We start from the raw sequence: 56,510 nt of genomic DNA on the forward strand, positions 1-56,510 counted from the left end.
GGCGTCGCGATCCACCAGCAGGTAGACGCCGATGTCCGTCGCCGCGTAGGCGGCGGGCTTCTCGACACGGTCCCGGGCGTGGGTGTCAGCGTCCCAGGAGGTCACTTCGACAACGGCGAGGACACCTTCGGGGTCGGCCCATACACCCGCGTCGTCGAAATGGCCGACCGGAGCGAGGATCCCGTCAGGGCGGGCCCGACCTTTGCGGTAGGTATCGACCTTGAGCCCCAACCCACTGGTGATGAGGTCGAGGTCGGGACGATGAGCGATGAACCCGCGCATCAACCACGTGAGGATTCCGGCGTGCGCCCCCTCGGTCGCCTTGTGGACCCAGACCTTCCCGTTGAACATCTCCATGCGAACGCGGTCGGCCTCGAACGCCTGCCGGGCCAAGCGCTCGAACAATTCAGGGCTCATCGGGAGCGCCGGGGTCTCGGGTGGTGAGCGATGTTCGGCGATGGTCATGCGGCTCCTTGAGCGGTGCCAAGAATCGGCGCCATGAGTCATGACCCCGGCCCGGCAAGCGTCGGAACGAAAGCCGGGGGCAGCGACCAACCCTCCTCAGGAGTCGAAGCGTAGATCCGGGATACCGGACAGGTCGATGCCGTAGCGGTCGTAGACCTTCGTGGTGTTCTCACCTGTCAGGGACGACTCATCGAATCCGAGCAGCGCGGCAACTCGCACCACCTCGGTCCGGCTATCTGCCTCGATCTCCAGATACACGGGGATACGCGGCCAGGTGTCGATCTCCAACTGGGCACCTTCCAGCGTGAAGCTGTGGCGCCGGTTCTCCTGGTAGGCCTTGGGGGCGTAACCGAGCTTGCCCAGCAACGTGTTGGCGGTCTCGAAGTCGCCGACTTCCGTCTCGGTCTCGCGGGTGCCGCCGATGGCGTCCGAGTCGATCTCCTTCACCGTGAGCGTGACCTGGCTGCCGGTGTCGCGTAGACGCGCCCACCGGGACGCGTCGCCAGGTTCGATGTCATACACGTAGCGCCGCTGAAGCACCTCGCCCAGGTCGGCACCGCCCTTGTCGAGAATGGTCCGGGCCACCTGTTCGGGGTCGATGTCCAAGACCTTGGCCTCGTACTCGATCATGCTCATGTCGTTGAGTTCCCTTCCTTCCCTGGGTTCAAGGCACCCGTTCACCCAGAGAGTCGGCCCGGTCCTTGTAGATCAGGCGTAGGTCCCGCCGGTCTTATGAGCAGGGCCGAGGCTCCCTTCCTGTGGTTGATCACCGACCAGATCGTGCCGGCGCGGCGGTCCGATTTCCCGGAGATTCAACGAGTGCGTCGAAGCCGAGAGCACCAGGCCGGGGCCGATGTGCGGAACACCCGAAACAGGGAGTCGGGCCACCTGTCCTTCACTCGCGAGGAGTGGAGCACCTTCGTAGAGACCATCTTGCACAGCCACCGGCAACCCGTTAAGCGACAACCTCACCACTTTCCAGGTAGATCGTGGTCCCCTCACGCCGGGCGCGGTCCCCCTGAACGATCCTGCGAGCGAGCCGGGGGATCGTCACCGTCTCTGCTGAGGACACATCGTGGAACTCGTACCCTGACAGTTCGGCCGGGTCGAGGACGACCTGGTCCAGCCACTGCCGGCCGAGCACTCCCCCATCGAAGACGAACAACTGTTTGTCTCCTTCAGAGGGGTTGGGCGCCCAGTCCACGACCAGAAGTCGGCCGATTGGCGGGGCGATCCCCAGTTCCTCCTTCACCTCACGTACCGCAGCCTGGGTCGGTGTCTCTCCGTGTTCGATGTAGCCACCGGGAATGTCCAGATAGTCCTTGTAGGTGGGGACCACCATCATCACCCGACCTCGCTCATCGAAGAACAGGGCTCCGGCCGCAACCCGGGGACGAGCGAAGGATTCAGTGGGATCAGAGACCATGCTCCGACACTAACGGTCTCCGAATCAGAACATCCCCATCCGATGGGCCAAATCCGCCAGCCTCCTGTCCCGCCTACCTGTCTTGGTCCGCATCATGCGTCCCACGATCTGATGGCTCATCACGTGCTGGTGGACTTGGGATGCGGCCAACCTCTCCGCCTCCAGCATGCGCTCAATGGCTGACGGGATCTCGTTGACGCTGGTGAATGCCCCTGCCACGTCGAAGAGGTGACGTACCCGCCTCTCCCGTGGCAGCGCCGCGGTATCGACACCGACCCCCAAATCGAGGACAGCACGAGGATCTCCCAGGCCGGCGGCAACGGTCACTCTGTGCAGAACCACGTTGGTCGGCCCGAACGCCGTCCACAAATGATTGGCGTCTCGCCCCACCCGAGAGGCGATGCGCTCGGCCTCGTCCAGATATGCGACTGCACTGGCACGATCCCCGTGGCGTGCCGCCGCCACGGCTCCCGGTAACAACAAGGTGCCGTAGACGGACAACAAGCGCGCGGTGCTGGGACGACCACCCTGTTCGCGACGCAGGTACGAGGCGGCTTCCCCTGTCAGTGCGACGGCCATCTCATGTTGACCACGTGAATGGAGAGAGTGCACCCCCGAACGCATCAGGGAGCCCTGTAGAGCCAGGTCGTCGCAGTCGAAGGCCGCCTTCATCCCTCTGTCTGTCGCGATCCAAGCCAGGTCAGGTTCTCCAACCTTGGTGAGGATCATCGCGCACGCTTGGCATGCCACCGCGAGCAGAGCACCGGCACGCTTCCTCTGCTCTCCCTCGCATACACGCACCGCGGCCTGAGCCCTGGAAAGGAGGTCAGGGAGTCTACGCAACACACGGTCATAGTCGGATGCTTGGTAAGCGTCCATGACCGTTTCCACCTGTTTGCGAAGGAAGCGAAGATCTGACCTCCCTTCCTTATTCACTGCGAACGGAAACCCCGGCATGATCTGCCGGTAGTCCATCAAGGTCGACCGAATCTCCGCGACATGCGCATGTTGATTTTCACGATTTCCCTGGTTCGGACGATCTCCGACCAGCGCGGAAACCGGAACACCGAGCGCGTCGGCCAGCGATCGAAGCACCGAAAGCCGATCCAGGGGTGCACGGTCGTTCTCGACCTTGCCCAACCAGTCGGCTGTGCGCCCGACCAGGCCGGCCAGCACCTCCTGTGACAGGCCACGTCGAAGCCGGTGCCAGGCGACCTGCTGGCCAGGGCTGAGCTGAGGGGGATACGGAGCCATCGGGATTCTTCCTGGACACCCCGGATTTTTTCTCCGGGTCATGTGGAGGACCTGAACTTAACTTCCTAACACCAACCTTCCCGAAAAGGGGGCCCGGCCAACTCCGTTGCCAGGCATTCCTTGAGATCGTTCACGGTCATGATCAAAGAGGAGTCAGTCCATGCGCCTCACCTACCAAGAAGAGCATTTCCCCGCAGAAAGCTCCGGCTTCAACGTGGTCGAACGCAAGGGCATAGGTCACCCTGACTCGCTCGCCGACCTCATCGCGGAGGAGTTCTCCCGTCGCTACTCGCTTCACGGACTCGACCGCTTCGGCGCGGTCCCGAACCACTGGGTGGACAAGGTCGCCCTGATCGGCGCTGAGGCGGAGGTCGGCTTCGGCGGCTACACGATCCGTAAGCCCATCAGCGCCTACCTGTTCGGCAAGGTGACACGCGCGGTGGGCACCGAGGCCCTCCCCGTCGAGGACCTGTTCAAAGCAACGGTCGAACACGTGCTGGTGGAAGCGACCGGCTGCGACCAGATCATCGGCTCCGTGCGCAGCTTCGTGGAGAACACCGCGGGTGTCGGAGCAGACCATCCCGCCTCGTTCTATCGCCCCTCGGCTGATGACGAGTGCCGCGTCGACTCGGTGGGCGCCCTGGCCAATGACACGGCCTTCTGTAGCGCCTACTCACCCGCTGATCCTCTGGACGTCTTGGCGATCGACGTGGAGAACCACGTCAACGGTCCTTCCTTCAGGAATGCGTTCAGAGGCCTGGGTTCTGACGTCAAGGTGATGTTGACCAGGGCGGCGGACGTCCTGGAGTCGACGGTCTGCCTTCCGGTACATCCGGAAGCGGTCGGCTCGCACCGTGAGTACACGGCCCTGGTATCCGAGGCGTACGAGCGCCTAGACAGCTTCATCAACGAACACCCGGTCGTGCGACAGCATCCGTGGCTCACGCGGCTGAGCGTCAACACCAAGGATCACGGCAGCGGAGCTTATCTCGCCCCGTTCGGTACGTCCTTGGGCAAGGGCGACTGCGGTCTCGTCGGGCGCGGCAACAAGGCCAATGGGGTGATCTCCGCCAGCGGCGGTGCGGGGGTCGAGGCCCTGGCCGGAAAGAACCCGGTGCACCACACCGGGAAGCTGTACACGCTCGCCTCCGCGCGACTGGCGGAGCGCATCCACACCAAGCTCGGCCTGCCCAATGAGGTCGTGCTGGTGTCGCGCAACGGTGACCGTCTGGACGACCCATCGTTCGTTGGTGTCCGGTTGGCACGGAGAGGTGACCGCCTCGACCGCGCCGTTATCGAGGAGTTGACCGCCCAAACGCTGGCCGAGCTTCCGCTGCTCTCCGAGCGCCTACTCGCCCTGTCCCCGATGGACCGCTTCCGTGACCCCTCACTGGTCCTGGAGGTGTGATCCGATGCCGGAAATCGATCTGGCCGACCGCAGCGTCGTCCTCGTCACCCTGGACTCCTGCCGCTACGATGTCGCGGCGAGTGCCCGGACCCCGAACCTGGAGACACTCGGTCCACTGCTGCGGGCCGAGAGCCCAGGGACCTACACCCTTCCCGCCCACGCCGCGTTGTTCAACGGCAACCTGCCCCGACCGGTCTCGGGACCCTTCATTCTCGGCGGGCACAGCGTGGACGCGATCTGGCGTTCAGCAGCGGCCCGATCCTCCAAACGGCGCTCCGCCATTCCCTTCGATGGCCCCACCTTGATGGCTCACTACAGCGAGAGGGGTTACAGAGTGCTCGGGTCGGGCGGTGTCACCTTCTTCGACGCCTCCGATCCCGCCAACCACCTGCCGAGCCTGTTCCCGGAGTTCCTCTACTTCGGCCGCCCCTCACGATCCCCCGTCACCGGGCAGGACCGCATCATCGATCGCGAGGAGCAATTGCCACTGGCCCACACCCGTAAGCTCGCAGAGCTGTGTCTGGAAGCCGAACGATTCTTCCTCTTCATCAACTGCCCCAGTACGCACATCCCCTACTCGACACCGTGGAGCTCTCTCACGGACCGAAGCAGGGAACTCCTCCGGCGCCTCTACCTGCTGCATGACGATAAGACCGGCGGGTTGAGGGAGGACGCTCTGAAGGATGGAGACGTCCAGGTGCTTCTGGAGATGCAGAAGCAAGCCTTGGAGTGGGCTGATTCCCGTCTGGGTGACCTGTTTTCACGGCTGAGCGGGCTGCGCCCTCTGGTCGTGGTCTGTGCCGATCACGGCGAGGAGTTCGGGGAGGGCGGCAGGTTCGGCCACGGACACCCGCACCGGACGGTCTCCACGGTGCCCCTGTGGTGCGGCCTCCTGGGCGAGGGGTGAGAAGAATGGCCGCCCTCAGCTCATGGTTCATACGTCCAGCGCTCATTCATGCAGCCTCAAAGGAAATCCGCACTCGGTTGGGAATCTCACCCAATCACGCTTCGTTCCGAGTCGGGGTGCTGCGTACCCACCTCCTCACCGCTCTCTTCGCCCACAGCGCCGCACGGCACCTCGGCTCTCGGGCACACGTGGTGGTCCGATGGGATGACAGCGACAGCCGGCGCAGCCGCGACGAACACCGGCAAGGCCTCCTGGACGAGCTCACCCAGATCGCGCAGATACCGATCGATGGTGAGAAGAACGCCTTTCGGCAGAGCCGACGTGGTGACCGTTATCGTGAGGCGCTACGGCATCTGGCCGCGTTACGGCTCCTGGTTACGGTGCGAGGGCTCCCCTGCCTCGATGTGGCCGCCGTCGATCGGTTCATGGAGGCGGAAGGGGTCTGCCCCGAGTCTCTGACCGCGTGCACGTCCGTGAACGCTTCCATTCCCCGCACTCCCACTCAGGACATGGTGCCTCTCATCCGCAGCGACGGCCGCGCCCTGTGGCACCTGGCCACGGTGGTGGACGACATCGACAACCGGAGCAACCTTGTCGTTCGGGGAACGGACAAACGAGGTGCCACACCCATCCAGGTCCGCCTGTACTGGGTTCTCAGCGGCGGGCGGACTTCTCCGGCCCACCTGTTCCTACCCAAACTGCTGGAACCAGGACCTGCGACACCGCGCGTCGCCGACCTGCTCAGGCAAGGCATTCGGCCCTCGACACTGCGGTACTTCCTGGCTCAGCCGTACCTGTCCGACTCGACGCAGATCACGGAGGGGACGGGTTTCTCCGCGTTGGTGGACCGGATGCGCACCATTCTTCCGTTGCGTGGCGACGGCTACCTGGACGAGAAGCACCTTCGATCCTTGGATCGGAAGATCTCCGCGACTCTCGATCCGGAGGACGCTCAATGGGAACTACGCGCCCTCTGCCCTGATTGCCCCTCACATGTCATCGCGTGGGTGGCCCGGCACCACCCGAGACCGCTCCCCCAGCAGAGTCGGCTGTGCCGAGCACTCACCAATACGGTGGTCGATTACGAACCGCCCCCGGAACGATCCGAAGAGGCTGTGCGATGGCTGGATGCCTGGTCTCGTGGCAGCAGGAAGGGCCCGGTTCCGCATCCGGTGCGCTGGGTACTCACCGGTCAGCGAAGCGGGCCCCGAGCCTCAGAGCTCCTGGAAGTCCTTCCTTCTCAGCTGCTGTCCGCGCGTCTGGTTTCGGCTCGTCAGGCGTTGAGCCGGTCCAGCGCTGCCCGGAGCCGCTCCAGTGTGCGTTCCCGGCCCAGCAGCTCCAGTGACTCGAAGAGCGGAAGCCCGACCGTGCGTCCGGTCACCGCCACCCGGACCGGCGCCTGAGCCTTGCCGAGTTTGAGCCCTTGGGCGGCCCCGGCCCGCTCAAGGGCGCCCTTGAGGGACTCCGCTTCCCAAGGCAGGGCCTCGTCCCCATAGACGGCCATCGCGGCGGTGAGCATCTCCGCACCGAGATCAGGCTTCATGGCCTTGGCCCAGCTCTTCTCGTCGTAGACCGGCGAGTCCAGGAACAGAAAGTCCACGTTCGGCACGATCTCGCTGAGCACCGCCACCCGGCTCTGCGCCAGCGGGGCGATCCGCGCGAACATCTCCCCGTCGAAGTTCTCAGGCCGCCACGGCACCCCATCGCCCTCCAAGTAGGGGGCGCAGCGCTTGACGAACTCGTCCACGCCCAGGGCGCGGATGTAGTCGCCGTTGAAGGCCCGCAGCTTCTTCTCGTCGAAGAACGCCGGCGAGGAGTTGACGTCGGCCAGGTCGAAGAGCGGGATCATCTCCTCGATCGGCATGATCTCCCGGTCCTCGCCCGGCGCCCAGCCCAGCAGCATCAGGTAGTTGACCATGGTCTCGGGCAGGAAACCCTCGGCCTGGTAGGACTCCATCGCGACCTTGTCACGGCGCTTGGACAGCTTCTGGCGCTTCTCGTTCACCAGCACCGGAGCGTGCGCCCATACCGGCGCGGTGTGCCCCAGCGACTCCCACAGCAACTGCTGCTTGGGGGTGTTGGACAGGTGCTCCTCGCCCCGGATGACGTGCGTGATTCCCATCTCGACGTCGTCCACCACGTTCGCCAACACGAACAGGGCGGTCCCGTCGCCACGGGCGATGACGAAGTCCTCCAGGGCCTCGTGTGGAAACTCCACCTGGCCCCGGATCTGGTCCTCGACCACGGTCGGCCCACCCTCGTGGATACGGAAACGCAAGGCCCGCCCCGGGCCGGCCTCCAGACCTCGCTCCCGGCAGAACCCGTCATAACCCAGGTTGGGTTTGTCCCGGCGGGCCTGGACCTGTTCGCGCTTACAGTCGCAGTAGTAGGCCAGGCCCTCCTTCAACAGACGCTGGGCGGCGTCGGTGTGCTTGTCGGCGTAGTCGGTCTGGGAGTAGGGGCCCTCGTACTGGGTGGAGTCCACGCCCAGCCACGCCATCGCGGACAGGATGCCCTCGGTCCATTCCGGGCGGGAGCGGGCGGCGTCGGTGTCCTCGATCCGCAGCACCATGGTGCCGCCGGATTGTCGTGCGACCACCCAGTTCAGCAGCAGGGACCGGGCGTTGCCCACGTGGAACATGCCGGTCGGAGACGGTGCGAACCTGGTGCGAATCGAGGTGTCAGTCACGGATCGAAGCCTAGCGTGGTCGATGGTGTGGCGGGGTGGGATGACGGTCCACGATGGGGGATCTCGTGCCGTGGACCTCCGTTCCGGGTCCTCGGGGCGACGACGCGGGACCGGACCACGCGCTGGGCTTCCCTCTCTCGCGACGCGTCCCCTCTGTGTCAAGTGGCGGTGCGTCAGGCCATGGCCGGGACGCGGGGACTGCCGAGGTTCCGAGCCCAGGGCCGTATGGCGGGCCGGTCGGTGTGCGGCCACAGTTTCAGGAGGAGTTCGTCCACGTCGCGGGCTTCGACCAGGCCGGAGGGGGTGGCGATCCAGAACGACTGGGTGGCCTCACCGAAATAGATGAGCAGGTGGCGGTTTTGGGCTTGGACCTGGGCGGCCTGGGCGTGTTCGCGGGAGAACTCGGAGCGGTGTCCACCCAGTCGGGGCAGGGTGCGGGCGCGCTGGCTGCGGCAGGTGCGATGGTCACAGGACACACAGACCGGACCGGTGGCGGGGGCCGGGCGGGGCGGGGCCGGGGTGAAGGTCGTGCCGGTGGCATGGATGGGGCGAGTGTCCACGGGGCGACGCGGCGCGGGGATAGGGTGGTTCATCAGATCCTCGTTTTCCTTGCTTATGTACGGTTTGGGTGTTCGGGGGTTCAGGGCCCGGAAGAGCGTTGGCGCGCTCTCCTGGGCCCGTCTCATGTCCTCGTCGACATGTCTGAGTTCAAGACTCAGTTGAGAGCGGCGGTGTTCCAGCCGCTTTCGGCCAGGTCGTAGGCCAGGTACAGCCAGACGGTGCGGTACTCGGCGTTGCCGTTGTCGCCCCACATGGTGGCCAAGGCATCGACCATGGCCAGCCCGCGTCCGGATTCGGCGCTCAGGTTGAGCCCGCCCGGGGCCGGAATGAGGCGGGCGTTGCGGGTGCACAGTCCGCCCCGGTCACGGCAGGCCAGGCGGAGTCCTTCCTTGTCGCGGCGCACCCGCAGGGTGTAGGTACCACCGGGCCGCCCCGAGAGGCTGTGCCGGACCGCGTTGTTGGCGAGTTCGCTGCCCAGCAGGGTGAACAGGTAGCGGTAGTCGGTCGTTTCGGTGGCCGCGCAGGTGTCCAGGAACGCGCGCACCAGCGGCATCAGGGCCGGAACCCCGGCGAAGTCATAGCTACGCGCCCGGTAGTTGGGCCGCTCTGGGAAGCCGGAGAAGTAGTGGCGCTGGAACGGCCGGATGAAGCTGGCCAACGGAACCAGAGCCTCCCCCTGAACCGGGAAAGGGGCGGGCGCGAAGACGGTTTCGGGCATGACGAACACACTCCTTGGCATGGCTGAACACATGAGTCGGGGGATCATGCAAAGCACCCGTTGGAGGAGTCTCACGGAGGCCGTGATGCGCGGAACGGGCAAGACATAGCCTGGCCAGATGAACCCTGAGTGATCCACCCGTCACTGACTACATCTTCATAGTGTCTCTGGAAATCCTTCCCTGTCAAGCTAAAACTGGGATTTCCGGCAACCTTTGATTAGGCTGGTCCCATGCAACGCCCACACAGCCCGACCATCCGCCTACGACGGCTCGGCTTCGAGCTACGGCACCTGAGGGAGCAACACGAGCTGACCCTCGAAGAGGCATCCAAGAGAGCAGGCGTCCCCCGAACCACTCTCAGCAAGATCGAGAACGCCGAGTCACGACGTACACGCGCACGTGACCTTGATGCACTCGCTGACCTGTACCAGGTCAACGATGAGACCCGCGAAGCGTTCCATCAGCTGTACCGGGAGTCCAACGAAAAGGGCTGGTGGTACAGGTACAAGGAACTCTTCGGTACCAGCGGACTCCCCGCTTTCGAGGTCGAAGCGTCCTTGATCCGCACCTATCAACCACAGGTCATCCCCGGGCTGCTACAAACCCCTGAATACACGCGTGCAGTCTTCACCGGAACGAACACCTACGCAGAGACCGAGATCCGACGGCACGTTGAAGCCCGTATGGAACGACAGAACATCCTGGCCCGTCTCTACCCGCCTGAGTACGCGGCCATCATTGACGAAGCAGCGCTCCGACGCCCAGCAGGCGGAGAGGCTGCCATGCGTGCACAACTCACACATCTCGTTCATATGGCTAAGCGACCACACATCTCCATCCACGTCCTGCCGTTCTCAGCAGGAATGCACGCTGCAAACCTCGGTGGCTTCCAGATCATGGAATTCTCTGAGCCTGCCGACCCCACAGTTTGCTTCGCTGAGATCCCCACAGCTGGACTCTTCCTCGAAGAAGAAGCTGAAGTCCGCCGATACGATGCCATCTGGCGCGAAGCGCACAATGCATCGCTGACAGTGACACAAAGCCTAGACTTCGTCCAAGACATATCAGCATCTCTAGAGGGTGAATCGTGACAGACTTGGACTTCCGAAAAAGCAGCTACAGCGGCGCCGGCCAAGACTGCGTGGAGGTGGCTGGCCTCCCCTGCGGCGCGGCCATCCGCGACTCCAAGCACCCCGACGCCGGGCACTTCCCCTTCCCCGCCTCTGAGTGGAACGGCTTCCTTAGAAGCGCTCTGCGGTAGTCGGCCAGCACCCTGCCTGCGGTGGGCCCTCACCCACCGCAGGCACCTCCCACACGACTAGTTCTTGAGGATCTCCAGCTCGGGCAGTCCTTCCACGATGTCCACCGTCTCCAGACTCACCGTCACGATCCGCCCCAGAAGATCGATGATGTAGCGCGGGTCCTCCGACCAGTCGTTGGGGTCGTTGACGATGCCACTCTCTTTGTGAGTCTTGACCTGGTAGCGGTCGATGATCCACTCGATCGCCGAGCGCGCCCCCAACTGGTACTGGTAGGCCCGCTCAGGGATACCCGACACGGTCACGCGGTTGTTGTAGATGATCGCTGAGCGGTCGTCCTTGCTCTGGAACTTCATCTTCTTGACCCGGTACAGCTCTGCCAGGGGCGTGGGCGTGGGTCCTGTGACCTTCTCCTCCAACGGATACGGCTGCACGGCTTCATAACCGATGTGGAGCTTGGAGAGCTTCCGGCCTGCGTCAGCGAAGGCGTGGAAGCCCGCGACCTTGGGGATTCGGGGAAGGGACTTCTTCAGGTCCGCCGCGAACTGGGCACGATAGTCCGAAGAGTGGAGAAGGCCGTAGACGTAGAAGAAGACGTCGTCCTTGGTGACCCCGGAACCGTAGGTTTGTCGGTAGTCCGCAAGCGCCTTGTCCGTGATGTTGTCGACCCGCTCCCAGCCAGGCTCTTCGCCACCGCTGAAAAGGTCGTCCCCGTTGCCGGTCTCCCGGTAGGTGTAGCGAGGAAGGAGAGGGCCAACGCTCATGGTCCCGACCGCATGCAGGTCAGGAAGGGTATCCATCATGAGGACGGAGAAGGGCTCCGAATTTCCAGTACCAGTCGTGTAGAAGCCGATGTTCCCCAGCTCTGGGCTGGGGAACATCGAAGGCAACAGGTAGACCATGTCGTTCAGTCGCCGGTCGAAGCAAACCTGCTGCTTGTTGAACGGCCTGTAGGTGCCAGTGAGGATATTCTCCTCGTTGAACGAGTACTTCTTACCGTTCTTCACACCTGTCTTGTCTGCCCGGTTCCAGCTGATCCTCTCGGAGTCGTAGCTGATGAAGGACTCGACATCCGACAGCGTGGGGTTGATGATCCCTTCCGCCCGGATGTGCTTCTTGAAGGCGTCGACCTGGGAGTTGTAGAAGTCGACCATGCGACCCACGTTCTGGTTCAGGACAGCGTCGTCGTAGTTGTAGACCCAGGCGTCACGTCCGGTTTTCAAACCTGATGAATATGACGCGAACACCCCCCGGTCACTGTCCTGTTCCCCGATCGCTCGGAACGTCGGGAACCTCGGGTCACGCTGGTTGACCCAGTCCCCCTCCTCGCTCGGAGTGATCCGCTGCCAGGGCACCGTGTCCAGCTCGCTCTGGGCCACGATTTCAAGCTTCTGATCACGGCTCAGGTAGTCGCCGATGTCCCGGTAGAACAGCTCGCAACCATCCCGGCCGCTACCGTCCTTGACCAGGATCAGGATCGCCACCGTGCTCCGGCTGCCCGAACCGAAGACCTTGCCGCCCTCCATCCGGGACTGTTCACCGGCCGTACGCTGGTTCCCGCGCAGGTTGAAGCAGTAGATGGTGTCGAATTCGCTGGTCAGGCTCTTGCGTAGACCATCGGCGGTGTTGCCGTCGATGTATCCACCGTTGGAGACGTAGGCGATGACCCCTGTGTCGGTGAGCCGGTCCGAGGCCCACCGGATCGCGCGGATGTAGGAGTCGTACAGCGAGTTCTTGTTCTGGGCGGTGGACCTGGCCGCGTAGGTGTCGGTGATCCGAACATCCAGCGCCGGGTACTTCTGGTTCTGGTTGTTGTCGTTCTGGCTGGTCTGACCCGAGGAGTAGGGCGGGTTACCGATGATCACCCGCAGGTCCTGACCCTCCTGCCGGGCCGCGCGCTCGCTGTTCTCGCCCAGCATGCTGCCCTTGATCGCCGCGCCCCGGTCCTCCGCCAACTGGAAGGTGTCGGTGAGCACGATCCCCTCGAACGGGGTGTACTCCCCTTCGTGCTGCTGGTGGAAGGCGGCCTCGATGTTGACCGCCGCGATGTAGTACGCCAACAGCACGATCTCGTTGGCGTGCAGCTCCCGGGTGTACTTACGGAGCAGGTCCTCCTGTTTGATCAGCCCCGACTGGAGCAGCCGCACCACGAACGTGCCCGTCCCGGTGAACGGGTCGATGACGTGCACGTTCTCGCTCGACAGGGTCTGGTCGAAGTGCTTGTACAGCGCCTGGTTGGTGGCGCGCAGGATGAAGTCGACGACCTCCATCGGGGTGTACACGATCCCGAAGGCCTCGGCGGTCTTGGGCAGGGCCTCCTTGAAGAACTTCTCGTACAGCTCGGTGATGACCCGCTGGCGGCCCTCGTGGTTGTCGATGCCCTCCGCCCGGGTGCGCACCGAGGCGTAGAACCCCTCCAGGGTCTTGGCCTCGTTACCGATCGACTGGTCCTCCAGCACCTGGAGGATCTTCTCCATGGCCACCGACACCGGGTTCTGCTGGGAGAACGCGTAGTCGCCGAACAACGCGTCGAACACCGGTTTGGTGATCATGTGCTGGGCGAGCATGTCGATCGCGGACTCGTGCGTCACGCCCGGGTTCAGGTTGGCCCGCAGCTCGGCGACGAAGCGGGCGAAGGCCTCGCCCTTGTCCGAGGTCGGGTCGGCGACGGCCACCTTGATGCGGGACACGTGCCTCTCGGCGATCTGGGCGATGTCCTTGGCCCAGTCCTCCCAGTAGTGCCGCTCCCCCACCTTCTCCACGATGCGGGTGTAGACGGCGTCCCGCCACTCCTCCACGTCCCAGGAGAGCATCGTCTGCTCGGTCTGCTCCGCGGCGGCACTGTCGTCCTGACCCTCGATGCCCTCCCTGGAGCCGTCGAAGTCCTCGGCGCCGACCGCGCCCACCATGATGTTGCTGGGCTTGTTCTTGTTGAAGTCCATCTGGTTGACGGTGGCGTTGAATCGGTCATCGTGGGCACGCAGGGCCTGGAGCACCTGCCAGACCACCCGGTAGCGCTTGTTGTCCCGCAGCGCCTCCTCGGGCTTGAGCGAGCTGGGCACACCGACCGGAAGGATGATGTAGCCGAACTCCTTGCCCTCGGCCTTGCGCATCACCCGGCCCACCGACTGGACCACGTCCACCACCGAGTTGCGCGGGTGCAGGAACAGCACCGCGTCCAGGTCGGGGACGTCCACCCCCTCGGACAGACAGCGGGCGTTGGACAGGATGCGGCAGTTGTCCTCGCCCGGGTCCTCCTTCAACCAGTCCAGGAGCCGGTTGCGCTCCATCGCGTTGAACCCGCCGTCCACGTGCTCGATCTCGCAGCGCAGACGGCCCTCCTCCCGCGCGTCCGGACCGGAGTCGAGGGCGTCCACCACCGAGGCGAAGTACTTCTTGATGCGTTTGGAGTCGGCGATGTCGCGAGCGAAGGCCACCGCACGCTTCATGGGCGCCTCACCCGGATCGAACCCCTGCCCTTCCGGGGTCTTTCCCGCCTGTTTGGCCAGCCCACTCCAGCAACCGACGATGCGGGCGGCGTCACCGATGTCGAGCTCACTGTCATGCGACATCTGCTCTTGGAGGGCGGCAGGCAGAAAGTCCGTGTCGATGTTGAGGATCAATACCTTGTAGTCGGTGAGCAGGTCCTGTTCCACCGCCGCGCCGAAACCCAGCCGGTGGAACTCGGGACCGTACAGTTCCTCGTCGTCCATCGAGCACAGGACGGCGTCCTTGGCCTTGGCGGCCGACTGGGTCTCCTCGTTGAACAGGCGAGGTGTGGCGGTCATGTACAGGCGCCGGTCGGCCCGTAGGTAGTTGTTGTCGTGCACCTTGACGAAGTGCGATTCACTCGCCCCGGCCAGGGTCACCCCGGTGGTGCGGTGCGCCTCGTCGCAGATGACCAGGTCGAAGTCGGCCAGGCCCGCCCTTTGCGCCTCGTGCACAGCCTGGATGGACTGGTAGGTGGAGAAGACGACCTGAAGGGCGCCGCCATCGGGGACGTTCATCGTCTCGGAGACCGTCTCGACCTGCCGGACCAGCTTGGCGGAATCGGTGGTGGCGGGCAGCGCCAGGTCCTTGGCGCTCATGTCCTGGAAGTCGCCGGCCTGATGCTTCTTGCCGACCTTGGTGTCCGAGCACACCGCGAAGGGGTGCAGCGGGATGCGGCACTGGGACGACCACTCGCGCAGAGTCTGGGAGAGCAGCGAGATCGAGGGCACCAGGAACAGGACGCGGGTGGGTTCGCCGTCCTTGTCGGCGGACAGGTCGGCGGCGAGGCTCTCGGCGACCTTCAGGGAGGTGAAGGTCTTGCCGGTACCGCAGGCCATGATGAGCTTGCCTCGACCATGGGCGGTGAATCCGTCGAAGACGGCGTCGATCGCCTCGACCTGGTGCGGACGCGGTTCCTTGAAGGGGACTCGCTGGAGTACCCACTCACCGGTGTCGGTGACGGAGACCTCCGGATGGATCACAGTCCAGTCGATGGCGCTCTGTTCGATCTCACCGAGTCCGATGACACTCGTCGGGAGCTGTTGACCGCTGGGGAGGTCCTCGGCGTTCACCCCCCACTTGTCGGTGGTGGAGATGATGATCCGCTCGGTGAAGGGGTGCTTGCCGGACGCGCTGAAGAACGAGTCGATGTCGGCTTTGCTCACGGTGTGCTGCGGCTCGTAGAACTTGCACTGGATGGCGCAGTACCCGTCGTCGACGGTCTTGGCGACCAGGTCGATCCCGACGTCCTTCTTGTTGCCGGCCGCCCCGGGCCACTCCGACCAGCGCCACACCTGGGTGAAGCGGTCCGCGTGCAGCGGGTCCTCGCGCAGGTAGGCGAGCATCAGGTTCTCGAACCGGGTACCACGCTCGTGGTTGGAGGACGAATGCTCACGGATGGAGTCGATGATCTCGTGCACTGAAGTCGCCACTGCGCCTGGTTTCCCACTTCCGTCGGCGACGCCTTCGGCGCCGCGCGTCTGCCCGCTGGATCCTGGGATTCAGCCTAACCGGGGCGGTGGAACTCGGGCTCCAGTCCGGCGTTCAGGCTCCTAGGAGACGGTCGGTGTAGTCGTCCCAGAACGGGGCGGCCTCCACCGGGCGCACGCCCGCGCGCAGCCTCTCCGGCACCCCCGGACGATAGAACTCTGCCAAAGCGCGGGCCAGGTCGGCGACGTCGCCCGGCTCGCACAACACCCCGTCCACCCCCTCGCGCACGTGGTCGGCGAGGGCTCCCGCCCGGGTGGCGATCACCGGCAGACCGTGCTCGTGGGCCAGCCACACGTTCTGACTGGCGGTGGCCGAACGGTACGGCAACACCATGGCGTCAGCGGCGGCGAACAACTCGGGGAGCTCCTCCGCGGGCACGTAGCCCTCGCGGAAGCGCACCCGATCGGCCACTCCCAGACGACGGGCCAACGCGGTCAGGTCGGCGGATCCTCCCCAGAACTCTCCGGCCACGGTCAGGGTGACGTCGTCGGGCGCACCCTCGGCCAGCGCCCGCAGCAGCACGTCCACGCCCTTGTAGGGCCGCACGATCCCGAGGAAGAGCAGGTGGCGCCGCTCCCCCGGCTCCGGTTCGGAACGCGCACCGGTGTCGGGCAGGTGCGGGGGCATCGGCGCGACCACCGGCCGACGACGCTCGGAACCGAGCAGCCCCTCGGCCAGGTGGGCCTGTTCGGTCGAGTGGGTGAGCACCCCGTCGGCCCGACGCAGCAGGGCGCGGACCAGGGAGACGTCCACGGCCCGGCGTTCGTGCGGCAGGACGTTGTGGCACAGGACCACCACACGGGTTCGCTCGGCTCCTCGGCTCGGTCGTGCCGAGCGCAGTCCGGCCAGGATCCCCAGGTAGGCGGGGACCTGGACGGGAGAGAAGAGGGTGAGCACCACCAGGTCCTCGGTGCGGGCCAGCCGCCGACCCGTCGCGAACCAACCACCCGGCCGATACCAGGCCAGGTCGTGCCGGGTGTCGGGGAAGGGCTCGCCCTCGGGGTCGGCGACGGTCTGTTCACCCGGGTACAGGGCGGCCGGATATTGGGCCAGCCAGGACTCGATCCGGACCCGGTGCCCCTGGGCGGCCAGGCGGTGGGCGAGTTCGGTGGTGTGCCGGGCTCCGCCGCCCTTGTACGGGTGGGCGGGCCCCACGAGCGTGATCCGCCGGTTCACGGGTGCTCCCTGGAACGCACGATGAGGTCGGCCAACAGGGCGATGGCCGCCAGGAGCAGCCCCGTCATGAGGATGAAGACCGTGTTGCTCGGCAGATAGAACAGGTTCCGCACCTGGTCGAAGACCAGCTTGGCGGCGCCGATGCCGAGCAGCCACAGGGCGGGCGGCATCAGGACCTTGAGCGGGTTGAAGTACATGACCATGCGCAACACCTGGAGGATGTACCGGTAGGCGTCGCTCACGAAGTGGAACTTGGAGGTTCCGGCGCGCTTGGCGTACTCGATGGGCACGTACCTGATCTGGTGCTGGTTGGACAGGAACGCCAGCGTGATGGTGGTGACGCAGGAGAACCCGGGCGGCAGCAGACGCAGGTAGGGGCGGGCCACGTCCCGGCGGAACACCCGGAGCCCGGAGTTGAGGTCGGGGATGGGGGTGTTGGTGAGGCGTTCGGCGATCTTGCGGATCACCCACTTGGCGGGGACCCGCAGCGCCTTGTGGGTGCCCATCTCCTGGGTGCGCGCGCCGACGACCTGGTCGATCTCGGGGTCGGCTTCGAGCATGGCCACCAGTTCGGGGATGCGCTCGTTGGGGTAGGTCATGTCCGCGTCGGTCCACACCACGAACTCGCCCCGGGCCCGTTGGCTGCCGATCCGTCTCACGGTGCCGGCGCCTCCGTTGTGTCCGAAGGCGACCACTCGCATGCGCGGAAAGAGGTGTTCGACCTCGCGCAGGCGGTCCAGGGTGCCGTCGGCGGAGGCGTCGTCCACGGCGAGCAGTTCGTACCCGTACCCGGAGGCGTCCATGGCCGAGCAGATCCGCTTGACCTCGTCGACGACGTGGTCCTCCTCGTTGAAACAGGGCAGGACGATGGTGACCCGGACGGGAGGTTCGTCGGCGCGCTCGCGCGGTTGTTCGGTGTCGGCGTGACTCATCGTGTTCTTCTCGACGGAGCGGGTTTGTCGGAAACGGCGGGCGGTGGTTCGGGGCACCGCCGTGGGGGCTCGAAAAGTCTCATCCCGGGGGTTCCGGAACGACCGTCCAGACACTGCCGCGGAAATCCCAGGAACCGGTGGGGGGTTCCATGAGCGTACTCGGGTCCATGTCGGCGACGACGTAGAAGTCGCGTTCGGCCTCGTCGGCGTCGGTGACCTCGTCCAGTTGGTTCCACTCCGGCGCGGCGAGCACGGGGGTGCGGTCCCGTTCGTAGACGGCGCCCACCACCCGGTCCACCGATTCCTCGTCGGGCGCGTCCATGGCCGCGGTGGGCGCCCCGCACACGTTGCGGAGCAACGGCATGTAGGCGCCCGCCATCCCCGAGTCCACCACGATGACCGAGGCGTCCCGCGGTAGTGACGCGCACAGGCGTTCGGTCGCCGCGACCGTTCCGATGTCCTGCCGGTACCCCATGATCCCGGCGGCGGAGGTGACCAGGGTGGGGCCGAGCATGGCGACGGCCGCCCCCGCGGCCACCACCGCCGGTAGCGAGCGGGCGAGCGGGCCGCCGTGGCCGTACCGGACGGACCGTTCGCAGTAGCGGGTGAGCCAGGCCAGGAACCACAGCGCGAAAAGGATGAAGGCCGGGATGACCAGCACGATCAGCCGACGACTGGCCCAGGGGTGGTCCGGTGTGATGGCCGGACGCAGCAGGGTCGTGGCGACCGTCCACACGAGCAGCATCGCGGGCAACAACCACTGTGTGTCGCGACGGAGCGTGAGTCGGCGCAGCACCAGGGCGACCCCGAGGGCCGCGAACATCACGGTGCCCAGCCCCACGTACCAGCCCACCCAGTACAGGCTCATGTCGTAGTAGGTGCGACTGCCCTCGATCGGCAGCCCCTCCGTCTGTTGGACCGCCGCGACCCACTGGTCGGTGAAGTCGCTGCCGTGGCCGTAGTCCGGCCACAGCAACGGGCGGATCGCGAAACCCACCATGACGAGGATCGCGAGCAGGCCGACCGCGTTCGGCAGCCACCGGACCCGTTCGGTGTGCGGCAGTCCGTACCGCCAGAGCGCGGCGGTGAGGACGACGGTGATGAAGATGACGACCGAGCTGATGAGCAGCAGCGGGTTCATCGAATCCGACAGGTACTCCAGGTAGGGCAGCGAGTAGCCGTACCCCGCGACCAACCCGTAGACCACGCCCACGACGAGCCCGCCGAGCAGGGGCAGGGCCTGACCGCGCCGGGCCACCAGGAACAGTCCGACGAACCCGATCACCGGCAACAGGTCGCGGATGGCGTCGATGCGCACCAACACCCCGAGACCGAGCACCACCCCGGCGATCGCGGCGAGCGTGTGGCCCGCTCCCCACCCGTCGGTGAGGGCGCGTCTTCGGCTCAGGGCGTCGAACGCGATGATCAGGCCGCCCAGAAGCAGGATCTGGGCGAGCGGCTCGCTGTAGGTGAACCTGCTGACCCACTGTTGGGGCAGGCAGACCGCCAGCACCAGCGCGGCCAGGGGCGCCCAACGCGCCCCGACCAGGCGGGCGGTGAGCCCGGCGAAGGTGAGGACCCCGAGCGCGCCGAGGATGGGGGTGGCGACGAGCATGCCGTCGAGCCCGCCCAGCCAGTAGCCGATCGACAGCACCAGGGGGGCGCCCGCCATGAACTGTGGCCAGATGACGTCGTCGCGCTCGTAATGGGCCAGGCTCCGGTAGTTGAGCGCCGGATCGTCACCGGCTATGAGTTCGCGCTGCTGCGGGATGGGCAGGAACCCGTTCTCCGCGATCCACGACGTGTACATGGCGTAGGAGGCGGGATCACGGCGAATGACCAACGCCTCGGCGTGGTAGGCGATCTGGACCACGGCGAAGGCGACCGTGATGAGCAGCACCGCCACCACCGGCCACCACGAGAGGTGGTCCTCGTCGAGGTCGGGGATCAGGCGGGGCGACAGCGCGCAGGCCACCAACACCGCGGGCGCCCCCAGAAGGAGCCCGAGCAGCGGAGTGAACCAGCCCGCGACCAGCAAGGGGAAGGCTACGAGGAGCCAGGCCGAGAGGGCGATCGCGGGGAGCGCGGTCACACGGGCGAGGAACCGTCCGGGAAGCAAGCGCATGGGGCAACTCTGGCACTTCCGGCACCGGTACGCACACCGGCACCGCCCGCACGCCCTCTTCCCGACGGGGCCGTGGCACCGGCCACGGTCGTCCTCCGCTCCCCCGGGGCTCCTACCATGAGGGCCATGTCCGATTCTCCCGCGCCGCTGTGGCGCGCTCTCGTCTCAGCCGATCCCGCCCGCCCGTTCGTGACCTCCTACGACGATCTCGGGGACCGGGTGGAGCTGTCCCGGGCCACCCTGGACAACTGGGTCTCCAAGACCTCGAACATGCTGGTGGACGGCTTCGGCACCCAGCCCGGCGACCGGGTGGCGGTGGCCCTGCCGCCGCACTGGCAGTCGATGGCGTGGCTGCTGTCCTGCTGGTCGGTGGGCGCGTCGGCGGTACTGGACGGTTCGGGTGAGGTGGCCCCGAACACCGAGGTGTCGGTGGCCGGCCCCGACCTGCTGACGGCGGCTCAGGACAGCGGCGCGGAGGAGGTCGTGGGCACCTCCCTCGATTCCCTGGGCATGCCGCTCAAGGAGGTGCCCGCGATGGTCACCGACTACACGGTGGAGGTTCGCGGGCACGGCGACCACTTCCAGCCCTATCCCGTCGATGCCGGCGAGACCGCGCTGGAGGTGGGCGAGCGCGCGCTGACCGGCGCCGAGGTGGTTGCCGCCGGCCGGGCCCGCGCCGAGGCCTGGGGGCTGGCCGAGGGCGACCGGCTGGCCGTGGTGGTCGCCTCCGACGCCCCGTTGACGGCCCTGGGCGAGGACCTGTCGGTGCTCACCGCCGCGATCGTCTCCGGTGTTCCGCTGGTGTTGACCCCCGCCCCGGCCGCCGGCGAGGAGGAGCGATTCCTCAAGCGGTTGGGGACCGAACGGGTGAGCGTGGTGTACGGATGGGTTCCCGAGGGCGACGCGCCCTTCCGACGGGTGGACTGAGCGGACGACTCCGAGGGTTCACACCACGAGGTCATGGTCGGGGTCTCGGCCCTTGGCGCGTTCGCGGTCGCCGCGTTCCTTGTCGGCACGGGCGGCCTCACGGGCCGCCCGTTCCTCGCGGGCGATCCGCTCCATCTCGGCGCGGTACTGATCGGCGGCCTGGGCGCTGTGGTCGGGGTGCATGGGGTTCTCCGGGGGTTCACCGGCCGGGGGCCGTTCCCCCGGCTGATCCCAGACTCGGTCTAAGGACCCCCGCGGCACATCGGAAGACCTCATCGAAGCGCGAGGCCGCGGCCCCCTTAGACGGGTCGGCCGCGGCCTCGCGGATGCCTCAGATCGCCCGTTCCCTCCTTAGACGAAGGAGCGCGCGGCGCGGGTGACGCCGGTGCTCAGGGCTCCCGGTAGTAGGGGTCCAGGGCGATGCCCTCGCGACGTTCCCGGTCGTAGGTGTACACCTGGCGACCGCTCACGAACACGCGCAGGGCACGGCTCATGATGTCGAGCGGGTCGCCGGACCAGACCACCACGTCGGCGTCCAGGCCGGGCTTGAGGGAACCCACACGGTCGTCCAGGCCCATGATCTCGGCGGGGTTGATGGTCAGGGCGCGGATCGCGGAGTCGCGGTCCATCCCCTCCTTCACGCACAGGATCGCCTGGTAGACGAGGAACTCCACCGGGATGACCGGGGCGTCGGTGGTGAGGGCGACCTTGACGCCGGCACGGTCCAGGATGCCGGGGTTGGCCAGGGTCCGATTGCCGACCTCCACCTTGGAACGGGAGGTCATCAGCGGGCCGGTGATGACGGGGATGTCGCGCGCGGCGATCTCGTCGGCCAGCAGGTGGCCCTCGGTGCAGTGGTTGATGATGAGCCGGTAGCCGAACTCGTCCGCCAGACGCATCGCGGTGTGCATGTCGTCGGCGCGGTGCACGTGCTGGCACCAGGGCACTTCGCCGTCCAGCACCTGGACCAGGGTCTCCAACGTGTTGTCACGGTCGAAGGGCTTGCCCTCCTCGGTGGCGTGGTCCCGCTTGACCTTGTAGTCCTGGGCCTTGGTGAAGGCGTCGCGGATGACCGCGGCCACACCCTGCCGGGTGGAGGGGAGTGAGTCCTTGTTGCCGTAGACGCGCTTGGGGTTCTCGCCCAGGGCACTCTTGACGCTGACGGGTTCCTTGAGCAGACGGTCCTCGACGCTGCGACCCCACATCTTGATGGCGACGGTGCGGCCGCCGATGGGGTTACCCGAGCCGGGCTTGATCACGGAGCTGGTGACACCGCCCGACAGCGCGTCGACGAACCCCTGGTCGGCGGGGTTGATGGCGTCGATGGCACGCATGCGGGCGCCGTTGGGGTCGGTCATCTCGTTGGTGTCGTCACCGGCCCAGCCGATGGTCTCCTCGTGGATGCCGACGTGCCCGTGCGCCTCGACGAAGCCGGGCAGGACCCACTGGCCCGCGGCGTCGACGACCTCGGCCCCCTCGGGGACGGCGATCTCGTCCGCCGTCCCCACCGCGGTGATGCGACCGTCGGAGATCAGGACCGTCCCGCCCTCGATGGGGTCCCCCGCGACGGGCACGACGTATCCGGAAGTGATAGCGATATCCATGGCCGGCAACCTAGCCCATGCCCGGGTACGCACCCAAGACCATTACCGCACCGATCATCCAACGACCCGCTCGTGGGATCATCCCTCGGGCCGGCGAGCGGTGAGCAGTTCGGAGTCGGGGGTGAGCTCGACGCTCGCCTCCTCGATGGAGTCGCGCACCTTCCGGCAGTGTCCGACGTCCTCACTGTCGCCGGTGAGATCACCGCCCTGGGTGGCGAAGGCGTAGACCATGCTGGGCCGGTCGGCGAACTCCATGATCCGGAACGCGCCACCCAGCCCCGGGTGGTACGGGGTGTCCTCGGGGATGGTCGCGAGGTCGACGATGCCCGCCTCGACCAGGTCGGCGAGGAAGTCGCGTTGACCGTTGAGGACCGCCGCCCCGCCCTGGGGCCGACGCAGCACCGATTCGTTGACGACCACCCGCAACGCCGGACCCTCGGGGCCGGTCATCGCCGCGCGGTAGGCCATCTCCTCGTCCACCATGGCCTCGATGTCGTCCGGCTCCAGGTCGGAGTGCCGCGGGCCCAGCACCGCCCGCGAGTATTCACGGGTACGTAGGAACACCGGAACGGTCATGGGCTGGTGTTCCCACAACCGCGCGGCGTGGGTGCCGAGTTCCCTCATGTCGCCGAACTCGTTGGGGAAGGCCTCCGCCTGCAACGCGATGGCCCAGGCGTCGAGTAGTTGGTGCTCGGTGCCCAGGGCGGTGTCGACCCGTTCGACCAGGGAACGGGCCGGTCTGCAATGCGCGTCCTCCACCTCGCGGAGCTTGTCGTCGGTGACCCCGACGCTCCTGGCGAGCTCGCTGCGTGAGAGCCCTCGGGCGGAGCGGGCACGTAGGATCCGAGCCCCGAAGGGGAGCCACATCGCCGACGGCAACGTCGAATTCATGCCCATGACCTCTCCCGATTCTGCCGACACCTCTGGGGGCCTGGAGTGACGTACCCTCGTTGCGACGCCCCAGCCCCCGGGCTTCGACCTTCTCTTGCCCCCGGGTGGCCGGTCAAGCGACTCGACGGGTGCGGCCATCCGTGACAAGTCAACACAAAGTCCGCGATGTCGTTCTTCCCCTGTCGAGTGTTTCCCCCGATTGGAAGGTCTGTTGGTCTACCTCGCCCTCATCGCCACGGTCCTGTCACTGGTGTTCTGGGTCTACGTGCTCTTCGACGTCATCGGTTCCGAAGCGGAAGGGGTCCGCCTCCTGCCCAAGCCCGCTTGGGCGGTGATCGTCCTGTTACTGCCGAAGATCGGCGCCGCGGCGTGGTTCCTCCTGGGCCGCCCTCGCCGTGAACGAACGTCCGTCGAGGGTCCGGTGGGGCCGCCCTCGCCGTTCCCCGAGTACGACCACCCGAGCAGGGCACGCGCCTCCACCACCGAGGAGGACGAGGCGTTCCTGCGGCAGTGCCGCGAGCGGGCCGAGGAGCAGCGCGCTCGGGCCAGGGAGTTGCAGGCCCGCGAGGAACGCGAACGCCTCGAACGGCGGCGGGAGCAGCGGGAGGAAGGCCTCGAACAGGGCGAACGCGACGTCGACGAGGACCCGACGGAGTCCTCGCCCTGAGCGCCACGGGGGGTTCGGACGGATAGGTCCCGAACATCTGGGCCGTCCGAATTCGCAGTACGCTGAAGCCGCCCCGCCGCGAACCTGACCTTCCGGAAGTGAACCCGATGAACCGCTTGACTCTGCCGGTATCGATCCTCGCCTGCACCGCCTTGTTCGCCACCGCGGCCTGCCAGTCCGAGGAACCCGCACCGGAGACCGACTCCCCGTCCCCCGAAGCCTCGGAGGAATCCCCGCTGCCCGCCGAGGTGGACATCACCGGGGTGGAGGGCGCGACCCTGCACACCAGCGAGGGCGACATCGCACTGGAGCTGCTGCCCGACGACGCCCCCATCACCGTCGCCAACTTCGTCGGCCTGGCCGAGGGCGGTCTCGCGACCAACCCGGAGACGGGCGAGGAGCGGTTCTACGACGGGACGATCTTCCACCGGATCATCCCGGACTTCATGCTCCAGGGCGGCGACCCGGAGGGCACCGGCCGCGGCGGACCCGGCTACCAGTTCCCCGACGAGTTCGACTCCGGTCTGACCTTCGACGAACCGGGCATGCTGGCCATGGCCAACTCGGGTCCGGCCACCAACGGCTCCCAGTTCTTCATCACGGTCGAGCCGACCCCGCACCTGAACAACATGCACACGATCTTCGGCAAGGTCGCCGACGAGGAGTCGATGGAGATCGTGGACGCGATCTCCGCCGTGGAGACCGACGCCAACGACAAGCCGAACAGCGACGTCGTGCTGGAGTCGGTCACCATCGACCGCGCCGACGACTGACGCTGCGGCGAACACCCGGTGGCGTCGGACGAAGGTTCGACGAACGTCCAGGGGTGGTGGGACGGGGTCCCGCCACCCCTTTTCGTGTTTCGTGTGCGGCCCGCCTCGCGTATGCGGTCCGTCACGGTCGGGCCGTTCGGGGGTGGGTCAGCGGCGGCGCTTGGCGCGGGCGGCACGAGCGCGCTCGACCGCCGGGCCGATCTCCGCGACCAGCCGTGCCACGTCCTGCGTGGTGGAGGTCCGCCCCAGGGACAGGCGCAGGCTGCTCAGCGCCATCTCGGTGTCGGCCCCGGTGGCCAACAACACGTGACTGGGCTGGGCGACCCCCGCCGAACAGGCCGAACCCGTCGAGCAGGAGACGCCTCGGGCGTCGAGGAGCATCAACAGGGCGTCGCCCTCACAGCCGGGGAAGGACAGGTGGGCGATGCCGGGCAACCGCCGGTCGGTGTCGCCGTTGACCACCACGTCCGGGACGGCCGCGTGGACGCCGGCCTCCAGTTCGTCGCGCAGGGACGCCAGGTGTTTGGCGTGCTCCCTGCGCTCGGAGACCGCCAAGCCCACCGCGGTCGCCAGACCACGGGTGAGCGGTGCGGCCAGGGTGCCGGAACGGATGTCGCGTTCCTGACCGCCACCGTGCAGGACCGGGGTCGGGGTCAGGCCTCGTGCCAGGACCAGGGCACCGGCGCCCACCGGGCCACCGAGCTTGTGGCCGCTCAGGGTCAGCGCGCTCACCCCGCTGCCGGCGAAGTCCACGTCCTCCACGCCCACGGCCTGGACCGCGTCGGTGTGAAAGGGGACACCGAACTCGGCGGCGACCGCGGCCAGTTCCCGAACCGGCTGCAGGGTGCCGATCTCGTTGTTGGCCCACATCACCGACACCACGGCCACCGATCCGGGGTCGCGTTCGATGGCGGCGCGCAGCGTGCTCGGGCTCACCCGGCCGACCGCGTCCACCGGAAGTTCCTCGTACACGGCGCCCTGGTGGTCGGCCATCCACCGGGCCGGATCGAGGGCGGCGTGGTGTTCCACGGCGCTGACCAGGAGCCGGGTGCGTGCGGGGTCCTCGGCGTTACGGGCCCAATACAGGCCCTTGATGGCGATGTTGTTCGACTCGGTACCGCCGGCGGTGAAGACGACCTCGTGCGGGGTCGCGCCGACCGCCGCCGCGATCGACTCGCGCGCCTCCTCCACCGTTCGGCGGGCGGCACGGCCGTGTCCGTGCAGGGAGGACGGGTTACCGAGGGCACCGAGCTGCGCCGAGATCTCGGCGATCACCTCGGGGCGGACGTCGGTCGTGGCTGCGTGATCCAGATACACCATGGCGCGATCAAGGATACGTGGGACGTTCCGGCCTCCCGTCCGTGGTCGGCCCGCCGCCCCGGTCGTCCACAGGCCGGACGAGTGATCCTCCAGGTCGGGCCCCGGACCGATAACCTTGGACCATGCCTGATTCCGCGTCCACGCCGTCCCACCGGAACGACACCCCCATCGGGGAGCACTGGCCCGCGCCCACCGCGGGCGCCCCGCTGCACGCCCGGATCCGCCTGCCCGGATCCAAGTCCATCACCAACCGGGCCCTGGTCATCGCGGCCCTGTCGGAGGAGCCGTGCCTGGTGCGCGCCCCCCTGGTGAGCCGGGACAGCGAACTCATGGTGGGCGCGCTGCGGGCGCTGGGCGTCACCGTGACCGAGGTGCCCTCGAACGATCCGGCCGCACCGGACCTGTCCATCACCCCCGCCCCGCTGCGCGGCCCGGCCACGGTGGACGTGGGCAACGCGGGCACGGTCATGCGCTTCGTGCCACCCCTGGCGGCCCTGGCCTCGGGGGACGTGCGTTTCGACGGCGATCCACGGGCCCGTGAACGGCCGGTGGGCGAACTCCTCGGCGCCCTGCGCGCGCTGGGGGCCGACATCGACGACGAGGGGCGCGGCGCGTTCCCGCTGACCATCCACGGCACCGGTTCCGTGCGTGGTGGCGAGGTCGTGCTGGACGCCTCGGGTTCCTCCCAGTTCGTGTCCGCGCTGCTGCTCGGCGGCGCCCGCTTCACCGAGGGGATCCACCTGCGCCATCAGGGCCCGCCGATGCCCTCCCAGCCACACGTGGACATGACGATCGAGATGCTGCGCGCCGCCGGGGCCGAGATCACCACCGGGAAGAACTCCTGGAAGGTGGCCCCCGGCCCGCTGCGCGCCACCGAGATCACCGTCGACCCGGACCTGTCCAACGCCGCTCCCTTCCTCGCCGCGGCCCTGGTCTCCAAGGGCGAGGTGACCGTCGACGGGTGGCCGGAGCACACCACCCAGGCCGGTGACGCCCTGCGCGGGTTGCTCACCAGGATGGGCGGCGAGGTCTCCCGTACCGCCGATGGCGGCTTGACCGTGCGCGGAACCGGGGCGATCCACGGCATCACCGCCGACCTGCACGACGTCGGTGAACTCAGCCCCACCATCGCCGTGCTGGCCGCCCTGGCCGACTCCCCGTCCCGACTGACCGGTATCGCCCACCTGCGCCGGCACGAGACCGACCGCATCGCGGCCCTGGCCACCGAGATCAACCGGCTCGGTGGGGACGCCGAGGAGCTGCCCGACGGGCTGGTGATCCGCCCACGTCCGTTGCACGGCGGGGTGTTCCACTCCTACGACGACCACCGGATGGCCACGTCCGGAGCGGTGATCGGGCTGGCGGTGCCCGGGGTGGAGGTGGAGAACATCGCCACCACCCGCAAGACCATCCCCGATTTCCCGGGACTGTGGTCCGAGGTCCTGTCTTGAGTCGCACACGAGGCGGAGGACGTCACCTCGACGAGGACGACATCCGGGTGCGCGCCCGGGGTGGGTCCAGACCCCGCACCAGCAAGCGGCCCAAGCACGAGAACGCCCGGGAGGGACTGGTCACCGCCGTGGACCGGGGCCGGTACCGCTGTCTGGTGGACCGGGTGCCCGTGGTGGCGATGAAGGCCCGCGAGTTGGGCCGGGGCTCCATCGTGGTCGGCGACAGGGTGGACCTGGTCGGCGACCTGTCCGGCAGGCCCGACACCCTGGCCCGGGTGGTCCGGGTTCGCGAACGTGAGTCCGTGCTCAGGCGCACCGCCGACGACACCGATCCGGTGGAGCGGGTGATCGTGGCCAACGCCGACCAGCTCGCCATCGTGTGCGCGCTGGCCGACCCCGCGCCGCAACCGCGCTTCGTGGACCGGTGCCTGGTGGCCGCCTACGACGCCGGGCTGGAACCCCTGCTGTGCCTGACCAAGGCCGACCTGGCCTCCCCCGACGAGATGCTCGGCGTCTACGAACCCCTCGGGCTGCCCTACGAGGTACTGGGCCCGGACCAGGATCCGAGCGGGCTCCGCGCACGCCTGGCCGGGCGGACCACCGTGTTCGTGGGTTCGTCCGGGGTGGGCAAGTCCACCCTGGTCAACCGGCTGGTCCCGAGCGCCGAACGGGCCGTCGGGCACGTCAACGCGGTCACCGGACGCGGTCGTCACACGTCCACTTCGGCCTCGGCCCTGGAGTTCGAGGGCGGCTGGCTGATCGACACCCCGGGGGTGCGCAGCTTCGGGTTGGCGCACATCGACCCGGACGACATCGTCGCGGGCTTCCACGACCTCGACGAGTTCGCCGTGGACTGCCCACCGGAGTGCACCCACCAAGAGGACGCGCCCGGCTGCGCCATCTCCGCGGCCCTGGAGCGGGGCGAGATCGACACGGACCGGGTGGCCTCGTTGCGTCGGCTGTTGAGCAGCCGCGAGGGCGAGGACGACACCGAACCCGCCGCCCCGGCCGATCCGCGCTCCTGATCGTCCGGCCCGGCCACACCGGTCGGCGCGAAGCGGGTCCGGGTGCCCTGGCCGCCCTTCCTCAGCGTTCCACCGAGAGCATGCCGTGGACGACCATCTCGACACGGCGCGCGGCGCGGTCGGGGTCGATGGGCTGCAGCGAGTAGGAGACGATCAGCCTCAGGGTGACGTCGGCCACCGCCTCGGTGACCGACGGCTCGGCGGTCGGGCAGCGCTCCCGCAGCGTCCGGAAGATCCGTTCCCCGAGGAGGTCCATGAGGGGCTCGGCCCGGGTGGTCAGCACGGGGAGCAGTTCGTCGTCGCCGGTGACCACGGACCGCAACAGCGGGTTGTCCCTGGCCGCCAGCAGGACCATGCGGGTGGTACGGCTGACGGCGTGCGCGGGGTCGTGCCCCTCGGCTTCCAGCACCCGGACGACCTCGTCCAGGAGTGTGTTCACCTCGCGCACCACCACCGTCTGGAGCAGTCCCTCCTTGCTGCCGAACACGTTGTAGAGGGTCTGTCTGGACACACCGGCGGCCGTGGCGATGTCGACCATCCGACGCTCACCCCAGTGGCCGGCGAGCACCTCGGCGTAGGCCGCGTCCAGCAGCCGTTCGCGCGCGCCGGTGCTCACCCCACCGCGTCTGTCTCCGCTCACGGTTTCCATGCCCCCATCCTCGCAGCCGCCCGGATACCGCTTCCGCGATAAGGGTGCTCTCTCCTCGACCCACGTCCCCTAACACTCTGATCACGTGCGGGTGCCGCTTTGGCCATGTTCGTGCCCGGGACGGTAGCGTTACCGGCCATGGTGTCCTTTGACGATGATCTGCGGCTGGCCCACGTGCTCGCCGACTCCGCCGACGACATCGCGATGAAGCATTTCCGCGCGCTGGATCTGGTCGTCGAGACCAAACCGGACCTCACTCCGGTCACCGAGGCCGACCGCACCGTCGAAGAGACACTGCGCAGTGTGCTCTCTCGTGCGCGCCCCCGGGACGCGGTGGTCGGCGAGGAGTACGGCAAGAGCGGGAACAGCAACCGGGTGTGGGTCATCGACCCCATCGACGGCACCAAGAACTACGTTCGGGGTGTCCCGGTGTGGGCGACCCTCATCGCCCTGTTGGAGGGCGACCGGCCGGTGGTCGGCCTGATCTCCGCACCGGCCCTGCACCGCCGTTGGTGGGCCTCCAAGGGAGGTGGCACCTGGTCCGGCCGCAGTCTGTCCAAGGCCTCGCGCTGTCAGGTCTCCAAGGTGAGCGAGCTGTCGGACGCCTCGTTCAGCTACTCGTCGCTGACCGGCTGGGAGGAACAGGGCCGTCTGGAGTCGTTCCTCGGTCTGACCCGTTCGGTCTGGCGGACCCGCGCCTACGGTGACTTCTGGTCGCACGTGATGGTCGCGGAGGGCACCGTGGACATCGCCGCCGAACCCGAACTGTCGCTGTGGGACGCCGCTCCGCTGCCGATCATCCTGGAGGAGGCCGGTGGGCGCGCCACCGACCTGCGCGGTGAGGGCTTCGTCGACGGCGGCCCCCTGGTGTGCAGCAACGGTGTGCTCCACGACCAGGCGCTGACCTGGCTCAACGGCGGACCCACCCCACTGCGCCACCACTGAGGACACGCTCCGCGCACACATGAACACGTTACGTAGTAGCGTGCGCTGTGTGCTGACCACGACAACCCATCCACGGCGCGCGATCGTGCTCTGCGGGGCGGTCCTCCTCCTGGCCACCGCCTGCGGCACCGACGGCCACGGTCACAGCCCCCGGCAGCTCAGCGAGATGATCGCCGAGAGCGTGCGCGACTCCGCCGACACCGGCCTGCCGGGGCTCGGTACGTCCGGTTCCCTCTACGACCCGGACGACTTCGCGTGCGCCCCCGCGGTGGACCCCCGGGTCGCCGGGGACTGGCGCAGCCAGGCCCCTCGCGTCGCCCTCGAAGCCGGAGAGCCCGCCGAGATCGGCCTGTCCGACGCCGCCGGCGGCCCCGCCCGGAGCGTCGTCGCGACCGTGACCACCCCCGACGGCGAGACCGCCTCCGCCGAGATCGACCTCGGTCGGGACGAGTGGGCCTCCCTGGTCTTCCCCGACGACTTCGACGCCGGCCCCACCACGAGCGGTGCGCACACCGTGCTGTGGACCGACGACGCCGGCGACCCCATTACGTGCGACGGTTTCGAGGTCGACTGAGACCCGCCCTCACTCTCGGTGGCCGGATCCGGCCGGCCGAAAAAGCTCTCGATGTGAACCGAGAACCCCCTTCCCCGCGATGAGTCTGTTGACGGCCCGCCCTCTCGGGCCGCCCCGGCGCCACCGATACCACCGCGCCGGGTCCTACATACACACGGGAAGGGGCTCCATGCTGCGTTCCCTCACCGCCGGGATCGTGCTGGCCTTCGCCGGTTCTCGGGCCAACGTCGCCCGAACCATCCTTTCCTGCGCGGGGATCGTCGTCGGTGTCGGCGCGTTGATCATGGTCGTCACCGCCGGCGACCTCGGTCAGCGTTACGCCACCGCCTTCAGCGAGGCCAACGCCGGACGCGCGGCCACCCTCGAAGCCATGGCCTACAACCCCATCAGCGACATGGCCGCCTACGAGGAGGACCTGGCCCGCGCCGGCGCCCAGGACGTCTCGCTGTACCAGGCTCCCCAGAACGAGACCCTCTTTCGTTCGGGCGACGGGGTCATCGAATCCGTGAGCGTCACCGGGGTGGACGCCACCCTCTCCGACATCAGACGGATCAACATCGCCCAGGGCCGCTGGTTCACCGAGGCCGACCAGGAGTCACGCGCCCCGGTCCTGGTGGTCAACCAGTCCCTCGCCGACACCCTCGGCGACGGGACCGAACTCCAGATGGGCACCGATCACTGGATCGACGTGCGGGTGGTCGGCGTCTCCGAGGGTTCCGCCCTGGACGGCGACTGGTACTCCGCTTACCTGTTGCGCTCCCCCGTTTCCGAGGAGATCATCTTCGGCCCCGCCTGGGACCCCGATATCGGGGGTTTCCAGGAGGGAGGTGAGGACCTGGGGATCACACACCTGGCCCGGCTGGATCCCTCCGACAGCGCGGCCGACCAGATGACCGGCGGTACCGAGTTCACCGAACGCATGGAGTCGGCGCGGTGGCGGTGGAGTACCGACGAACATTTCGAGTACTTCGCCTATCGCAGCGACTTCGCCGCGGAGACGGACATCGTCATCACCGCCATGTCGGTGGGGCTGCTCGTCGTCGCCGGCATCACCCTCACCACGGGGCTGCTCGGAGTGCTCAACGTCGGACTGGTCACCGTCCGAGAACGCCGCCGTGAACTGGCCACCTACCGTGCCCTGGGCGCGAGCCGGTTCACGTTGTTCGTGGCGGTGGTCATGGAGTCCGTCGTGGTCTCGGTGGTCGCCGGGATCATCGCCCTGCTGCTGTCGTTCGCCCTGGTCGCGGCGGCGGGGGCGATCATCGGGAACTTCGTCGCGCTGCCGCCGGACATCACCATGGCCGTACCCCCATCGGCTGTGCTGGTCGGTCTGACCAGCGCCGCCTTCGTCGGTCTCTTGGCCGGGATCATCCCCGCGATGCGGGCGCTGCGCGCGTCCGTCGTCGCCGGGCTGCGGGAATAGGAGAAACAGTGAAGAAGTGGATCATCGTCGGCGCGGTCGCGGCCCTGCTGCTGGGACTGGTCGGCTCGGGTTACCTCCTGCTGTCGCGCATGGGCTCGGCGCCCACGGACGAGGACGTCGTCGGCGCCGCCGCGGACGTGAGCGGGGAACCGGTGGAGGTCGCGCTGGGCACGGTCAGTTCGCAGCTGGTCCTGGACGCCACCGTCCAGCAGGAACCGGGTGAACCCGTCGAGGCGCGCCAGGGCGGTACCGTCACCCGCCTGTGGCTGGACGACGGAGCCACCGTGGAGGAGGGCGCCCCGGTCGTCAACGTCTCGCTGCCCGCCGAACCCGCCCCCGACGCCGAGGAAGGCGATTCTTCCTCCGGAACCCGCGAGGTCACCCTGTACGCGCCCGTGAGCGGCACCGTGTCGGGCCTGGAGGACGTCCGGGTGGACGACGTACTGGAGCCCGGCGCCAAGATCGCCTCGGTCACCACCGGGGAGTTCCACGCGGTCGCCCAGGTGCCCGCCAACGACCTGTACCGGTTCTACGAGGACCCCGGCGAGATCATGCTCCAGGTCGACAAGGGACCGCCCGCCGCCGAATGCGAGTTCATCGGGCTGGGAACCGCCGAACAGGAGGACTCCGGTGAGGAAGGCCCCGAGGGCGACGGGGGTGGCGGCGGCTCACAGCTGACCTGCCGGGTCCCCTCCGACCTGACGGTCTTCGACGGGGTCCAGGGCAAGCTCTCGGTGAGCACCGGGGAGGTCGAGAACGTGGTGGTCGTCCCGGTGACCGCGGTGCGCGGCAACGTCGAATCGGGCGAGGTCGTCGTGGTCGACGACGGTGGCTCCGAGGAGGTCCGCGAGGTCTCCCTGGGCATGTCCGATGGACGGTCGATCGAGGTCACCGAGGGGTTGAGCGTGGGCGAGCAGGTCCTCGACCCGGTTCCGCTGGATTCGCGGTTCGACGTGCCCGAGGCCCCGTTGGACGAAGAGCTCGACGACGAGTTCTACGACGAGGGCCTTGAGGAGGAGGGCTAGATGTCGCTCGACACTCCCCTGCCCGTGGCGGTCCGCGCCCCTGGGGCCACGACCCCGCTCCTGCGGATCGAGGGGCTGACCCGACACTTCGTGGTGTCGGGCACTCGCATCGACGTGCTGCGCGACTGCGCCTTCGATGTGGCCCGCGGCGAGGTCGTGGCGATCATCGGTCAGTCGGGCTCGGGCAAGTCCACGTTGCTGAACGTACTGGGGTTGCTCGACACGCCCAGTTCGGGTTCCTACACCTTCGACGGGATCGACACCACGTCCCTGCGCGAGGGTCGCAGATCACGGCTGCGCGGCGACGGGATCGGCTTCGTCTTCCAGCAGTTCCACCTGTTGGAGCGGAGATCGGCCCTGGCCAACGTGGGCGTGCCGTTGGTGCTGGCGGGTGTGCCGGCGCTGCGCCGTCGCGCCCGGGCCAAGGAGTTGTTGGAGTCGGTGGGACTGGGCCACCGACTGAACTCCCAGCCGCACCAGCTGTCCGGCGGTGAGCAGCAGCGTGTGGCCCTGGCTCGCGCGCTCAGCCGCGAACCCGCGTTGCTCCTCGCCGACGAGCCCACGGGCGCCCTGGACGCCGCCAGCAGCACCATGATCATGGACCAGCTCATCGAACAGGCCCGGGGACACGATTCCGCCGTGGTGGTCGTCACGCACGACCCGAAGGTCGCCGAACGGGCCGACCGCGTGGTGGAACTGGTGGAGGGCCGGACCCGCTGAGCCGGTCGACGGTCTCGGGCCCAAGGCCCGTCCCGTTCCGATCGCCCGCCTTCTCACCCGGGCGGTCGGAACGGCGTCGCTTCGCCGTCGAATAAGCCGTATACGAAAAAACACCGGGTGGATTTCTCCACTCGGTGTTTCCTTGGTAGCGGGGACAGGATTTGAACCTGCGACCTCTGGGTTATGAGCCCAGCGAGCTACCGAACTGCTCCACCCCGCGTTGTTGTGTCTCCTACTTTAGGGCCTTGACCCCCGGGTGGCAAATCCGTTCCGACTTCCGCCGAACCGGTGGAGAACCCACCCGACCAGGCCTACCAGCGACCCGGTTCTCATTCACTCTAGCAGGGCGCTGAAGTGGATGAACCCGATTATCAATCCATGGGATCGAAAATCGAGAAAAGTACCGGGCCCGGAATTTCTTCCGGGCCCGAACCTGGTAGCGGGGACAGGATTTGAACCTGCGACCTCTGGGTTATGAGCCCAGCGAGCTACCGAACTGCTCCACCCCGCGTTGTTGTGTCTTCAGATTAGCGTGCTTGTGGGGACAACACCAAATCGGCGCACGGAGACCCGGGACACCCTCCCCCGGAGAAGCCGACGGGGCGGGCCCCGAAGGTACCCGCCCCGCTCGTCAACGCCTCGTCGAGGCCTTACCGCCCTCGACTTCGCGGCTAATCACCCGCGGCGTCCTCAAGGGCCTCAAGGGCCTCACGCAGACGCTCGTTGGCCTCGTCGTTGTTCTCCTGGGCCTCTTCCCACGCGTCGACGGCCTCGTTGAGGGCCTCGGTGAGATCGGAGTCGCCCTCGGAACCGGTGTCGGAGTCGCCCTCGGCCGGATCCTCGTCCTCGGCGCCCTCCTCGTCCGGGTCCGGCAGCGGCCCCTCGCCGCCCTCGAACAGGTTGTTCAGGGCGTCCTGGAGGTTGCTGCCGATCGCGACCTCTTCACCGAAGCCGACCATGACCTGCTGGAGCAACGGGAAGGACGCCGCACCGCCACCACCGGCCTGCACGTAGAGGGGCTCCACGTAGAGCAGACCGCCGGCGAACGGCAGGGTCAACAGGTTGCCTCGCGTCACCTCGGCGTTGGACTGCTCCAGCGGAAGCAGGACCTCACGCACGTCGGCGTCGGAGTCGAACGCGTTCTGCACCTGACCGGGGCCGAAGATCACGGTGCTGCGGGGCAGCTCCAACAGCTTCAGTTGGCCGTAGTCATCGGACTCGGGGTTGCTGTCCACCGCCATGAACGCGGCCAGGTTCTCACGACCACGCGGCACGAACGTGCTGGTCAGCGAGAAGCTCGCCTCTTCCGAGCCGGGGAAGTTGATGGTCTGGCGGTAGGGCGGCTCGGAGACCTCCCCCTCCTGGGTCGGGTCGTTGGGGACCGACCAGAAGTCCTGACCACCGTAGTAGGACGCGGCGTCGGTGACGTGGTACTCGCGCATGATCTCGCGCTGCACCTTGAACAGGTCGTCCGGGTAGCGCAGGTGCTGGACGAGCTCGTCGCTCATCTCGTCCTTGTCGACGATCGTGCCCGGGAAGGCGCCCTCCCAGGTCTTCAGGACGGGGTCCTCCTCGTCCCAGCCGTACAGGGTGACGGTGCCGTCGTAGGCGTCGACGGTGGCCTTCACCGAGTTGCGGATGTAGTTGACCTCGTTACCGGGGAGCGCGCCGACCTGCTGCGCGGAACCATCGGTGAAGGTGTCGGTCACCGCCTGGGTGAAGTCGATCCGATTGGCGTAGGGGTAACCGTCGGAGGTGGTGTACCCGTCGACGATCCACTGGACCCTGCCGTCGACCACGGCCGGGTAGGGGCGGCTGTCCACGGTCAGGAACGGCGCGACCTTCTCGACTCGGTCCAGCGGGTCACGCTCGAACAGGATCCGAGAGTCGCCGGTGATCGCGCTGTTGAGCAGGATGCTCGTTTCCTGGTACTTGATCGCGAACAGGATGCGGTCGAAGAAGTTGTTCAGCGGCACGCCGCCGTCACCTTCGTAGCGGTTGTACTGCTGCGAATCGCCCTCCGACCCCTCCCCGGAGCCTTCCTCGGCGCCTTCCGCGTCCTCGGCCGGGGCCTCTTCCTCGCCACCCTCGTTCTCGGCGGGCGCACGCGCCTCGTCGGCACTCGGGCTCGGGCTGGACTCCACGGCGTCTTCGAGGGTGGGAACGTCCGGTTCCTCGTTCTCGGCATCGAGGGGGTGGTCGTACTCCTCCTCCGCCTGGACGATGACGTATTCGGCGCCCTCGCGTCCGTAGTAGATCCGCGGCTCGTACTCGCCCGTGACCTCGCTCAACTCACCGCGCGGCGGGATGTTGTACTCGGTGAAGACCGGGCGGCCCTCGTCGTCGATCAGGTTGCCGGCGGCGGCGACCATACCGAAGCCGTGCGTGTAGATCAGGTGCCGGTTCAGCCAGTTGTCCTGGTCGTCGGGCGGACCGTCCAGTTCACGGACGGCGACGATCGTGTCGATCAGGTTGCCCTCGGAGTCCGGGTAGCGGTCGACCTCCAACACGTCCGGGAACTGGTAGAAGCCACGGACCTGCTGCATCTGCTGGAAGGTCTGCGAGACCACGGCCGGGTCGGCCAGACGAACGCTGGGGATGGTGTCGGCCTCGGCCGCCAGCTCCTGCGGGGTGAGCTCCGTGGTGGCGTCGTAGTCGATCACCTCGGTGTCGGCGACACCGTACGCCTCACGCGTGCTCTCGATGTTGCGTTCGATGTAGGGGCTCTCCAGGCGCTGCTCGTTGGGGTCGACCTGGAAGCGCTGGACGATCTCCGGGTAGGCCGTGCCGACGACCACCGCCGAGAGGACCAGCAGGCCGAGGGAGGCCACCGGGATCATCGTGTTCTTGAAGGCGATGTTGGCGAAGAACAGGACCGCGCAGATCACCGAGATGACGGTGAGGATGGTGAGGGCCGTCTTGACGGCGTTGACGTCGGTGTAGGAGGCACCGAACGTGTAGCCGCGGTCGGAGAAGACCAGTCCGTAACGGTCCAGCCAGTAGGAACCGGCGCGCAGCAGCACGAAGATGCCGAGCAGCACCGAAAGGTGCACCCGGGCCGCGGGGGTGGCGCGCTGACCGGAGTCGTTCTGCAGACGGACGCCGCCGTACAGGTAGTGCACGATCACCGCGGCGATGAACGCCAGGATGACCGCCGCGTACATGTAGCCCAGCAGGATCCGCAGGAACGGGTAGGTGAACGCGAAGAACGCGATGTCGATGCCGAACTCGGGGTCGGCGACACCGAAGTCCACGCCGTTCACGAACTGCAGGTAGGAACGCCAGTCACCGCTCGCGGCGGCGCCGGACAACAGCGCCAGGGCGCCGATGGCGATCCAGAAGAAGAGCTTGCGGTGCGGGTCGATGGACTGCCGGTAGCGGTCCAGCCCCTGCTGTTCCAGGCTCATCGGCCGGATGCCCGGCCGGGCCCTGTAGGCGAAGAAGATGCTGAGGCCGACGATGACGGCCATCACGAGTGCCGCCACCGCGAACAGTAGGACCCGGGTCCACAGCTCGGTCAGGAAGACATTGGTGTAGCCGACTGAGCTGAACCACTTGAAGTCGGTCCAGAAGTTCGCGGCGAGCATCAGCCCCGCGATGATAACGACCACGGTCGCCGCGACTGGCGCGAGCAACCTTGATCGGCGAGGCATACGCGCAGGTGGTGCGCCGGGCGATCGGAAGCTCACGCCTCCCCCTCGTTCTGGCTTGGTAGGTGCGGTCGGTGCGCGTGTGGCGCTCTATGTTGAGAACTTATTCGGTGGCCGCCAGGTTCCCGAAATCGCCCCTCGGCGGGTGACAAGCCTGCATCGTTGGTGTATCGGAGTCGCAAACGGACGGCACCCCTGCGACCCTACTGGCCGTGAACGGGCGCGGCGAGGCTCCCACATCGGCCACCATGGAAACGTGTCGAACATTCGCGAAGCCGTCATGGACCTGGAACGCCACGCAGCCGAACAGGGTTGGGATCGCCCTCTGGGGCTGTACGCCCTGGTCCCGACCAGTGAGCTGCTGGCAGCGGAACCCGCTCTGGCGAGTCTGTTGGGGATCGACTCCCCCACCGACCCGAACGAGCTGACCCCGGTCGAGCAGGAGGAACTGCCTCCTGACGTCCCATTGGAGGAGGCTCTGGGCAGCATCCTGTGGCCCGAAGGAGTGGCCGGCTGTGCCCTGGTCATGGAACGGCTGGTGGTGAAGGGGTCGGACGAGACCCTGGCCGCCGATGAGGACCCCACCACCTCCGACAAGGAGACCGAGGAGATCCGCATGGTGGCGGGGGTGCTGCGCGACGGTTCCCGGCACTGTGCCATGCGCATGCGCGGGCACGACAGCGAGGACGAGGTGCTCAACGGCCCCGACCTGATCCCGGCGCTGACCTCGGCCCTCGCCCTCACCCTGGACCTCGACGAGAACTGAGGCCCGCGCCCTTTCCGGTCCTTCCCCTCGGTCCTCCTTCGGGACCGGCCGGGCGAATACGCGGGCCCCCGACACCATCCGGTGCCGGGGGCCCTTTCGCATCGTGCGGCCTCGCGCTAGTCGCAGCGGGGGAAATCGTCACCGCCCTCGCGGATGGTCTCCAGGGCGTCCATGGCGTCGGTGAGCGTCTCGACGCGCACCACGTCCAGTTCGCCGTAGGCCGCGGACTGGGCCACCTGGGAACAACTATCGGCGGCCACGAAGAAGTACTCGGCGCCGTCGCGCTGGGCGCTGACCATCTTCTGCGGGATACCGCTGATCCCACCGACCTGGCCGTCGGAGGTGATGGTGCCGGAGCCGGCCACCTGGGCGCCGCCGGTGATGCTCTCCTCGCTGAGGCGGTCGATGATCCCGAGCGAGAACATCATGCCCGCGCTGGGTCCGCCGATCTCTCCGACGCTGATGTCGATGTCGACGGGGAAGTCCATGTCGTCGGCGATGAGGATGCCGACGGCGGCGGAACCGCTCTCGCCCTCGACGGTCTCCAGCTCGACCTCGGTCTCCTCGCCGTCGCGCTCCAGGAGCAGTTCGACCGGCTCGCCCGGCTCACGGTCACCGACGTGTTCGACCACGAAGGCGCTGCCGACGAGCTGTTCCTTGTCGTCACCGGAGGTACTGGTGGGGACGGGCTCGCCGTCCACCGCCAGGACGCGGTCACCGGACTCCACGACGCCCTCCGCCGGCATGTCCTCGACGGCCTCGGCCACCAGCGGGATCGCCTCGTAGTCGATGTTGAGCTGGTTGAGGGCGGCGGCGGTCGCGTCGGTCTGGGAGTCGTTCATCTGAACGGTCTGCCGCTCGGTGACCTCCTCCTGGGAGCGTCCCGCGGGGAACAGCAGTTCCTCGGGCAGGACCGCCTGGCTGGGCGAGAGCCACGCCGTCACGAGGGTGAAGAGGTTGAGCCGGTGGTCGGGCCCGCCGGCGTACTGCACGGTCACCATGGACAGCGAGCCGTCGTGCTCGTAGTCGTCGGCGCCCTCGATGCCGATGATCGGCTCCCCGCCCTCCTGTTCCCCGAGCGTGTTCAGGGTGACGCCCGGCGCCGCGACCAGATAGGGCATGGGCAGCAGGAGACTCCCGTACCCGAGCCCGGCAAGCAGGACGAGTGCGGCGACAAGGGTCATGGCACGACGAAGCATGTGCATACCTTAGAGCCCCTCGGATACCTCCGGTGTTGGTGCCCTGGCGATTCGAGGGCGCCCGGGCACGAGCGTCCCGGAGACCCGAAAAGGGGCTCCGGAGGGGGTCAGGGGCCAGGGTTCAGGGTGAGCCGACCCATTCGGTCTCGCCGTCTTCGAAGGCCTGGTTCTTCCAGATGGGCACCTGTGCCTTGAGGTCGTCGATGAGTCGCCGGCAGGCCGCGAAGGCCTCTTCCCGGTGCTCGGCGGCGGCCGCGACGACGACGGCGAGGTCGCCGATCTCCAGGTCTCCGACCCGGTGGGTGGCGGCCATCCGTACGACGGGACGCCCGGGGACGCTGGTGTCGCTCAGCACCTTCTCCATCACCTCGCGCAGGCGGGCCTCGACGGTGGGGTGCGCGGAGTAGGAGAGGGCGGACACGTCACGACCGTGGTCGTGGTCGCGCACGGTCCCGATGAAGACGGCGGTGCCGCCCGCCCGGGGATGGGTCACCGCCGCGAGGACCTCGTCGACGGACAGGGGTGTTTCGCGAACTGCCGCGAGAGTGATCTCTTCCACAGGTGAACCGTATCAATCGGTGGGGCGCACGCGAGGTTCGCGCGTGCCGTGATCGGTGGAACCGTGGGTCAGCCCTTCCCGCGCTTGCGCAGGTGACGGATGGCGGCGACGGTTCCGATGGTCGCGGCGGCCGCGCCCGCCGCACCGGCGGCGGCGGTGATGGTGGCCTCCTTGCGACCGAGGGTGCGACCGGCGATGGCGTGCTTGCCGCTGTTGGACTCCAGTAGTACCCGCAGGGTCGACTCGCTGTCATGCGTCGGCTTCCAGCCGGCCTCGCGCAACGAGGCGCAGTCCACCACGCACGGGTAGACGAGGAACTTGATCTCACCGGCGGCGGCCGGGGTGATGCGGGCCTGGTGCAGGCGACGCACCGCACCGAAGGCGAGGTTGGCGGCGACCTCGAAGTGCTTCATCTCGGCGATCGCCTCGACCTCCCCCTGTGTCAGGGATCCCTCGGAGGCCACGGCGACCACGCCGTCGCGTCCCGTCACGCCGTTCAGGGCGCAAAAGGCCAGCGCGGAGACCAGGTCGTCCTCGTGGCAGAACTGCCAGTGCTGTTCGTGGCCCTTGACGGTGAGCAGCCGGGGCGCGGCGAAGTGTCTGCTCAGGAGCGTGTCGAGTTCCGGACCGACCAGTGGCGCGGGGCGCACGACGGTCACCGTCAGGCCCGGGTGCGCGCGGCGGGCGCGTTCGGCCAGTTCCTCGACCGCGGCGAAGTCGCCCATCAGGCCCTCGCTGTTGTCCGACACGCGACCGGAGTCCTCGGGCAGGGGGACGGGGTTGTCCGGCGCGGCTCCATAGACCATGCTGCTGGTGACGAGGACGACCCTGGGGACGCCTGAGGCGGCCGCGGCGGTCAATACGGTCTGAGCCGCCAGGATGTTGTGTTCGCGCCGGCGCGCCGGTCTGGTGTCCAGGGAACGGTCGTCGGCGGTGTGCACGAGGACGTCGATGCCCTCCAACCGGGACACCAACCCCGGATCGCAGACATCGGCGATCCGCCAGGTGACATCGCGCAGGTCGGCGAACTCCTGGTCGATCGCGATGATCTCGCGGGCCCGGATGGAACCTTCTGGCGCGGCCAGGCGTTGCACGAGAAGCCGGCCGACCCCGGTGGCGGCACCGGTGACGGCGACTACCGTCCCCGACCGTCCTGGGGAGCTGTGCTCTGGGCGAACCTGGCTGCTTTCGGTATTCACTCCGGGCGACTCCCAGCTAACGTGACAGTGGAGACCAAACCTAATCCTGCCTGAGGTCTGATTGTGAGCGACCTGCCTTTCGGTTTCAGCATGCCGAACGATCCCGATGACGAGTCCGGACGCCGTTCAGGCGACTCCGGCTCGGGTGCCGGCAGCGGCCGCCCGGGCGGGGGGGACTCCGGAACACCGGACGGGTTCCCGTTCGGGAATCCGCAACAGATGGCCGACATGCTCCGCCAATTCGCGGACATGATGTCGTCCCAGCCCTCCCCCGGCCCCGCCGGGGAGTCCGCGACGTCCTCGACGTCCGGAATCAACTGGGACATGGCCAAGAACATCGCGCGGCACAGCGTGTCCCAGATCGGGGACCCGAGTGTGCCGCCCGCCGACTACGCACGGATCGAGGAGGCCCTGCGCCTCGCCGACCTGTGGCTCGACCAGGCTACCGACCTCCCCTCGGGGATCCAGACCGCTCAGGCCTGGAGTCGGTCGGAGTGGATCGAGAAGACGATGGCCACGTGGGCGCAGCTGTGCGACCCGCTGACCGCCAAGACGGTTCAGGCCATGGGCCAGAACCTGCCCGAGGAGATGGCCTCCATGGCCGGTCCTCTGCTCGGCATGATCCAGCAGATGGGCGGCATGATGGTCGGCCAACAGGCCGGTCAGGCCATCGGTGGGCTGGCCCAGGAGGTGATCGGAACCTCCGACATCGGCCTGCCGCTCGCCGGTGAGGGCAACGCCGCACTGCTGCCCTCCGGGGTGGAGAAGTTCAGCGAGGGTCTGGAGATCCCCGCCGACGAGGTCCGCCTGTACCTGGCCGCCCGCGAGGCCGCCGTGCACCGCTTGTACTCGCACGTGCCGTGGCTGCGCTCGCACCTGTCGCGCCTGGTCGAGGAGTACGCCGCGGGGATGTCGTACGACGTCAGCGGCCTGGAGGACAAGCTCGGGGAGATCGATCTCACCAACCCCGAGGCGATCCAGGAGATGATGTCCGGCGGGATGGGCGCCGAGGGGCTGCTCCAGCCCGAGGACACCCCGCAGCAGAAGGCCGCCTTGGGTCGACTGGAGACCACCCTGGCGCTGATCGAGGGCTGGGTGGCGACCGTGGTCGCCAAGGCCGTGGACGAGCGCCTTCCACAGGCCGGTGCGCTCGCCGAGACCACCCGGCGCCGTCGTGCCACCGGTGGCCCCGCCGAGCACACGTTCGCGGCACTGGTCGGCTTGGAACTGCGACCACGTCGGCTGCGCGAGGCCGGGGCGCTCTGGAACGCCTTGGAGGAGGCCCGAGGGATCGAGGGGCGCGACGCCGTGTGGCAGCACCCCGACCTCATGCCTTCCGGCGACGACCTGGACGACCCGAACGGTTTCGTGAACGGTCGCTCCGACGAGGGCGTCGACTTCGACATCTCGTCGCTGACCGACCCGGACGGGGCCGAACGGCCCAAGCCGGGCGACGAGGACCAGGGCGAGAAGGGCGGCGAGTGAGCCTTCACGAGGACGCCCGGGCGGTACTGACCGCCTGGGCCGCCCCCGACGCCGGGCAGGAGGAGCTGCGCACCTCCTACCTGGCGCACCTGGAGTCCCACGACGACGCCATGTGGCGCACGTGCCTGCCCGGGCACCTGACGGCGAGCGCGGCGATCCTCTCCGCCGACGGCTCCCGGGTCGCGTTGGTCCTGCACCGGATCCACCGGATGTGGTTGCAGACCGGCGGTCACTGTGAGGACGCCGACGCCACCCTGGTCGGGGCCGCGCTGCGGGAGGCAACGGAGGAGTCCGGCATCACCGGGATCACCATGTTGCCCGAACCGGTCCGCCTGGACCGGCACTCGGTCCCCTGCGGTGGCGGAAGCCTCCACCTCGACGTGCAGTTCGCCGCGGTGGCCCCCGACGACGCCGTGCTGGTGCGCGACCCCGACGAGTCCGCGGACCTGGGCTGGTTCCCGGTCACGGACCCACCCGAACCCACCGACGACTCGGTGCGCGACCTGGTCGCCGCCGCGGTCGCCGCCGTGACGACACACGGCCCCGTCCACCCCTGAGGCCGGCCTGACCCCCGAGGTCGTGACATGTCCCTGTTCACCATCATCGCCCTGGTCGGCGGGCTCGTGGCCCACCTGTTCTACCGGCGGCTGCGCAAGGCGGCCCGGGAACTGCTCTTCGACGAGCGGAGCGGCCGGGTCGACTCCCGTGAGGCGGCCCGGATCAGGTACGGGCACACGCGTCGTTCGTTCCGTGCCGCGCAGCTCGTCTGCGCGTTCTTGTCCCTGCTCCTGTTCGCGGTGGCCGGCCGTGCGACGGTCTCCGGTTCCTGGGGCGGCACGACGGCCTACGTCGTCCTGGTGTTCGGCGCGTTGCTGCTGGCCGGCGGGTACCTACTGGCGCGGGCGTACCGCGAGATGCGGGTGGCCGGCAAGGCTCTCGAAGGCTGAGGACTCGGTGGCGCTAGTCCTCGAAGGCGACCTCGTCGTCTTCGAGGTCGTCGTCCTCGGCGGCGTGGGCGCACCCCTCGGAACGGCTGCCGGCACTGTAGCCCTCCAGGTAACCCCGGGCCCGTTCGGCCTTGGGGTAGCGGCGGACCAGTTCCCAGAAGTCCCGGCCGTGGTGCGGGATGTGCAGGTGGGCGAGTTCGTGCACGAGCACGTAGTCGACCACCCATGAGGGCATACCGGCGACACGGCGGGAGATGCGGATGGCACGGGTGTCCGGGGTGCACGAGCCCCAGCGGGTGTTCTGGTTGTCGACCCAGCGAACGGTGTCGGGGAGCCGGCTCCCGCCGAGGTAGCGTTCGGCGAGTTCGACGGCGCGTTCGTGGAGTTCGCGGTCGCCGCGGCGGCGCCGCCCCTCCTTCGCGTCGAGTTTCCGCAGCATCTGGTCCACCCAGCGCTTTTCCTCTGCGCGGGAGAACGTCGCGGGCACGAGGACGACAGTGGTGTCCCCGTCCCGGTAGGCCGACACGGTACGTCGGCGACGAGGACTGCGTCGTACCTCGACTTTGGTGTTCGAGGGCACGAAGTTTACGGTAGCCCAGAGGAGCGTTTCCGAACAGGTGTGCCGTGGTCCGATATGTCATTGGGTCGACCTGATGTCCGGGTCGCCGATCCGGATCGAAATGCACCACGGTGTAGCGCGTTCTGCCCTGACCAGGCCCCTTCCGAGGTGGTGAGACAGGCCACACGACCCCGCCACGAGTCGCACCGATCGGCATTTTGGTTATCGAAACGAGACCGGGCGGCCTCCCTGGTTCAGGAGACCGCCCGATCGTGTTCACCGATTCACCGCGTGCGCCGGCGTCAACATAGCCGCGACCACGCGATTTCCATGATCGCTTCCTCCACCCGGCGCTCCTCCCGCTGGCGGGCGCGCAGCTGTCGGGCGCCGATCCTTCTGAGCTGGTGCTCGTGCGGCTCCTGCTCGGTCCGCTCCACCATTCGCATGAGTTCCTGCATCATCGCTCTTCGAGTCCTTCTCGGTCGTACGTTCTTCGTGGGACGAGGTCGTCGTGGCCTCAGGCCGCGACGGGGGCCGGGTTCTTGCGGGGGCGACCACGCGGGCGCTTGCGCGCCACGACCTGGCCGGAGACGAGCAGCTGCCCACCCCAGACGCCCCACGGCTCACCCCGTTCCAGGGCGTCCGTCAGGCACTGCTCCTTGATGGGACAGTCCCCACAGATGGTCTTCGCCGCCTCTACATCGGCGGGAGCCTCCGCGAAGAACAGGTCCGGCTCTCGACGGCAAGGAATGTCGACCTCACCCAGCTGGGGCGTTACCAGGACCGACGCAAGCATCGGTGCCCTCCAAGATCTTTGATCGTTCGTACAACGCGGTCGGTGTTCGGTCACCGGAACCGGTCCGGTGAGGGACCTGGACTCTGCGATGTCGCCGTCTACTCCCCGCCCCTTGGGGACGGAGGGCCTGACGGAGATACAAAGAAAGCCGCGGGCCCCTTTACTGGGGTCCGCGGCCACGGAGTGGAAGGCCGGCTAGGCCGGTGTCCTCCGTGGACACTCCCCCAGTGCGCCATAACGGCGCCGGGTTTCATTCAGGGCGTGGATGCCACCGGTGAACTTGCCGCGATCAAGGGCAAGTCCGGACTCGTCGCGCAGGGCGCCGATGACACCGGGTTCGGACACACTGGTCCCCTCGGACACGGGAATGCCCGCGATGAGCAGGCCCGTGCCAGAGACGGCCACGCCGCCCGGGGTGTTCATACGGTCGCCACCGAAGGTGCGCTCGAAGGCGTCACCGCTCAGGTCGGCACCCAAGCGGAAGGACGGCATGAACGGCTGCCATGTGGCTGCGAGACCGGTGGTCTCCTGGTTCTTCGTCATCATCAGATCGGGCACCTCCTTCAAAGTCGGGTACAGGGTCTTGCACCTGCACCGAGAGCGGTCATTGCGACGTTGTACACACTACGGTCGCCGAGTAGAAGACGGCAACCCATTTTTGACCTGCGAAAACGTCCGGATCCGGCCAGAACTTCCACGGAATACCGAAGGGCCGGAGGTTGCCGACTTGCCCCGCCGACCCTTCACCATGTCGTTCTGCCTGATCAGGTCAGGTTCCGTCTGTGGAGATCAGCTCCAACCCTCCGCGTCGACGACGCGGATCATCCCCTCCTGTACGACCGAGCAGACGAGCTGTCCATCGCGGGTGTACACCAGGCCTCGGGCCAGACCCTTCGCACCCTGGGCGGTCGGGGACTCCTGCGCGTACAAGAGCCACTCGTCGGCGCGGAAGGGGCGGTGGAACCACATGGCGTGGTCCAGGCTGGCCATGGCGATGCCCGCGAACGAACGCCCGTGCCGGAGCAGGACGGTGTCCAGCAGCGTCATGTCGGAGGCGTAGGTCATCAGGCACACCTGGGTGAGCCGGTCGTCGGGCAACCTCCCGTCGACCTTGAACCACACCGGGTTGGTGGCGGTCCGCAGCTCCGGGTCGCGTTCGGCCTCGAAGGACATCGCGCCCACCGGCCGCATCTCGATGGGATGCCACTGGACGAAGTTCGGCACCTTGCCGAAGGCCTCGCGCAGTCGTTCCCGGGTGCTCGACAGCTCCTCGGGCGGCGGCACGTCCGGCATCGGGATCTGGTGGTCCAGCCCGGGTTCCTCCTTGTGGAAGGAGGCCGACAGAGTGAATATCGCCTTGCCGTGCTGGATGGCCACCACCCTGCGAGTGGTGAAGGAACGACCGTCGCGGACCCGATCGACCTCGTAGACGATGGGCACCGACGGATCACCCGGTCGGATGAAGTAGGCGTGCAGGGAGTGCACGTACCGCTCGGCGGGTACCGTCCGGCCCGCCGCCACCAAGGCCTGACCCGCGACCAGACCACCGAAGACCCGTTGGGGCCCCTCCTCCGGGCTGATCCCCCGGAAGATGTTGTCCTCGATCCGCTCCAGGTCCAGGACCCTCAGCAGCTGGGCCAGGGACTGCCCGCCGTCGCCGACGTCGAAGCCTTCACTCATCCTCTTCCTCCCCGTCACCGGAACCCGGCCCCTCCGGTTCGTCACCCGCCACGAGCGCGAGCACCGCCTCACCGTAGCGATCCAGCTTCACCGCGCCGACCCCGGAGACCGAGGAGAGTTGGGACACGCTGCCCGGTTCCTGTTCCGCGATGGCCTGCAAGGTGGCGTCGGTGAAGATCACGTAGGCGGGAACCTTCTGCTCCTGCGCGGTTCGGCGCCGCCAGTCGCGCATCCGTTCCAGCAACGCCTCGTCGTAGGTGGAGGGACAGTCCACACAACGTCCGAGTTTGCGCTCGGTGACGTCGGTGAGCGTGTTGGAACACACCCGGCAGCGCGTCACCCCGCCCTTGCGCCGGTCCCGGCGCCCGCTCGTGGAGGGCGAGGCGGGTCGCAACCCGTCGAGGAACCGCGAGGGCTTACGGGTCTTGCGGCCTCCGGGCGAGCGCGCCAGGGACCAGGACATCGCCAGGTGTTCACGGGCACGGGTGACGCCCACGTAGAACAGCCGGCGTTCCTCCTCGACCTCGTCGTCACTCTCGGCGTAGATGATGGGCATCATGCCCTCGGTCAGTCCGGCCAGGAACACCGCGTCCCACTCCAGGCCCTTCGCGGCGTGCAGGGAGGCGATGGTGACCCCCTCGAAGCCGGGCGCGTGCTCGGTGGCCATGCGCGTCTCAAGCTCGTCGACGAAGTCGGCCATGGTCGCGGACCGCCCACCGGGTCCGGACTTGGCCGCCATGTCCTCGGCCAGCTGGACCAGTGCCGAGAGCGACTCCCAGCGTTCCCGGGCCTGACGGCCCTCGGGCGCGGTGTCGGTGAGCCCCATCTGGGACAGCAGGTGGCGCACCGTTCGCACCAAGGGTTCGTCCTGCTCGTCGGCCACGCCCTGCCTGGCCCCGCGCAGGGTGTGGACGGCCTGCCGGATCTCGGGACGCTCGAAGAAGCGGGTGCTGCCGCGCACCGTGAAGGGCACGTTCTGGTCGCTCAGCGCCTGTTCGTAGGCGGCGGACTGGGAGTTGATGCGCACCAGGACCGCGATCTCACTCGCGGGCGTCCCCTCCTCCAGCAGGACGCTGATCTTGCGGGCGACGCCGGTGGCCTCGGCGAGCTCGTCGTCGTACTCCTGATAGATCGGGTCCGGCCCGTCGGGACGCTGTGCCCGCAGGGTGAGGTGCTCGGCCGCGGCCGAACCCTTGGCCTGGCCGATCACGTGGTTGGCCACGCGGACGACCTGGGGGGTGGACCGGTAGTCGCGGACCAGTCGCACCACGGTGGCGTGCGGGAAGCGGTCACCGAACCCGGTGAGATAGCCGGGGGTGGCGCCGGCGAAGGAGTAGATGGTCTGGCTGGGGTCGCCGACCACGCACAGGTCGTCGCGGTCACCGAGCCAGGCGTCCAGGAGGAGTTTCTGCAGCGGGTTGACGTCCTGGAACTCGTCGACGACGAAGTATCGATACTGGTCACGGACCCGTTGGGCGATGGCGGGGTACTCGTTGATCATCCCCGCGGTGAGTTCGAGCATGGACTCGAAGTCGAGCAGGTTGCGCTCGCGGCACAGCTCCTCGTACGCCTCGAAGACCCGGGCGACCTCGACCGCCGGCATGGGCGCCTGACGACCGGCCTTGACGATGGCCTTGTCGTAGTCGCCGGCGCGCACCTGCGTGACCTTGGCCCACTCGATCTCACTGGCGAGGTCGCGCAGCCCGGTCCGGTCCGGTTGCAGTCCCACGGCGTTGGCGGCGCGCGCCACGACCTTGATCTTGCTGTCGATCAGGGTGGGCTTCTCGCCACCGACCACCTGTGGCCAGAAAAAGGAGAGCTGGCGCAGGGCGGCCGCGTGGAAGGTACGGGCCTGGACCCTGGGCGCGCCCAGGGCACGGAGCCGGCCGCGCATCTCACCGGCGGCGCGCGCGGTGAAGGTGACCGCGAGGACCTGCTGTTCGGCGACGACCCCACCGGCCACCGCGTACGCGATCCGGTGCGTGATGGCCCGGGTCTTGCCCGTGCCGGCACCCGCCAGGATGCACACGGGGCCGCGCAGCGCGCGTGCCGCCTCGGTCTGTTCCGGGTCCAGTCCCTCCAGGACGCGGTCGGGGTCCATGGTGCTCCTGAATCTGGTCGGACGGGTGGGTCTGGGCGGACAGTCTCTCAAGTATCGGCGCCCGCCGGAGCCGATCGTCCACGGCCCCGACCTGAACAGGCCGAACGAACCGAGTGACACATTCCAGAACCAGTCGCGCCTGTGAGGCGTCCCACGTTGTGTCGAACCACCATGGGAAGCGGCTCGGGTCGCCCGGTGTTGGAACCATCGGGATCCTCCCGAACCATGGCAGTCGACGCGGAAAAGACGTGAGCGAGATGACGAGTACCGGTACCGAGCGATTCACGATGTACACCACCCCCTGGTGCGGCTACTGCAAGCGGCTCAAGAGCCAGCTCTCCCGAGAGGGCATCACCGGCCGAGAGGTGAACATCGAGGAGCACCCGGAGGCCGCGGAACTCGTCTCGAAGGTCAACGGTGGGAACCAGACAGTCCCCACCCTGGTCTTCAGTGACGACTCGGCGATGACCAACCCGTCGCTCGCTCAGGTGAAGAAGAAGTTGGCCGAGCTGTCCTAGGACCGACGGCGCGGGCCGCCCCACGCGGCCCGCGCGACGGGAAGCCCTCCCTCAGGGCGAACGCACCCCGGTCCAGGGTGGCCCGGTCGACACCGGCAAACCTGTACATGACGGGGAGTGTGGAGTTGGGGGACGACGTGAGGCCTCATGACATCGCGACCACCGACACGGTGGACGCCGAAGTGGTGCGACGCACCCCGCACGGGTGGCGCGTGGGCGGTGGGCATAACCGCCATGACGCCCCGGACCTGATCAGCGCGATGGTGCTGGCGGACCTGATCACCTCCGAGGCCGGGGGGCCACGCCCCCGCGCCCAGGCGCCGGGTCGGGCGCCGGAGGGGGCCTCGGAGGTGGACCGCCTGAAGCACACCATCGCGCAGTTGGAGCACGCGCTGCACTCTCGTGTGGTGGTGGAGCAGGCGATCGGCGTCCTGGCGGAGCGGCACACGATGCCGCCGCGCGAGGCGTTCGAGCGGCTGCGTTCCTCGGCGCGTTCGCGTGGACGCAAGGTGGCGGACCTGGCCCGAGACGTGGTGGAGAGCAGCACCAGCCCACTGACCGTCCTTCCGGACGAGCTCGGCCAGATCTGATCGGGCGCCGGTCCGATCGGACCGGCCCACCGGGGTGGCGTGCCGCGGACCGTCCGATGCGGGGGATGGACGGTCCGCGGCGCTCTATCCCTGAGCGCCTCCGCCGGCGCTTCGTCCCACCCGTCGCCCACCACCACCCTCAACGGACGCCTACGGCGCAGCCTCATCGGGTGTTCGGGGCTACCAGCCGCCGGACAGACGTCCCCCGTACCAGTGCTCGATGAGGGTGCGGGCTATGGAGACGTGTCCGGGCAGGATCACCTCGCCGGCCTCCGCGGCCGCGGCGAGTTCGGGGCGGGTGAACCAGCGGACCTCGGAGATCTCGTCGTCGGTGGCCGTGGCCTCCCCCACCGCGCGCGCGGTGTAGCCCACCATGAGACTGCGCGGGAACGGCCAGGGCTGTGAGGACAGGTAGCGCGGGTCCCGCACGATCACGCCGGTCTCCTCGGCGACCTCGCGGACGACCGCCTGTTCCAGGGACTCCCCGGCGTCGACGAACCCGGCCAGGACCGAGAAGCGCCGGGCGTCCCAGTTCGGGTTGTGGCCCAGCAGCGCCTCCTCCCGGCCGTCGCGTTCACGGTGCACCAGCATGATCACCGCCGGGTCCATCCGGGGGAACTGCTCGGTGCCCTCCTCCTCGCAGACCCGGACGTGCCCGGCCTTCTCGATCCGGGTGCGGGATCCGCAGCGGGGGCAGAAGCCGTGGGTGGCGTTCCAGTTGGCCAGGGCGATGGCCCGGGTGAAGAGGCCGGTGTCGTGGTCGTCGAGGGCCGCGCCGACCTCGCGCAACGAGGCGGGTTCGGCGACGGGATTCACCGCCAACTCCTGTTCGGAGCGCACCGCGAAGTACGCGCGTTCGCCGTCGCTGCCCAGGAGGTAGCGCTCGCCCTTGGGCGCCTGCTCGGGCGTGATGAGGACGAGTTCGCGGGTCCGGCCGGTGGTGACCAGGGCGCGGGACTGCTTGACCATCAGCGCTTGCCAACCGTGGCTTCCGGGCTCGCCGCCCTCCAGGACCAGCACTCGGGTGTTCGTGTCGGCCCAGGCCTTGGCCAGCCACTCGTCGTCACCTCGACGGTGTCCGGCGGAGTCGACCGAGGCGCGGGAGAGTGCGGGTACGGCGTCGAAGTCCATGGGACCTTCCTGTAATCGTGCGCGACACACCAGGTGTAACGCGTTCGGGGGCACCGTGCACTCCCGACGGATGAACCCGCGCACTTCCGGGTGAGAAGTGCGCGGGTGCGACCGTTGGGCGGGTCAGGCTCCCTTGCCCAGTTCCTCCCACAGATGGGCGGCGCTCTCGGCGCCCTTGAGCAACAGCGGCATCTCGACCTTCTCGTTGGGGGCGTGGATGCGGTCCTCGTTGAGGCCCACGGCCACGAACACCAGAGGGGTCTGGAGGATGTCGGCGATGTCGGCCTCGGGCCCGCTGCCGCCCTCTCGGGTGAACAGGACCTCCTTGCCGAAGGCGCGGCTCATGGCGGCGCGGGCGGCCTTCAGGGCGGTGGAGTCCAGGTCGGAGGCGCAGGCGCGCACACCGGGGCCACCGAACTCCAGTTCGGCGTGGACGCCGTCGGGGGTGTTGGCCTCCACGTACTCGCGGACGCGGTCCTGGATCGTCAGGGGCTCCTGCCCGGGGACCAGCCGGAAGCTGATCTTGGCGTGCGCGGAGCGCGGGACGATCGTCTTGCCGCCGGCGCCGGTGTGGCCGCCCCACATGCCGTTGATCTCGGCGGTGGGCCGCAACCAGACACGCTCCAGGGTGCTGTAGCCCTTCTCGCCACGGGCCGCGGTGGACGCGGCGGTGGCCAGCCATTCCTTCTCGTCGAAGGGGAGCCGGGCGATGAGCTCGCGTTCCCGCTCACTGGCCTCGACGACACCGTCGTAGAAGCCGGGGATCGCGACGCGGTCGTCGCCGTCGTGCAGCCCGGAGAGCAGGTCGCTCATGATCTTGAGCGGGTTGGGGACGGCACCACCGAAGGAGCCGCTGTGCAGGTCGCGTTCGGGCCCGTACAGGTTGATGTCGACGTCGGTGACGCCGCGCATGCCCACGCACATGGAGGGGGTGTCGGGTGCCCACATGGTGGTGTCGGAGATGACGGCGACGTCGCAGGCCAAACGTTCGCGGTTGGCCCTCATCAGCTCGGCGAAGTGCACCGAGCCGGACTCCTCCTCACCTTCGACCAGCAGCTTGACCGTGACCGGCGGGGCGTCCGCGCCGGAGACGGCCAGGGCCGCGCGCACGCCCAGGGCGTGGAAGAGCACCTGGCCCTTGTCGTCGGAGGAGCCGCGCGCGTACAGGGAGGTGCCACGCTCGGTGGGGACGAACGGTTCGGTCTCCCACTCTTGGAGCGGGTCGACCGGCTGGACGTCGTGGTGACCGTAGACCAGCACGGTGGGCGCGTCGGGGTCGGCGGCGGGCCATTCGGCGAACACGGCGGGCAGGCCGGGGGTCTCCCAGACCTCGACCGTGGGGAAGCCGGTCTCGGTGAGGTGGTCGGCGAGCCATCGGGCCGAACGTCGCACGTCGTCGTGGTGCGCGGGGTCGGCGGAGATCGAGGGGATCGCCAGCCACTCCTTGAGCGCTCTGAAGAACTCGTCCTTGTGGTCGTCGATGTAGGCGCGTGCGTCCATATCCCGTCCTTGTCCTGGACATCCTTGTCGAATTCGACCTTAGGACCTGGACGTACACGACATGACACACTAACCTACAACCAAATGGTTGTATTTGTTGTGACCGGTGAGAACGAACACGTGGACCGGCTGTTCCACGCGCTGTCCGACGCCACCCGCCGTGACATCCTTCACCGTTCCGTGGAGGGTCGCCTGTCGGTGTCCAGGTTGGCCGAGGACTACCCGATGAGTTTCGCCGCGGTACAGAAACACGTCGCGGTGCTGGAGCGGGCAGGCCTGGTCGTCAAGGAACGTCGCGGCCGGGAACAGCTCGTTCGCACCGAACCCGAGGCCCTGCACCACGCCCGCGCCGCCCTCGACCGGATCGAGGACCTTTGGCGCGGACGCGTGGATCGCGTGGCCCTGCTGGTCACCGAGAATCCCCGGGACCCCGACGAGAACGAGGATGGGGACGAGACCGAGGCATCCGGCACCTGAACGCGACCGCGAGAGGAACCGAGCCGATGAGCGTCACCAGCGTCGACAAGGATTTCGAGAACCGTACGATCACCCTGGTCTGCGACTTCCCCGTCGGTGTGGAACGGGTGTGGGAGTTGTGGGCGGACCCGCGCCGGTTGGAGAGGTGGTGGGGACCGCCGACCTACCCCGCGACCGTGGAAAGGCACGAGCTCACCCCCGGGGGTGACGTCACCTATTACATGACGGGCCCGACCGGTGACCGGCACTCCGGCTGGTGGCGCGTTCGGTCGGTGGAACCACCGACCACGTTGGAGTTCCTGGACGGGTTCGGCGAGGTGCCGGGCGACGCCGGGGGCATGCCGACGGTCACCATGCGCCTGGAGATCGCCGAACACGGCGGCGGTACCCGCATGGTCCTGCGCTCGACCTTCGAGTCCATCGAGGCCATGGAACGGATGGTCGAGATGGGCATGGACGAGGGCATGAGCGCGGCGATGGGGCAGATCGACGACCTGCTCGTCACCTGAGTACGGGGAACCACTCGGAGCCCGTGGCACTCTGACGACAGGGGGCGGGAAGGCCCGCCCTCGATCTCGAAGGAGGACCACGTGAGCACCAACCCCCGTATCGCCGCCAGGTTCAGCGACCTGTTCGACGTTCTGGACACCGACGACGACAAGGCCGTGACCTGGGACGACTATCAACGACTCGTGGACCGTTACGTTACCGGTTACGGGTTGGCGGCCGACGAGGAGCGGGCCCGGGCGATCCAGGTCACCTACGAGTCCCTGTGGCGCAAGTTGGTCGATCTCTCCGGGGATCAGACCGGTGGACTGGACCGGGACTCGTTCGTGGGCGCCATGCACGCCGCTTCGGAGGACCGCAGCCGCTCCAACGCGGCCGAGGCCGTGGCGGAAGCCGTCTTCGACCTGCTGGACGCCGACGGGGACGGCCGGATCAGTGAGGCCGAGTTCCTGGTCTACGCGAAGACCCTGGGCGCCGAGGAGGCGGGCGCCCGCACCCGGTTCGCGCACGTGGACACCGACGGGGACGGCGACATCAGCCGCGAGGAGTTCGTGCTCTCCGCCCGTCTGTACCTGTTCGGCGACGACATCGACTCACCCGGCGGATTCGTCTTCGGCGTGGTCTGAACAGACGACGAGAGCGGCGGTGGCCTCTTCCCGGCACCGCCGCTCCGCGTGCTCGCGCACCGCTCGCGCGGCCGACCTTCCACGGGCAGGAGTGATCGGTCGGACACGGAACGCAAGAACACGAACTCGCATCGAAACGCCCAGGTCAGGAACCAGGGCCCTGGTTCTCGGGTCGATTCACATGGCCCATCTCGAAAGAACCAAGGAGGACACGATGCGGCAGTTCAGCAGTGATCGGATCATCGCCGGAGCGGCTCTGGGCGCCTTGCCCCTGCTCTTGGCCGGGTGCTCGTTCAGCTTCGGTGGACCGGGCGCCGTTCCCGCCGACGACGTCGCCGAACAGTCGGCCCGGATGCTCGCCGAGGAGGTCGGCCAGATCCCCGACGAGGTCACGTGCGCCGACGACCTTCCCGCGGAGGTGGGCTCCGAGATCCGCTGTGAGCTCGTGGACGACGGCGTCACCTACGGCGTGACCGTCACCGTCACCTCCGTCGAGGGCAACGACGTCGAGTGGGACATCGTGGTCGACGACGAAACCACCGACGGGTCCGCCCCCGACCCCGGGAACACCGCGGACGAGACGACGGGGGAAGAGGGCGGCACCACCGGGGGCGAGGGCGGTCAGGCGAGCGGTGAAACCGTCCCCGCCGCCGAGGTCGCCGAGCAGTCCTCCGCCGAGCTGGCGGAGGTCGTCGGCCAGACCCCCGACTCCTTCACCTGCTCCGAGGACCTTCCCGCGCAGGTCGGCGCCGAGATCCGCTGTGAACTCGTGGACGGCACCGACACCTACGGCGTGACCATCACGACCTCCTCGGTCGACGGCTCCAACGTCGACTGGGACATCCAGGTCGACCAGGCGCCTCAGTAGGACGGCGACGTCTCGGGCGGACGGCGGTCGCCGCCCGAACCCGACTGACGGGCCGCGCGCGGCCCGTCAGTCGGGTTCGGGCAGGCGGGTGAACAACGCGGCCAGGCCCTCGGCGTCGAGCAGGTCCACGGGGCGCACGGTCTCGTTCGCGCGCACGTAGTGGAAGGCGGCCCGCACCTGGTCGGATCCGGCCCCGACCAGGTCGGCCCAGGCCAGCCGGTAGGCGGCCAACTGCACCCCCGCGGCCCGTCGTTCCTCCGAGTTGCCGGGTGGGCGGCCGGTCTTCCAGTCGACCACGTCGTAGGTACCGGTCTCGGAGTCGTGGAAGACCGCGTCCATACGGCCTCGAATGAGCCGGTCGCCGATGACCGTCTCGAACGGCACCTCCACCTCCAGCGGAACCCGCCGGCCCCACTCGCTCTCCTCGAACATCCGCTGGAGTTCGGCGAGGTCCTCGTCCTCCCCCGCGGTCTCGTCGGCGGCCCCGGGCAGTTCGTCGAGCAGGGTGGCGTTCTGCCCGAAGCGCTGTTCCAGCCAGGAGTGGAAGGCGGTACCGCGCCGGGTGTGCGGGGCCGGCGGCCGGGGCAGCGGCCGGCGGATCTGCCGGGCCAGCGCGGAGGGGTCCCTGGCCAGCCACACCATGGAGGACACCGACAGGTGATCGGGCAGTTCCACCTCGACCGGCCCCTCCCCCGACCCGATGACGGCGCGCTCCCGGTGGGCGAGCAGCAGTTCGGTGTCGCGTTCCCAACCGTGGAGCCGTTTGCGCAGCGCGTCGGGGGTCTTCTTCGGTAGCGCGGACTCCCCGACCCGCAGCCTGGCCCTGGCCTGTTCCACCAGGTCGGCTCCGGCCAGGATCTGTTCACGGCGGCCGTCCGCCCGAGGCTCGGACACGGGTTCGGGCACGGGCGCGGAACCCGGGTCGTGGTCGGCCACGAAAGCGTCGTCGTATTCGGGGTCGTACTCCGGCTCGTACTCGAACTCCGGTTCGGGACCGACGAGGTCGGGTGCGATCCCCTGCGCCACGGTGGGCACCGGGAAGGGTTCGGACTCGATGACCGGCTCCGTCACGGACGGTTCCCGCGGCGGCCACACCGCCGAGGGCTCCTCCTCGTCGTGCGGGTTGGTGTCCTCCGGGTCGGGTGGCGGCGCCCAGGCCACCACGGACCCGGCGCCCCCCTCGCAGGCCTCGCGGATCTCCTCCAGGAACATCGACGGCCCGCGCGGGGTGCTTCCGGTCCGCCCCCACCAGTGGCCGGTGCAGACCAACGCGTAGGAGGCACGAGTGACCGCGACGTAGGCCAGCCGCCGTTCCTCCATCAGGTGGCGGGCCTCCTCCGCCGCCTTGAACTCGGCGATGTCCTCCTTCTCCACCCCACGCAGGGCGGGCAGGCTCGCCCTGTCGCCGCGCAGCGGATACGGCAGCAAGTGGTCGGCCTTGACCCAGGCCAGGGAGT

At 68.1% G+C, this 56,510-nt stretch carries 52 protein-coding genes, 2 tRNA genes and 1 pseudogene (2 of these 55 running past the window's edge); 24 read left to right on the top strand and 31 right to left on the bottom strand.

What is annotated here, in order from left to right; translation table 11 throughout:
• From ACWGKS_RS10360 to ACWGKS_RS10375, 4 genes are all read right to left on the bottom strand, one after another.
• Positions 1–465, bottom strand: the 5' portion of a protein-coding gene (locus tag ACWGKS_RS10360; protein ID WP_087100955.1) for a Uma2 family endonuclease. The gene continues 138 nt to the left of window position 1, outside the view; the window shows 465 of its 603 coding nt (coding positions 1–465); the start codon lies at positions 463–465; its stop codon lies off the left edge, out of view.
• 96 nt (positions 466–561) lie between these two features.
• Positions 562–1,101, bottom strand: coding sequence for a class IV adenylate cyclase (locus ACWGKS_RS10365; protein ID WP_087100954.1), 540 nt, complete (start codon positions 1,099–1,101; stop codon positions 562–564).
• A gap of 319 nt (positions 1,102–1,420) precedes the next feature.
• Positions 1,421–1,891 (bottom strand): NUDIX domain-containing protein, encoded by a 471-nt coding sequence (locus ACWGKS_RS10370; RefSeq protein WP_087100953.1) that lies wholly within the window; start codon positions 1,889–1,891, stop codon positions 1,421–1,423.
• A 24-nt stretch (positions 1,892–1,915) separates the two neighbouring features.
• On the bottom strand, positions 1,916–3,145 hold the full coding sequence (locus ACWGKS_RS10375; protein WP_452522393.1) for a helix-turn-helix domain-containing protein: 1,230 nt from the start codon (positions 3,143–3,145) through the stop codon (positions 1,916–1,918).
• A gap of 160 nt (positions 3,146–3,305) precedes the next feature.
• Between ACWGKS_RS10375 and ACWGKS_RS10380 the strand changes: the two genes are divergently transcribed.
• Positions 3,306–4,553: a methionine adenosyltransferase gene (locus ACWGKS_RS10380; RefSeq protein WP_452522395.1), complete on the top strand. Its 1,248-nt coding sequence runs from the start codon at positions 3,306–3,308 to the stop codon at positions 4,551–4,553.
• 4 nt (positions 4,554–4,557) lie between these two features.
• Complete coding sequence (locus tag ACWGKS_RS10385) at positions 4,558–5,460, top strand: sulfatase-like hydrolase/transferase (RefSeq protein WP_452522397.1); 903 nt, start codon at positions 4,558–4,560, stop codon at positions 5,458–5,460.
• A 1,273-nt stretch (positions 5,461–6,733) separates the two neighbouring features.
• Here the strand turns inward: ACWGKS_RS10385 and gltX are convergent.
• The 3 genes from gltX to ACWGKS_RS10400 all read right to left on the bottom strand — a co-directional run bounded on the left by gltX (position 6,734) and on the right by ACWGKS_RS10400 (position 9,428).
• The gene (gltX, locus tag ACWGKS_RS10390) at positions 6,734–8,149 is read right to left on the bottom strand and encodes a glutamate--tRNA ligase (protein ID WP_452522399.1); all 1,416 of its coding nucleotides are present in this window, start codon (positions 8,147–8,149) and stop codon (positions 6,734–6,736) included.
• Positions 8,150–8,322: 173 nt separating this feature from the next.
• A complete protein-coding gene (locus ACWGKS_RS10395; protein ID WP_452522401.1) occupies positions 8,323–8,742 on the bottom strand; it encodes a hypothetical protein in 420 nt (139 codons plus the stop codon).
• A gap of 122 nt (positions 8,743–8,864) precedes the next feature.
• On the bottom strand, positions 8,865–9,428 hold the full coding sequence (locus tag ACWGKS_RS10400; RefSeq protein WP_452522403.1) for an ATP-binding protein: 564 nt from the start codon (positions 9,426–9,428) through the stop codon (positions 8,865–8,867).
• Between the two features lie 231 nt (positions 9,429–9,659).
• Here ACWGKS_RS10400 and ACWGKS_RS10405 point away from each other — a divergent pair, with 231 nt between their 5' ends.
• The gene (locus ACWGKS_RS10405) at positions 9,660–10,520 is read left to right on the top strand and encodes a helix-turn-helix domain-containing protein (protein ID WP_452522405.1); all 861 of its coding nucleotides are present in this window, start codon (positions 9,660–9,662) and stop codon (positions 10,518–10,520) included.
• A gap of 11 nt (positions 10,521–10,531) precedes the next feature.
• Positions 10,532–10,690: pseudogene (locus ACWGKS_RS10410) on the top strand (DUF397 domain-containing protein); the annotation flags it as partial.
• A 57-nt stretch (positions 10,691–10,747) separates the two neighbouring features.
• On the opposite strand, the gene ACWGKS_RS10415 reads toward ACWGKS_RS10410, so the two are convergent.
• The 4 genes from ACWGKS_RS10415 to ACWGKS_RS10430 all read right to left on the bottom strand — a co-directional run bounded on the left by ACWGKS_RS10415 (position 10,748) and on the right by ACWGKS_RS10430 (position 19,901).
• Positions 10,748–15,610: a DEAD/DEAH box helicase gene (locus tag ACWGKS_RS10415; RefSeq protein ID WP_452522407.1), complete on the bottom strand. Its 4,863-nt coding sequence runs from the start codon at positions 15,608–15,610 to the stop codon at positions 10,748–10,750.
• Positions 15,611–15,722: 112 nt separating this feature from the next.
• Positions 15,723–16,844: a glycosyltransferase family 4 protein gene (locus ACWGKS_RS10420; RefSeq protein WP_452522409.1), complete on the bottom strand. Its 1,122-nt coding sequence runs from the start codon at positions 16,842–16,844 to the stop codon at positions 15,723–15,725.
• Positions 16,841–17,776: a glycosyltransferase family 2 protein gene (locus ACWGKS_RS10425; protein ID WP_452522411.1), complete on the bottom strand. Its 936-nt coding sequence runs from the start codon at positions 17,774–17,776 to the stop codon at positions 16,841–16,843. Before ACWGKS_RS10425 ends, ACWGKS_RS10420 begins: the two co-directional genes overlap by 4 nt.
• 79 nt (positions 17,777–17,855) lie before the next feature.
• Positions 17,856–19,901, bottom strand: a complete 2,046-nt coding sequence (locus ACWGKS_RS10430; RefSeq protein WP_452455249.1) for a hypothetical protein — start codon at positions 19,899–19,901, stop codon at positions 17,856–17,858.
• A gap of 126 nt (positions 19,902–20,027) precedes the next feature.
• On the opposite strand from ACWGKS_RS10430, the gene ACWGKS_RS10435 reads away from it, so the two are divergent.
• Positions 20,028–20,828, top strand: coding sequence for a TIGR03089 family protein (locus ACWGKS_RS10435; protein ID WP_452522413.1), 801 nt, complete (start codon positions 20,028–20,030; stop codon positions 20,826–20,828).
• Positions 20,829–20,846: 18 nt separating this feature from the next.
• Here the strand turns inward: ACWGKS_RS10435 and ACWGKS_RS10440 are convergent, their stop codons facing one another.
• The 3 genes from ACWGKS_RS10440 to ACWGKS_RS10450 form a co-directional block, all read right to left on the bottom strand.
• A complete protein-coding gene (locus tag ACWGKS_RS10440; RefSeq protein ID WP_358503400.1) occupies positions 20,847–21,011 on the bottom strand; it encodes a hypothetical protein in 165 nt (54 codons plus the stop codon).
• Between the two features lie 206 nt (positions 21,012–21,217).
• Complete coding sequence (locus tag ACWGKS_RS10445) at positions 21,218–22,432, bottom strand: amidohydrolase (protein ID WP_452455248.1); 1,215 nt, start codon at positions 22,430–22,432, stop codon at positions 21,218–21,220.
• 78 nt (positions 22,433–22,510) lie between these two features.
• Complete coding sequence (locus tag ACWGKS_RS10450; protein ID WP_358503406.1) at positions 22,511–23,323, bottom strand: helix-turn-helix domain-containing protein; 813 nt, start codon at positions 23,321–23,323, stop codon at positions 22,511–22,513.
• Positions 23,324–23,534: 211 nt separating this feature from the next.
• On the opposite strand from ACWGKS_RS10450, the gene ACWGKS_RS10455 reads away from it, so the two are divergent.
• Positions 23,535–23,990 (top strand): PLD nuclease N-terminal domain-containing protein, encoded by a 456-nt coding sequence (locus ACWGKS_RS10455; RefSeq protein ID WP_452455247.1) that lies wholly within the window; start codon positions 23,535–23,537, stop codon positions 23,988–23,990.
• A 107-nt stretch (positions 23,991–24,097) separates the two neighbouring features.
• Complete coding sequence (locus ACWGKS_RS10460; RefSeq protein WP_358503412.1) at positions 24,098–24,763, top strand: peptidylprolyl isomerase; 666 nt, start codon at positions 24,098–24,100, stop codon at positions 24,761–24,763.
• A 147-nt stretch (positions 24,764–24,910) separates the two neighbouring features.
• Here the strand turns inward: ACWGKS_RS10460 and ACWGKS_RS10465 are convergent, their stop codons facing one another.
• Positions 24,911–26,083, bottom strand: coding sequence for a cysteine desulfurase family protein (locus ACWGKS_RS10465; protein ID WP_452455246.1), 1,173 nt, complete (start codon positions 26,081–26,083; stop codon positions 24,911–24,913).
• A 122-nt stretch (positions 26,084–26,205) separates the two neighbouring features.
• Here ACWGKS_RS10465 and aroA point away from each other — a divergent pair, with 122 nt between their 5' ends.
• Positions 26,206–27,534: a 3-phosphoshikimate 1-carboxyvinyltransferase gene (aroA, locus tag ACWGKS_RS10470; RefSeq protein ID WP_452522416.1), complete on the top strand. Its 1,329-nt coding sequence runs from the start codon at positions 26,206–26,208 to the stop codon at positions 27,532–27,534.
• Positions 27,531–28,559: a ribosome small subunit-dependent GTPase A gene (gene rsgA / locus ACWGKS_RS10475; RefSeq protein WP_358503421.1), complete on the top strand. Its 1,029-nt coding sequence runs from the start codon at positions 27,531–27,533 to the stop codon at positions 28,557–28,559. The genes aroA and rsgA overlap by 4 nt, the downstream gene beginning before the upstream one ends.
• Positions 28,560–28,620: 61 nt before the next feature.
• Here the strand turns inward: rsgA and ACWGKS_RS10480 are convergent, their stop codons facing one another.
• Complete coding sequence (locus tag ACWGKS_RS10480; protein ID WP_358503424.1) at positions 28,621–29,208, bottom strand: TetR family transcriptional regulator; 588 nt, start codon at positions 29,206–29,208, stop codon at positions 28,621–28,623.
• 138 nt (positions 29,209–29,346) lie between these two features.
• On the opposite strand from ACWGKS_RS10480, the gene hisN reads away from it, so the two are divergent.
• The 5 genes from hisN to ACWGKS_RS10505 all read left to right on the top strand — a co-directional run bounded on the left by hisN (position 29,347) and on the right by ACWGKS_RS10505 (position 33,895).
• On the top strand, positions 29,347–30,153 hold the full coding sequence (gene hisN / locus ACWGKS_RS10485) for a histidinol-phosphatase (RefSeq protein ID WP_358503427.1): 807 nt from the start codon (positions 29,347–29,349) through the stop codon (positions 30,151–30,153).
• A 49-nt stretch (positions 30,154–30,202) separates the two neighbouring features.
• Positions 30,203–30,727, top strand: a complete 525-nt coding sequence (locus ACWGKS_RS10490; RefSeq protein WP_452455243.1) for a hypothetical protein — start codon at positions 30,203–30,205, stop codon at positions 30,725–30,727.
• Between the two features lie 169 nt (positions 30,728–30,896).
• Positions 30,897–32,150, top strand: a complete 1,254-nt coding sequence (locus ACWGKS_RS10495) for an ABC transporter permease (RefSeq protein ID WP_358503433.1) — start codon at positions 30,897–30,899, stop codon at positions 32,148–32,150.
• 8 nt (positions 32,151–32,158) lie between these two features.
• On the top strand, positions 32,159–33,175 hold the full coding sequence (locus ACWGKS_RS10500) for an efflux RND transporter periplasmic adaptor subunit (protein ID WP_358503436.1): 1,017 nt from the start codon (positions 32,159–32,161) through the stop codon (positions 33,173–33,175).
• The gene (locus ACWGKS_RS10505) at positions 33,176–33,895 is read left to right on the top strand and encodes an ABC transporter ATP-binding protein (RefSeq protein WP_358503439.1); all 720 of its coding nucleotides are present in this window, start codon (positions 33,176–33,178) and stop codon (positions 33,893–33,895) included.
• 143 nt (positions 33,896–34,038) lie between these two features.
• Here ACWGKS_RS10505 and ACWGKS_RS10510 read toward each other — a convergent pair.
• From ACWGKS_RS10510 to ACWGKS_RS10520, 3 genes are all read right to left on the bottom strand, one after another.
• Positions 34,039–34,115: transfer RNA gene (locus ACWGKS_RS10510), tRNA-Met, on the bottom strand.
• A 214-nt stretch (positions 34,116–34,329) separates the two neighbouring features.
• Positions 34,330–34,406, bottom strand: a tRNA-Met gene (locus ACWGKS_RS10515).
• Positions 34,407–34,566: 160 nt separating this feature from the next.
• Entirely contained in the window at positions 34,567–37,506 is a 2,940-nt protein-coding gene (locus tag ACWGKS_RS10520; protein WP_452455242.1) for a UPF0182 family membrane protein, read from the bottom strand.
• A 295-nt stretch (positions 37,507–37,801) separates the two neighbouring features.
• On the opposite strand from ACWGKS_RS10520, the gene ACWGKS_RS10525 reads away from it, so the two are divergent.
• Positions 37,802–38,311: a PPA1309 family protein gene (locus ACWGKS_RS10525; protein WP_263363331.1), complete on the top strand. Its 510-nt coding sequence runs from the start codon at positions 37,802–37,804 to the stop codon at positions 38,309–38,311.
• Between the two features lie 116 nt (positions 38,312–38,427).
• On the opposite strand, the gene ACWGKS_RS10530 is transcribed toward ACWGKS_RS10525, so the two are convergent.
• From ACWGKS_RS10530 to ACWGKS_RS10540, 3 genes are all read right to left on the bottom strand, one after another.
• Complete coding sequence (locus ACWGKS_RS10530; RefSeq protein ID WP_358503445.1) at positions 38,428–39,495, bottom strand: YlbL family protein; 1,068 nt, start codon at positions 39,493–39,495, stop codon at positions 38,428–38,430.
• Positions 39,496–39,631: 136 nt separating this feature from the next.
• The gene (locus ACWGKS_RS10535) at positions 39,632–40,069 is read right to left on the bottom strand and encodes a molybdenum cofactor biosynthesis protein MoaE (protein WP_358503448.1); all 438 of its coding nucleotides are present in this window, start codon (positions 40,067–40,069) and stop codon (positions 39,632–39,634) included.
• Positions 40,070–40,137: 68 nt separating this feature from the next.
• Entirely contained in the window at positions 40,138–41,268 is a 1,131-nt protein-coding gene (locus ACWGKS_RS10540) for an NAD-dependent epimerase/dehydratase family protein (protein WP_358503450.1), read from the bottom strand.
• A gap of 63 nt (positions 41,269–41,331) precedes the next feature.
• Between ACWGKS_RS10540 and ACWGKS_RS10545 the strand changes: the two genes are divergently transcribed.
• Genes ACWGKS_RS10545 through ACWGKS_RS10555 form a run of 3 tightly spaced genes read left to right on the top strand, consistent with a single transcriptional unit; the run spans position 41,332 to position 43,700 of the window.
• Entirely contained in the window at positions 41,332–42,753 is a 1,422-nt protein-coding gene (locus tag ACWGKS_RS10545; RefSeq protein WP_358503453.1) for a zinc-dependent metalloprotease, read from the top strand.
• A complete protein-coding gene (locus ACWGKS_RS10550; RefSeq protein ID WP_358503455.1) occupies positions 42,750–43,310 on the top strand; it encodes an NUDIX hydrolase in 561 nt (186 codons plus the stop codon). The genes ACWGKS_RS10545 and ACWGKS_RS10550 overlap by 4 nt, the downstream gene beginning before the upstream one ends.
• 27 nt (positions 43,311–43,337) lie before the next feature.
• Positions 43,338–43,700, top strand: a complete 363-nt coding sequence (locus ACWGKS_RS10555) for a hypothetical protein (RefSeq protein WP_358503458.1) — start codon at positions 43,338–43,340, stop codon at positions 43,698–43,700.
• 13 nt (positions 43,701–43,713) lie between these two features.
• On the opposite strand, the gene ACWGKS_RS10560 is transcribed toward ACWGKS_RS10555, so the two are convergent.
• The 6 genes from ACWGKS_RS10560 to ACWGKS_RS10585 all read right to left on the bottom strand — a co-directional run bounded on the left by ACWGKS_RS10560 (position 43,714) and on the right by ACWGKS_RS10585 (position 48,836).
• Positions 43,714–44,280, bottom strand: coding sequence for a M48 metallopeptidase family protein (locus tag ACWGKS_RS10560; protein ID WP_358503461.1), 567 nt, complete (start codon positions 44,278–44,280; stop codon positions 43,714–43,716).
• A 281-nt stretch (positions 44,281–44,561) separates the two neighbouring features.
• On the bottom strand, positions 44,562–44,720 hold the full coding sequence (locus tag ACWGKS_RS10565) for a hypothetical protein (protein WP_190318501.1): 159 nt from the start codon (positions 44,718–44,720) through the stop codon (positions 44,562–44,564).
• A 56-nt stretch (positions 44,721–44,776) separates the two neighbouring features.
• A complete protein-coding gene (locus ACWGKS_RS10570) occupies positions 44,777–45,055 on the bottom strand; it encodes a WhiB family transcriptional regulator (RefSeq protein ID WP_358503464.1) in 279 nt (92 codons plus the stop codon).
• A 195-nt stretch (positions 45,056–45,250) separates the two neighbouring features.
• Positions 45,251–45,601, bottom strand: a complete 351-nt coding sequence (locus ACWGKS_RS10575; RefSeq protein ID WP_358503467.1) for a hypothetical protein — start codon at positions 45,599–45,601, stop codon at positions 45,251–45,253.
• Between the two features lie 243 nt (positions 45,602–45,844).
• A complete protein-coding gene (gene tesB / locus ACWGKS_RS10580; RefSeq protein ID WP_452522423.1) occupies positions 45,845–46,735 on the bottom strand; it encodes an acyl-CoA thioesterase II in 891 nt (296 codons plus the stop codon).
• Complete coding sequence (locus ACWGKS_RS10585; RefSeq protein ID WP_358503473.1) at positions 46,728–48,836, bottom strand: ATP-dependent DNA helicase UvrD2; 2,109 nt, start codon at positions 48,834–48,836, stop codon at positions 46,728–46,730. The genes tesB and ACWGKS_RS10585 overlap by 8 nt, the downstream gene beginning before the upstream one ends.
• A gap of 257 nt (positions 48,837–49,093) precedes the next feature.
• Between ACWGKS_RS10585 and ACWGKS_RS10590 the strand changes: the two genes are divergently transcribed.
• Both ACWGKS_RS10590 and ACWGKS_RS10595 read left to right on the top strand, forming a co-directional pair.
• Positions 49,094–49,354, top strand: a complete 261-nt coding sequence (locus ACWGKS_RS10590; protein WP_358503516.1) for a mycoredoxin — start codon at positions 49,094–49,096, stop codon at positions 49,352–49,354.
• A 170-nt stretch (positions 49,355–49,524) separates the two neighbouring features.
• Complete coding sequence (locus tag ACWGKS_RS10595; protein WP_358503518.1) at positions 49,525–49,944, top strand: ANTAR domain-containing protein; 420 nt, start codon at positions 49,525–49,527, stop codon at positions 49,942–49,944.
• Positions 49,945–50,124: 180 nt separating this feature from the next.
• Here ACWGKS_RS10595 and nudC read toward each other — a convergent pair whose 3' ends face one another.
• Both nudC and ACWGKS_RS10605 read right to left on the bottom strand, forming a co-directional pair.
• Positions 50,125–51,075: an NAD(+) diphosphatase gene (gene nudC, locus ACWGKS_RS10600; protein ID WP_358503476.1), complete on the bottom strand. Its 951-nt coding sequence runs from the start codon at positions 51,073–51,075 to the stop codon at positions 50,125–50,127.
• A gap of 123 nt (positions 51,076–51,198) precedes the next feature.
• Positions 51,199–52,575: a dipeptidase gene (locus ACWGKS_RS10605; RefSeq protein WP_452522426.1), complete on the bottom strand. Its 1,377-nt coding sequence runs from the start codon at positions 52,573–52,575 to the stop codon at positions 51,199–51,201.
• A gap of 84 nt (positions 52,576–52,659) precedes the next feature.
• Between ACWGKS_RS10605 and ACWGKS_RS10610 the strand changes: the two genes are divergently transcribed.
• The 4 genes from ACWGKS_RS10610 (at position 52,660) to ACWGKS_RS10625 (ending at position 55,053) form a co-directional block, all read left to right on the top strand.
• On the top strand, positions 52,660–53,052 hold the full coding sequence (locus ACWGKS_RS10610; RefSeq protein ID WP_452522428.1) for an ArsR/SmtB family transcription factor: 393 nt from the start codon (positions 52,660–52,662) through the stop codon (positions 53,050–53,052).
• 26 nt (positions 53,053–53,078) lie between these two features.
• Positions 53,079–53,561: an SRPBCC family protein gene (locus ACWGKS_RS10615; protein ID WP_452522430.1), complete on the top strand. Its 483-nt coding sequence runs from the start codon at positions 53,079–53,081 to the stop codon at positions 53,559–53,561.
• A gap of 81 nt (positions 53,562–53,642) precedes the next feature.
• Positions 53,643–54,185, top strand: coding sequence for an EF-hand domain-containing protein (locus ACWGKS_RS10620; protein ID WP_358503488.1), 543 nt, complete (start codon positions 53,643–53,645; stop codon positions 54,183–54,185).
• Between the two features lie 214 nt (positions 54,186–54,399).
• Positions 54,400–55,053, top strand: a complete 654-nt coding sequence (locus ACWGKS_RS10625) for a DUF4333 domain-containing protein (RefSeq protein WP_358503491.1) — start codon at positions 54,400–54,402, stop codon at positions 55,051–55,053.
• Positions 55,054–55,119: 66 nt separating this feature from the next.
• Here ACWGKS_RS10625 and ACWGKS_RS10630 read toward each other — a convergent pair whose 3' ends face one another.
• Positions 55,120–56,510, bottom strand: partial view of an ATP-dependent helicase gene (locus tag ACWGKS_RS10630; RefSeq protein WP_452522432.1) — the final stretch only. Its footprint extends 2,188 nt past the window's final position; the window shows 1,391 of its 3,579 coding nt (coding positions 2,189–3,579); its start codon lies beyond the right edge, outside the window; its stop codon occupies positions 55,120–55,122.

The sequence above is a fragment of the Nocardiopsis sp. NPDC055879 genome, assembly GCF_053615935.1.

Bases quoted from the DNA above. Each gene is read 5' to 3' on its own strand.
- ACWGKS_RS10380 (WP_452522395.1), top strand. From the start codon at position 3,306: ATGCGCCTCACCTACCAAGAAGAGCATTTCCCCGCAGAAAGCTCCGGC.
- ACWGKS_RS10460 (WP_358503412.1), top strand. From the start codon at position 24,098: ATGAACCGCTTGACTCTGCCGGTATCGATCCTCGCCTGCACCGCCTTG.
- ACWGKS_RS10590 (WP_358503516.1), top strand. From the start codon at position 49,094: ATGACGAGTACCGGTACCGAGCGATTCACGATGTACACCACCCCCTGG.
- ACWGKS_RS10430 (WP_452455249.1), bottom strand. From the start codon at position 19,901: ATGCGCTTGCTTCCCGGACGGTTCCTCGCCCGTGTGACCGCGCTCCCC.
- ACWGKS_RS10495 (WP_358503433.1), top strand. From the start codon at position 30,897: ATGCTGCGTTCCCTCACCGCCGGGATCGTGCTGGCCTTCGCCGGTTCT.
- ACWGKS_RS10425 (WP_452522411.1), bottom strand. From the start codon at position 17,776: ATGAGTCACGCCGACACCGAACAACCGCGCGAGCGCGCCGACGAACCT.
- ACWGKS_RS10385 (WP_452522397.1), top strand. From the start codon at position 4,558: ATGCCGGAAATCGATCTGGCCGACCGCAGCGTCGTCCTCGTCACCCTG.
- ACWGKS_RS10370 (WP_087100953.1), bottom strand. From the start codon at position 1,891: ATGGTCTCTGATCCCACTGAATCCTTCGCTCGTCCCCGGGTTGCGGCC.
- ACWGKS_RS10530 (WP_358503445.1), bottom strand. From the start codon at position 39,495: ATGACCCTTGTCGCCGCACTCGTCCTGCTTGCCGGGCTCGGGTACGGG.
- ACWGKS_RS10405 (WP_452522405.1), top strand. From the start codon at position 9,660: ATGCAACGCCCACACAGCCCGACCATCCGCCTACGACGGCTCGGCTTC.
- hisN (WP_358503427.1), top strand. From the start codon at position 29,347: ATGGTGTCCTTTGACGATGATCTGCGGCTGGCCCACGTGCTCGCCGAC.
- ACWGKS_RS10375 (WP_452522393.1), bottom strand. From the start codon at position 3,145: ATGGCTCCGTATCCCCCTCAGCTCAGCCCTGGCCAGCAGGTCGCCTGG.
- ACWGKS_RS10610 (WP_452522428.1), top strand. From the start codon at position 52,660: ATGGTTGTATTTGTTGTGACCGGTGAGAACGAACACGTGGACCGGCTG.
- tesB (WP_452522423.1), bottom strand. From the start codon at position 46,735: ATGAGTGAAGGCTTCGACGTCGGCGACGGCGGGCAGTCCCTGGCCCAG.
- ACWGKS_RS10585 (WP_358503473.1), bottom strand. From the start codon at position 48,836: ATGGACCCCGACCGCGTCCTGGAGGGACTGGACCCGGAACAGACCGAG.
- ACWGKS_RS10365 (WP_087100954.1), bottom strand. From the start codon at position 1,101: ATGAGCATGATCGAGTACGAGGCCAAGGTCTTGGACATCGACCCCGAA.
- ACWGKS_RS10555 (WP_358503458.1), top strand. From the start codon at position 43,338: ATGTCCCTGTTCACCATCATCGCCCTGGTCGGCGGGCTCGTGGCCCAC.
- ACWGKS_RS10565 (WP_190318501.1), bottom strand. From the start codon at position 44,720: ATGATGCAGGAACTCATGCGAATGGTGGAGCGGACCGAGCAGGAGCCG.
- ACWGKS_RS10445 (WP_452455248.1), bottom strand. From the start codon at position 22,432: ATGGATATCGCTATCACTTCCGGATACGTCGTGCCCGTCGCGGGGGAC.
- ACWGKS_RS10625 (WP_358503491.1), top strand. From the start codon at position 54,400: ATGCGGCAGTTCAGCAGTGATCGGATCATCGCCGGAGCGGCTCTGGGC.
- ACWGKS_RS10570 (WP_358503464.1), bottom strand. From the start codon at position 45,055: ATGCTTGCGTCGGTCCTGGTAACGCCCCAGCTGGGTGAGGTCGACATT.
- nudC (WP_358503476.1), bottom strand. From the start codon at position 51,075: ATGGACTTCGACGCCGTACCCGCACTCTCCCGCGCCTCGGTCGACTCC.
- ACWGKS_RS10450 (WP_358503406.1), bottom strand. From the start codon at position 23,323: ATGAATTCGACGTTGCCGTCGGCGATGTGGCTCCCCTTCGGGGCTCGG.
- ACWGKS_RS10575 (WP_358503467.1), bottom strand. From the start codon at position 45,601: ATGATGACGAAGAACCAGGAGACCACCGGTCTCGCAGCCACATGGCAG.
- ACWGKS_RS10615 (WP_452522430.1), top strand. From the start codon at position 53,079: ATGAGCGTCACCAGCGTCGACAAGGATTTCGAGAACCGTACGATCACC.
- aroA (WP_452522416.1), top strand. From the start codon at position 26,206: ATGCCTGATTCCGCGTCCACGCCGTCCCACCGGAACGACACCCCCATC.
- ACWGKS_RS10480 (WP_358503424.1), bottom strand. From the start codon at position 29,208: ATGGAAACCGTGAGCGGAGACAGACGCGGTGGGGTGAGCACCGGCGCG.
- ACWGKS_RS10440 (WP_358503400.1), bottom strand. From the start codon at position 21,011: ATGCACCCCGACCACAGCGCCCAGGCCGCCGATCAGTACCGCGCCGAG.
- ACWGKS_RS10435 (WP_452522413.1), top strand. From the start codon at position 20,028: ATGTCCGATTCTCCCGCGCCGCTGTGGCGCGCTCTCGTCTCAGCCGAT.
- ACWGKS_RS10395 (WP_452522401.1), bottom strand. From the start codon at position 8,742: ATGAACCACCCTATCCCCGCGCCGCGTCGCCCCGTGGACACTCGCCCC.
- ACWGKS_RS10465 (WP_452455246.1), bottom strand. From the start codon at position 26,083: ATGGTGTATCTGGATCACGCAGCCACGACCGACGTCCGCCCCGAGGTG.
- ACWGKS_RS10400 (WP_452522403.1), bottom strand. From the start codon at position 9,428: ATGCCCGAAACCGTCTTCGCGCCCGCCCCTTTCCCGGTTCAGGGGGAG.
- ACWGKS_RS10505 (WP_358503439.1), top strand. From the start codon at position 33,176: ATGTCGCTCGACACTCCCCTGCCCGTGGCGGTCCGCGCCCCTGGGGCC.
- ACWGKS_RS10605 (WP_452522426.1), bottom strand. From the start codon at position 52,575: ATGGACGCACGCGCCTACATCGACGACCACAAGGACGAGTTCTTCAGA.